Source organism: Vagococcus sp. WN89Y (assembly GCF_052220145.1).
GTDB lineage: Bacteria > Pseudomonadota > Gammaproteobacteria > Enterobacterales > Enterobacteriaceae > Kosakonia.
This window is the reverse complement of sequence record NZ_JBQPOM010000028.1, coordinates 230,687-288,357: the sequence shown is the minus strand read 5'-3', so window position 1 is coordinate 288,357 and position 57,671 is coordinate 230,687. Positions and strand designations below refer to the sequence as shown.

The window sequence follows — 57,671 nt, the reverse complement described above, 5'->3', positions numbered from 1 at the left end:
AGAATTTCCGCCTGGTTGCGTATGCCATACCGCGCGGAAACCTTGCCGCCTACTATCCGGAAACTAATCCGCTGGTTCCCCTCACCCGTTTTGGTGATGGCACCGGCACGCCGACGTCGAAATCCATTCCCGTCGTTGTTACGGCTGCAAAGCTAAATGACGCCTCGCGCATCGCTTGACGCCCTGATTGAGATGTGTCGAACGTACAATGCGAAACGGCCTGTACCGTTTCAACTGATACAGGCGCAAAATATGATTGTGCTTCGAATGTGGGCTGATGCTGGCAGTAAAAGAGGCCTTGCGGCCTCTTTATTTATCAGAACGTTTCCCAGTTATCACCGTTAGCTAGCGCCGGGCGCTGCGGTTTAAACGGTTTTTCTGCAGGCGTCGCGCCATTACTCTGGCGCTGTGGCGCAGCACCCGCTAAGCGAAATGCGCCAACCGCTTCGGTGAGGCGAGCCGCCTGCTCTTCAAGCGATGTCGCCGCAGCAGAGGCTTCTTCAACCAGCGAGGCGTTTTGCTGAGTGACGTTATCCATTTCAGTGATAGCCTGGCTGACCTGCGTTATGCCTTTGCTCTGCTCATCGGATGCGGCGGCGATTTCCAGCATGATATCGGTGACGCGTTTTACGGCGGTGACTATCTCATCCATGGTTTCACCGGCGGCAACCACTTCTCCGGAACCTTGTTCAATCAGACTGACCGATTCGCTAATCAACGCTTCTATCTCTTTGGCCGCCTGCGCGCTACGGCTTGCCAGCGTACGCACTTCGCTTGCCACCACGGCGAAGCCACGCCCTTGCTCCCCGGCGCGAGCAGCTTCCACTGCGGCATTCAGCGCCAGAATGTTCGTCTGGAAAGCAATACTATTGATAACCGCCGTGATTTCAGAGATTTTGCGCGAGCTGGTCGTGATATTGCCCATGGTTTGCACCACCCCAGAGACGATTTGCCCGCCTTTGGTCGCTTTCCCGGACGCATCGCGTGCCAGGCCAGTGGCGTGGTGTGCGTTGTCCGCGTTCTGTTTCACGGTCGCAGTCAACTCTTCCATACTGGCCGCCGTTTCTTCAATGGCTGCGGCCTGTTGCTCAGTGCGTGAAGAGAGATCGGTGTTTCCGGCAGAAATTTCGCTGGTACCCCGGTAGATTTCCTCTGCGCCCATGCGCACAGTGGACACGGTTGTGACCAGCGAGTGCTGCATCGCCTGAAGATCGTGGCTCAGGCGGCCAATCTCACTACGGCCTGCTGCTTCATCTTCGGCGGTGAGATCCCCGGAAGCAATGCGCGAAATACGTTGCGCCGCACGTTGCAATGGATTGATGACAACGCGACGCAGCACGGTAAAGGTGAGCAATGTTAGTACCAGCGCAATGGCAAATGCCGCAGCCATAAACACCAGGCCCATCTGCGTGCGGCTGTGCGCCAGCTCCGTCAAGTGTTCTGCCCGCTCCGTACGGATTTGAATCGCTTTCAGTAAGATTTCGTTAAAAGCGGTATCCAGCTGGCGCGCCTGCTCACTTTCGTGGTTAATAATCGCTTCAAACATGCCGTTTTTCGCATATTTCAGCATCGGCTGCAGGCCCTGAACATAGGCGTTAAAACGCGCAGTCAGTTCCTCATCCAGCGCTGCATCAGCGGGTGTTTTAACCGCACGTTCCTGATATAGCTTGAAAGCTTGCTGGGATTGCTGGATGCGGCTTTCTGCTTCATTGACGTTGAACTTCATGTCATCCATTTCGGCGATGCGGCTTGCTGCCCCGGCATGGATCATGTTGATTCGCGCACTGCGCAGGTTGTTTGAGCTGTTGGATAAGCCCATGCGTACCTGAATTTCCTGCGTCACATCCTGCTGGTCACGATCCGCCTGCAATAAAAAATAACCGGCGAGACCGGAGCTCAGGGCAAACAACAGCAGAATGCCGCCAAGAATGGAGGAGAACAGAGGAACCAGTCGAATATTGTGTAAAAAATTAACGCCGTGTGTTCTTTGCATTGCTGCTTTGTTATCCATGGCTACCGACTCTCAAAGTGATCAAATAAGTAACATGTGCATGTTATCCACACATCGGCAGCAATGGGATTTTTCTTATGTCAAATTACGATAAGGCGGTCACAGATTTGGACATTGGCTGCGCCAGCGGTTACACCACTGGCGCGACGGAGGAATCAACTATCAGCGAAGCTAATAACGGTACGAATGGATTTTCCTTCGTGCATCAGGTCAAAGGCTTCGTTAATTTTTTCCAGCGGCAGACGATGGGTGATAAACGGATCGAGGCGAATTTTGCCTGCCATCGCGTCTTCCACCATGCCCGGTAACTGGGTGCGCCCTTTTACGCCACCAAATGCCGAACCGCGCCAGACGCGACCTGTCACCAGCTGGAAAGGACGTGTGCTTATCTCCTGACCTGCGCCCGCGACGCCGATAATAACGCTTTCACCCCAGCCTTTATGGCAGCATTCCAGCGCGGCGCGCATCACGTTGACATTGCCGATGCACTCAAAGCTAAAGTCCACGCCGCCGTCGGTCATTTCAACAATGACTTCCTGAATCGGACGATCGTAGTCTTTCGGGTTAATAAAATCAGTGGCACCCATCTCTTTTGCCAGCGCGAATTTATCAGGGTTGGTGTCGATGGCCAGAATGCGCCCGGCTTTGGCTTGTACCGCCCCCTGAATCGCCGCAAGGCCAATACCGCCAAGACCAAAAATGGCGACGGTATCGCCCTCTTTCACTTTCGCGGTGTTATGCACCGCACCGATGCCGGTGGTGACGCCGCAACCGAGCAGGCAAACCTTATCCAGCGGTGCTTGTGGGTTCACTTTTGCCAGGGAAATTTCAGCGCAGACTGTGTATTCACTGAAGGTACTGGTGCCCATGTAATGGTAAATTGGCTCGCCGTTATAGGAAAAACGCGTGGTGCCATCAGGCATCAGCCCTTTGCCCTGAGTGGCGCGAACGGCCTGGCATAAGTTAGTTTTACCGGATTTACAGAACTTACACTCGCCACATTCAGCGGTATACAGAGGGATAACGTGGTCGCCAGGTTTTACGCTGGTTACGCCTTCGCCGACTTCGACAACAATGCCGCCGCCTTCATGTCCTAATACCGCCGGGAATACGCCTTCCGGATCGTCACCCGACAGCGTAAAGGCATCGGTATGGCACACACCGGTATGCGTGATACGCACCAGCACTTCGCCTTTTTTCGGCGGCGCGACATCTATTTCGACGATTTTTAGGGGTTGCCCAGGACCGAATGCGACAGCTGCACGTGATTTCATAAGTCTTTTCCTTATTGTGAGTGTAAAAGCTTATTTTAGATAAGAGCGTAGAAGATGGCCGATTTCCGACATCCGTGCGGCGCGTTGATCGCTGGTAGTCTCCCCTGCGACCAGCTCATCTTTCAGATGGATTTCCACCATTTCGCCCATCAACCCGTTCGCCGCGCCGCGCACGGCAGCGATTTGTTGCAAGATGGCAATGCACGGATCGCCATTTTCCAGCGCGCGTTCCAGCGCATCGACCTGGCCGCGAATGCGCCTGACCCGGGTCAGAATACGTTTTTTGTCTTCAGGTGAATGTGGCATTTGCCCTCCAGTATACTATAGGGGGGTATACTACATGAAGTTGCAGGTGATTGTAATAGTAATTTTTTTATTAATACCAGGCGAAAGGACACTGGCGGTGTAATTCCACTCTTCTGGCAGATAAAATTGAATATAATTCCCTGGCCGTTATAATCACAGTTTATTTATTTACGGTGGGAGTAACCATGAAAATTACGGAAGATTCAATATTCAGGATGTTTGAAGGTACGAAGCAGTTAGTATTAGGGGCTTTTATAGCCGCGATGACGGGCACGTTAATTTTGATGCAATCAGGCTATTACTCAATAAGCAAAGCGCCACTGATAGCAGCTACGATGGTGCTAATGGTCATCATTGCCGGTTTTATTGCAATGCTTTTTTCGCCAATAACGTATAAGACCGCCAAAATATTTGACATTGCTTCAAATAAAACGTTATGCAGAATAATTTCCGGCGTATTTTTCCTGCTCTATTTAATCATCACTACGTTACTCGTCAATTTTATTGCGGTCTCAATTTTTGGCAAACACGATGCAGAAGATATGAGCTTATTATTTTTCGTTGGATGCTTTATCGTAAGCGTGGTGCAAAGCCGTCGGTATTTTAAACTCATTACAGCGTAGGCAGAGAAATAAAAGCCGCGACCGGTACAGGTCGCGACTGGATTGGAACATTAAGATACGGTAAATATCCTGATTCTACCGGACACTGTCGTTTGATAATAGTTGTCCCTGCATGTTAGATGATACATGAAGGAGCTGTCTTTGGTGATATCATTGAAATCAAATCTGACACGATCGGTACTGCCACCTGGCCAGTAGATAATGAAACGCCTGATTGTTCCCCACTCAATGTGTAGGTATAGGTGAATCCACCGGGTTTTTGGTCAAATATTGAACTGTCGACATGATAAACTCCGAATGGGCTACCGGTATCATATGTAACTGTAAGAATAATACCAAAATCTGAGGCAGGCCATTGATCAATAATTTGATAACTCACTGATGCACTCATAATTGTCTACTCCTCAAATGAATCATAAAATTTAATTTTCTTGCAAGCGTGCATCTGGCATGAAATATTCCGGGTGAGATATGTACTGCTGCAGCGTTATTTTATGTATAAGCAGTGCGTCATCTTAAACAAATTATAAAGTCTGTGATTCTTCTTAATTAAAAATAAGCAATGGAATTATTTACTTGAATTGTTCAGAAAAACAAAAGCAAAGCATTGCAAACGATTGTAGACTGTAGCATGAGGACTTATTTAAGTCGTTCATCTCGTTCTGTTGTTTTTTGCAGGTGATGATTTTTGGTATTTATTAATATGTTGCAGTTTTGGCGCAAGGTGAAACAAGGAAAGCAAATTTAGTTATTTCCTGAGCAAACAGCGAGTATGCGAATAATCAAAGACAGGATGCTGGCAGTGCTGTTTACCCCTGAACTTACAACCTCCGGTCAGTATATTCAGGGCGTATTATTATGCATCAACAATGATATCACTTGCAGGCACACACTGGCATGCGAGGAATGTATCGCTTTGCGCTGAATCAGCATCACTTAAAGATTCCACTTCGCCAGTTTTAACTTTTACGGCGCAGCAGCCACATACACCAACACGGCATCCGCCGGCCATCGGGATGTGATTTTTCTCCGCGAACTGTAAAAGCGTACCGGAATCCGCACTCCACAGCAGCGTTTTTCCTGTTTTTGCAAAGGTAACATTATAGCTCGCTTTCGTCGTGGCAATACGTCTGCCAGGAGGTGTGAACAGCTCTTTGAAAATATCGAAAGAAAAGACCCCCCGGCGAATCAAACCTGTTTCCAGGCTACTTACCATGGCATCCGGCCCGCATAAATAAAAGCGTGCACGTGCATTGATTAAATTTTCTGCAAAGATACCAGCACTGATAAACCCGCGATATTGGTAATCGCGCCCGATAAGATCACTTGCCTTTGGTTCCTGATAAACATTCACAATATTTAAATGGGGGATCTGCTGCGCCAGCATGTGTAATTGCTGGCGAAACGCATGGTGATCGCTATTACGGTTTGCGTAATAAAGCCATATATCAGCGCCGTGCTCCTGTGGGTTTAACGATGACAGATAACTGATGAAAGGAGTAATACCGATCCCCCCTGCCACCATAACAACCGGTGCTGGCCGGTGTCGGGGGATAATAAAAGCACCATCAGGCGCGGTGAGCGTCACCTCATCACCGACCCGCAACTGCTCATGGACCCAGGACGATACCTGCCCTTTCCAGGCATTGCCTTTATTATCTGTGCCTTTGCTTAATTTTACCGAAATGGTATAGCGGTTTTGACCTGCGGCACTACTTAGCGTATACGCCCGGCAAATACCTTCCGGTTCACCGGCGCAAAAAACACGCAAAATAACGTCCTGGCCTGGTTGCCAGTCTGGTAATGAATAACCATCGGTTGGGATAAAACTGATGCTTTTTACATCAGCTGTTTCATTAACAATGCGGGAAACGGTGAATATACGCTCCCCTTTCCAGGCAAGAGAACTGCCGATGCGTCGGACGGCACAATTTTCCATGCGCAATGGTACAGAACCGCTGATTGCATCTACCGTCTCATAATTAACTAAGGCGTTATAATTGCTGTTGCACTCGCCTCTGACAGGTAGCTCCGGTTGATTCAGATCCACGCAGCCTTGCCACCAGCCATATTCCGCAATCACCACATCATCGTTAATCGCATCGTCAATTTTGGCTGTAAATCGCGCCTTTCCGCTTGCGGTCACGACCTCTATCCAGTCTTTATTTTCTATGCCCTGCAGATTTGCGACAGCCCGACTGATAATCGCCTGCGGGTCGGGCGCTCTGCGACGCAAACTGACCAGGCTTCGATGCTGGCTATGGCAGAACAAGGGATGTTTCATTGTGGTCAGACGCAGCGGAAAGTTCTCGTCCTGTTGCGCTAACGAATGGAATTCCGGCACCGGAGGATAACCATGGCGAAAAAGTTTTTCACTGTATAGCTCCACTTTGCCGGTTTCAGTGGCAAAACCCGCAGGTATCCCGGTTTGCGGGTGCGGCAGGCTGTATTTCTTCTCGTGATTCACCAGATTCAGCGTGATACCGCCCGGATGCTGGCGCAGAAGTGTCGTCGTCAGCCCGCTGGGTTGTAAAATATGATTAAAAGCAGCATCGACATCGCCATGAAAAAAAGCCTCTTCCAGACCCATCCGACAGGCCAGTTGGAAAACAATTGCATAATCCGGCTGCGACTGCCCTTGTGGCGGTACCAGCCGGGGGCGAAGCTGTACGTGTGCCTGCGCGCGTGCGGATATTTCAAAACCAATTTTCAGCGCCTCCCGCTCCCATAAGGTGCATGCCGGGAGCAAAATATCGGCAAACCGGGCCGTGGGCGTAACAAAGTGGTCGCAGTGGACATGAAACTCCAGTTGTTTCAGTGCCGCCACGGCAGTATCGACGTTACCATGTGAAGACAACATATTGGCGCCGAAACACACGAATGCACGCACGGGATAAGGTTGTCCATCGAGGATAGCGCGCTGTAAATCCGCTGTAGCGATATAACCGTTGGCGGGAGGCCCTAAAGGACGCTCTGATAAACCCAACGCTTTATTTCTTTGTTCTTGCGGACACAATGTATATTTGTTGACCTGATTCGTTGGCGGTGAGGCGTAAATACGGTTGCCGCCGCATATATCGAACGCGCCTGTGAGCGCATAAAATATCGCTATTGCCCGCTCTGACTGTGTAGCATTCAAACTCTGTGCGATACCTACCCAGGCATGGTAAGCAATACGGGAGGAATTGGCGATTAATAATATCGCCTCTTTTAATTTCTCAGCAGTAATTCCTGTCAGCTTTGCAACATAATCGAGATTATAAGGCGCGACGGCCTGTTGTAATTTAACCAGCGAAGGGGTGCATAACACTGTTCTGCCATTATGTAATAAGACGGAAAAACCACCTGATAATGCAGCGCGTTGATAAAAATCTTTATTACCCGCTACATTCGGGGTACAGGGTCGCAGTGTGTTTTTATTATTGTCCCAGATCAAGTAATGGTTACTTTCCCGATCCGGGTCTATATCATTTTCACGCAAAAATAACCCCGTTTCGTCATTCACCAGTAAGGGGGCATTTGTCCAGTTGCGAACAAACGAAACGTCAAATTGCTTTTCGGATAAAAGTTGATGAATTAACCCCATGGCTAACACTAAATCGGTGCCTGGGTTTATATTGAGCCAGACGTCAGCTGATGCGGCGAGCTCAGTATGGCGGGGATCGATGACCAGCATTTTAGCGCCGCGCTTGCGCCCTTCTCCGATTGCGCTGGCCTGAGCAAGCCAGGTCGCGGCCGGGTTATTTCCCCACAGGATAATCAACTCAGCATTTTTATAATCCGCTGCGGGCATTGCGCAACCAAACGTAAAAGTATGAGCCACGTCTTTATGCCAGTTACACACCTCTGCGTTGTAATACATATTTGGGCTGCCGTACAGCCGGACAAAACGCTCAATCCACTCCACGCTGTCAATAATAGGTGTGCCACTGGGTGTTGTGACTCCAAATGCAACGGATTCTGCGCCGCTTTCTTTTTTATACCTTAATAACTTTTCTGCTATTTCATCCAGCGCGTCTTTCCAGCTTATACGCTCCCAGCCTGGATCTTCGCTCTCTTTTGAACGGGTTCTGCGTAGCGGCCAAAGAACGCGATTTTCGCTGTAAATCAGCTCTGGCGCGGCTTTGCCTTTCAGGCATACCGCTCCGCTTGTCGGGTGGTTCTGATCCGCCTGGACATTTGTCAATCGCCCGCCGGTTATCTCATTTAAAGTTCCACAGCGGGATCGGCATAATGCGCAATATCCCTGGATAAGCTTACTTTTCATTTTTAGCGCTCTGGTTATGGGCTTATCTCAATAAACGTAGCGCTATAATAGTAAATAGAGCAACAATTTTATCTAATATAATATATTTTATGAGAATAAATGACAAAATTGATTTTGGAAAAGGTAAGGAGATTGTTATGTAATTGATAGTTTTTTGAGTGAGTTATTTATTTGTCGTGTCGGTAAGAAACAAAATACGAAAGTCCATTTATCAACACTTAAAGATCTTTAACCGACAAAATGTAAAGAAAATTAAATATCCCCAATTCTTATTTTCCATCGTGAAGGATAATGAATATTATTAGATGGTCTGATGTTCATTTTTTCCAATTTATAACTGTTAAGCTTTTTCTTGAAAGTGCTATACCGCAAGGAGGTTGTATGCGATGGAATATTACAGAGATGCTGGTGTCGCCAGGCACCAGAATGGCTTTTGCAAAAGCAGGACTCACCAATGAATTATCAGTGATTATTTGGTATGAAGGTCTTTACTTCTTGCGCCCCGGAAATATCCTGCATACAACGTCACTGGGGGTCTTTGTTGATGGCGAAGAGCGTGATTTTACTATTATTCATTCTATGCCCTGGTCTGCTGAAACCTGGGAGAAACTGAAAACGAAAACTAATTGCCCAGGAAACTATAATAAAAGTTTACGATCTTGCGATACGCAGGATATGTGTTTGTTCGAACTTTGTCCCTATGGCATAAAAATGGTGGAATAAATAAGAGAAGCCGGTGAGTTTCCCCACCGGATATATTTTATCGTTTTAATGGCTGCCCTGCCGTTTCACGGGCGCGTAATACGGTAAGGAATGTAATAAGCGCAGCGGCCATCACATAAAATGCTGGCGAAAATTTGTTACCCGTGCTGGTAATAAGCCAGGCGGAGAACCACGGGGTAATACCACCGAAAAAGGCAACGGCAAAATTATAGGCCATCGATAGACCGCCATAGCGAACGCTGGTTGGAAAAAGTTCCGCCATCGCGGCCGTACAGGCGCCATCAAAGGCAGCGATAAACGCCCCCAGCATCACCATTGCCAGCACGGCGGAAAGCACATCGCCGTTGGCCATCACCATCATTGCCGGGTAGCTGAGCAAAATAAACCCGGCGCAGCCTGCCAGCATCAGCGGTTTGCGGCCATATATATCTGACAAATACCCCATAAACGGCACCAGCACGGCGACCGAAAAAAGACCGATAGTGGTTATCGCATACGCATTGAGTTTAGAAAAATGCAGTTCGGTCGAAAGGTAACCCGGCATAAAGGTTTGCAGCGTCCAGTGCCCTACTGCTTTGATAACCACGAAGCCTACACAAAACAGCAGTGCTTTCCACGCGGTTGTGACAGCTTTACGTAGCGGTGCCGATTCGGTTTTCCCTTCTTTTAGTGCCGCAAGGAATTCCGGCGAGTCCTCCAGGTGCTGTCGCAAATACAGCCCCACCCACCCAAGCGGCCCGGCGATTAAAAAAGGAATGCGCCAGCCCCAGTCGTTCATCGCGCTTTCACCTAGCGTGGCAGTCAGTAAAAACACCAGCCCGGAACCGACAACAAATGCCATAAACCCAAAGTTATCTATCCAGCACGTCACATAACCACGACGTTTGTCCGGCGCGTATTCTGCCAGATAAGTAGTCACACCTGAGCTTTCTCCCCCGGCAGCAAACCCCTGGACCAGGCGGGTTATGACCAGTAAAACCGTGGCCGTAATACCGATCTGGTGATACGTGGGCAAAAGCCCCATCACAAAGGTTGCGCCGGAGGTCAGCAGAATCACTGTCGCCAGTACCTTCTGCCGCCCTTTTCTGTCGCCAAGCGAGCCAAAAAACAGCCCGCCCAGTGGGCGCATCACAAACCCCGCGCCAAACACGGCAAAAGAGGAGAGCAGCGCGACGCTTGGCTCTGCAGCCTGGAAAAATTGCAGGCCAATGATGGCGGCCAGCGTGCCGTAGAGACCAAAGTCGAACCACTCAACAAAGTGACCAATACCTGTGGCGAGTAAAACTTTACGTAATTTGCGTGATGCGTTGGCCCCATCCTGGGTAGCCAACCGATCCAGAGACTCCTGAACTGGCTGTGTCATATTCCCTCCATCTGCGATAGTGTTTCTATAATAGATATACTATCTATACTGCTTGCACGAATTTCACGCAGTACAGATGGCGCGAAATGTGATTTCTGCCGGGCTTTGACTGCTAAAAAGTCAGGCAGGATCACATTTTACCTGAGCCAGAATAAGAAAACCCCGCATTATGCGGGGCCGGAAAGCGGAGGTTAGCGGCCTCTTTTAGGCAGCATTCTCAGTAGCGTATTGTCTTTAAAGACATAATGATGGAGCAGCGCCGCCGCAGCGTGCAGGCCAAGGACCACATAGCCTAACTTTGCAAGCGTAATGTGATACTCCTTGAGCGTATCGACTAACTCAAAATTTGACTCAGCGGCATGGGGCATCACAAAACCAAACGCGACCCACGGGCCGCCACGGTTATACATCATGAGCAGTCCGAGAATGGGCAGGATAATAAATAGCAGATAAATCACCAGATGGCCCAAATGCGCCAGGCCCGTCATCATCGGCGCAGGCTTCGGCACGATAGGCGGCGACGGTTTTTTCAGGCGCACCAGCAAACGCGCCACCATCAACACCAGTACGCTGATGCCACAAGAGACGTGCGTAATATTAAAGTAAGGACGATAGCTGCGCGGCGCTAAACCGCGAAATTCCATGGCGCAATACGCGATAACAACCAACAAAAACACCAGCCAGTGGATGGCGATTTGAATCCCGGAGTAATGACTGCGCATACACTTTCCTAAAAGAAAACAAACAGAACGCCAACATAGCTGGCTTTAATTAAAAAATCATTAACTTTGCTCTAACCCCTTAAGGAGTCGAATCGCGTGAAAGATATCAGTCCTGAAGTGCTATTAACAATGATGGAGTCGGCGGTTGCACGCGCTATCACTTTCCCGGTCTGGCCGCAGGGAGACGCTCCCGGCGCAAAAACAAGCACGGCCCATTTTCACCTCGAAGAGCAACACACGGGTGAGTCAAAACTTGACCGCTCGGTGACCGGCGTGCGTGCACCACAAATAACCGTCTATGCGTCGCAAAACCCGAACGGCGCAGGCATTTTAGTCACACCCGGAGGCGCATATCGCCGCGTGGTGCTGGACAAAGAAGGCAGTGCATTGGCGGCCAGTTTCAATGCCAAAGGGTATACGTTATTTGTGATGACCTATCGTTTGCCGGGCGATGGGCATGCAGAAGGGGCTGATGCCCCGCTCGCCGATGTGCAACGGGCAATGCGCACCCTGCGCGCCCGCGCGGCAGACTTTCAGCTGGATCCCGAGCGGATTGGCATCCTTGGCTTCTCCGCGGGCGGTCATGCCGCAGCAAGCCTCGGGGTACGCTATAAAGAAACCGTGTACCCGGCGCAGGATGTTATCGATAACGAAAGCGCCCGTCCGGCTTTTATGGCGCTGATTTACCCGGTCATCACCATGCAGGCTGATATCGATCATACTGTTTCGCGCCAGCAATTGATTGGCGATACTCCTGATGCTGAGCAAATCCGCTGCTACTCAATGGAGCAAATGGCGGATGGCTCAACCCCGCCGACCTTTTTGCTCCATGCGGTCGATGACCCCTCGGTAAAAGTGGAAAACAGCGTGGTGATGTTCACAGCGTTACGCCGTCTTGGTGTACCGGTGGAAATGCACTTGTTTGAACAGGGAAAACATGGCTTCGGGATCCGCGACGCGCTGGGGCTGCCGGTTGCGGTCTGGCCGGAGCTATTGATGTCATGGATTGCCACAAAGGTGTGATGTGCGCCCCCGTCCTGCGTGACGGGGGCAACAGCTCAGGATTGCAGATAGACCATCTGGGTTTGCAGATATTCGTTCAGACCGTGGCGCCCATCGGCTCCCCCGATGCCGGATTTACGCCAGCCCGCATGGAAGCCCTGCATCGCTTCAAAGTTCTCCCGGTTAATATAGGTTTCACCGAATTTGAGACCGCGCACGGCTTTCATCGCCGAGTGCAAATCCGTGGTATACACCGAGGAGGTCAGACCATAGTCGCTGTCGTTCGCCATCGCCAGCGCCTCATCCAACGTATCGAAAGCCACCACCGGCAAAACCGGCCCAAAGGTCTCTTCATGCATAATCGCCATATCCTGGCGGACATCCAGCAAAAGCGTTGGCGGGTAAAAGTAGCCTTTCCCCTTTACCGCTTCGCCGCCGAGCGCAATACGCGCGCCTTCCGATACGGCGCGCGCCACCTTTTCTTCAACGCGTGCCAGCGCGGCGGCATTAATCAGCGGCCCCATAGCAATGTCGTCGCGTTGTGCCGGATCGCCAAACTGCACGGCCTGTAACGCTTCGCCCAGGCGATTAACAAAACTGTCATAGATGCCTTTTTGCACATAGACACGCTCGACGCAGTTACACACCTGCCCGCTATTGATAACACGAGAGTCGACAATGGCTTTTACGGCCAGTTCCAGCGAAGCATCATCCAGCACAATCGCAGGCGCTTTTCCACCCAGTTCCAGGCAGACTTTGGTGATATTTTTCGCGGCGGCCGCCATGATTTTCTCGCCCGCCGCAACGCTACCGGTCATGCTGACCATCGCCACGTTGGGGTTACCGGCCAGCTCCTGACCCACGGTCTCTCCGCGGCCAAGCACCAGATTGAAAACACCTGCTGGCAACCCTACGTCATGGACGATTTTAGCGAATGCAACGGCATTGTTCGGCGTGAATTCACTGGGCTTAACCACGATGGTGTTACCGGTAATCAGCGCAGGTGCCATTTTGCGTGCAATCAAAAAGAACGGGAAATTCCACGGCAGAATGCCGGTCGTCACGCCAAGCGCGCGTTTGAAGACAAAAATGTTTTCATTGGGACGATCGCTTTGTAAGATTTCACCTTCATAGCGGCGCGCCCATTCAGCCATATAGTCGATGTAATCAGCGGTAAATGAGACTTCAACGTCGGCCAGCTGGCGAGTTTTGCCGCCTTCGGCAACAATCAGCGCGCTAATTTCGCGCTGTTTTTCACGAATGCCAGCTGCAATTTTTCGCAGCCAACCCGCGCGTTCGATGGCCGGTAGCGCTTCCCATGACGGTTGCGCGCGCTTAGCCGCATCGATGGCTTTGCGCGCATCTTCTGCGCCACCGTCAGGAATACGCGACAAGATTTCTTCCGTTGCCGGGTTCACCACATCGAGCCAGTTATTGCCCTGCCAGCTAACAAACTGCCCATCAATATACATTGGATGTTGTACGGGGGTCGTCATGATCTTCTCCGGTAATAACATTGTTTTTAACAGGTGAAATGTTTGTTAAAAATATATCCCGCCAGAGGAATACCAAAGATAACCGGCCTGCTTTTGTGAGAGGACTCGCGATAAATCGTGCCGAGCGACCGTTCGCGGTAAGTTACGCAAACGGTCAATGATTCAGAGAGAGCGGCTGGAAAGCGCGTCGCGCAGCGTGACGTCAGTGGAGAGAATCTGCCATGCTTCTTCAATATGAGGCGGGAAATCGATATGGATCAGGTAATCACGCCCTTTTGGTCCGTAGCCATTCACATCATCGCGCAGCCGCGGCACTTCACCGAGTATCAGCGAAAGATAGCGTTCCACCGGCCACACTCCTTTTTGCGCTGGCTGGAAACGTAGCCCGTCCGGTGTGTTAATCAGAGAAGGTGTAAAACCTGGCCAGCTGAGCCAGTGCGGCGCGTCGGGGCAGTCCTGACTAACACGCGCAAATGTCGCCATCGTGCGGCGCTGCATGGTAGGGTCCTGCACGACCACTACTGTTTTCGGCTTGATTTGCCTGCTTTGCAACAAATCCAGGCTAAATCGCGCATTTTCACCACAATTGGTGGACTTGTCTTCCACCAGAAGTTTATCACCGTCGATGTTCCAGAACTGGCGGGCGATATCTGCAAGAATAGCCGCTTCGCTGCGCCCGGTAGTGCGTATGGCGTTATACCGGGGATGGCGTGCAATCGCTGCATAAAGAAATGTGGTGGAGTGCCCAACGCCGCCGCTTATCAATAGCGGGGACTGCTGCGTTGCGGCTAAAGCACAAGCAGCATCAATGGTAGGAATGACCGCGTTACCGGCCAGGATCACCATATCTGCACGGATTGGCGTGGGTTTTCCGGTAAAATCGTTTTGTGCCAGCCATTCACCTACGGTATTGGCTGCTGCTCGTGTCCTTTCTGGTAAGGCAGGGAAAGTCGTTATCATAAAACCTCCTTCTTATCGCTTGCTCCATACTGGCAGGTTGATGCTACCTGAACAGGGGATCACTCCGAAACCGTTTTTGTATGCCTTGTTTTGCTAAATAATTAAAGTGATGCCTTTAAAATCAAACATAACTCATTAAGTTACTCAGTACCTTATGTAGTGTTATTTTAATTTCAGACGTTTCATCGTGTAGAACATTGGCTGTTTATAAATTGAGCAGCTATCTTTTTAAATAACGAAGGGAGTCAAAGGAGCCGTGGCTAAATTATTTGGCATTTTTACTGCACGGAGCGCACAGTACCTTTTTGCTATTACTTTATAACAATAAAGTTATAATTATAAGAGTAAAGGAGTTTTATTGGTCCGGGCAGTCATTGTTGTCAACAGACAGTTATATAAATGCTATTAAATACATCGGATAGTAAATGCGCGTGTTTAATATAACGGGCATCATGTTCATTGTTGTAGCGACTTGCATGATTGCAAGAGTATTTTTCGATATTCTACTGCAATATGTGATGCTTGCATAAATAAATGATTATTTTTTGACAGCAAATGTTATATTTCGCCGGGGGATGGCAGTGCTTTTACCTAACTAACTGATTATTTTACCGGGATGCAGGAGTAGTATGATCCCATGCAGAGTGCCGCTTCCGCGCGGTATAATAACACGGGCACCGAAGGGCAGACTCCACCCTGCTCTTCGGTGTTATAATTTTATATAATAAAACTATCACACTGGCTGTTTTTTTCTCCACTGAACGTATCCTTTTCTAATTTAATAAGCTTTAAAAAATAAGAAACATCACTCGTTATTATTGGTTTGCGTATTTAGAAAATTGCTATACTTAAGACAAAGGCAGGATATAAGTCTCAGTCAAAACCACCTGTTGACAATGCCTTTGATGCGAATAATATTTTTAATATTCTTGTTATTTGCAAAACGAATTGTCTTATTTCTTTATCGTAAGACACTACCCGCTATTTAATACACATACGCATTCATTAATTATAGAGGTAATATATAGCTGATATTATTTTAGATCCCATCCCCGGGTATTATGCAACAGACGCTTTTGTTCAGGATGGTAGTGTTGTAATCCAGCAGCAGGGATATAGCGATATGGTTCCGCCGCAATCCAGAAAGATAATTGTTGTAGCTTACCTTAGTATTCCTAACCTTGGCAATGTCCCGGTTCCTGTTTATGAAAACAACAATCCTGAAATGGTGGATTTAGGCAATGGTTCTAAAGGAGCTAAATTCCCTGCGGAATGGACGGGATATCAACGTATATATATTTTTATAGAAGTCCAGCCTGATGGCTACGAAGTAGCTCATGAATATAAATCCAGAGAGGAATCTGGAGTGCTGACAGAAAAGGGAGCAGAAACCACCAGTTAATATCTCCCCGGAGAGCGGGTTTCCCCGTTCTCCGGGACATACATCCCCTCCTCTCGCGCTTTATCAACACACCCTCTCCACGTGTTCTCTTTTTTTCGTCTACCCTTGCATTACTTGTTCTAACCCTTTTAAATGATTAGCCTGTTAATTATCAACCCTGGTCGATAAGCTGTAACCTGAGGTACACAAGAAAGAATGCGTCAGCCGAAAAGCGATCCTTATGCACCGCGTGAGTGGGCTCCCCATGAAAAACCGATGCTGCTGGGTTCTCCCTCCACGCCCTTTCACAGCACACCAAGACGTATCGCTTACGGTATTGTTGGCCTGCTGGTTTGTATGACCGGCGCGCTGGGCAATGCGATGGTGACAGCGAACCTGCAAAATTTACAAGGTACGTTTGCCGCCTGGTCAACTGAAATTGCCTGGCTGCCGGCTGTCTATGTAATGACCAATGTTTCCATCAACCTGCTGCTGGTCAAATTCCGCCAGCAATACGGTCTGCGCGCCTTCACGGAAGGTTTTCTGGTGCTCTATGTGCTGGTCACCTTTTTTCACTTATTTATTAACGATCTCAACTCGGCGCTGTTAGTTCGGGCGGCACACGGCATGGTTGCGGCGGCGCTGAGTTCGCTTGGCATCTATTACCAGATACAGGCATGGCCCGCGAAACATCGCCTTAAAGCGCTAACTATTGGCATCACCGGCTCCTCACTCGCCATCCCTCTGGCACGCCTGTTCTCAACCGAACTGCTGCAACTGGATGAGTGGCGCGGCCTTTATCTGTTCGAGCTGGGGCTGGCGCTTATCTCGCTTGGCTGCGTCATCTTGCTGAAGCTGCCGCCGGGCGATCGTAAAAAAGTGTTCGAGAAGAAGGATTTTATCACCTTCTTTTTACTGGCCCCCGGTATGGCGCTGCTCTGCGCGGTGCTATCTATGGGGCGCCTCGACTGGTGGCTTGAAGCGCCGTGGATTGGCTGGTCGCTGGCCGCAGCCATAGTACTGATCGTGTCGGCAATTGTTTTCGAGCACAATCGTACTAACCCTCTGCTCAACACCCGCTGGCTCTCCAGCGGCAGTATCGTGCGCCTTGGGTTAATTATGGTGTTGATTCGCATCGTGCTGGCTGAACAAAACACCGGGATTTATGCCTGGCTGCAATATGTCGGTTTGCAGAACGAACAGATGTCCCGCCTTGCCTGGTCTATCCTTGCCGGGATCGTCTGCGGCATCGTTGCCAGTTGCCTGACCATAAAACCGCAGCGTCTGGCCTGGCCGATCGTCACTTCGCTGGCGTTGATGGTGGCAGCCTCGCTCATGGACAGCCACTCGACCAGTCTGACTCGTCCGGATCAGCTGATGCTCAGCCAGTTTTTGCTCGGGTTTGCCAGCGCGTTTTTTATCGCTCCCGCAATGCTCGCTGGCATCGGTGGCGTGGTCGCCGAACCGCGAAACCTGGTCAGCTTCTCGGTGCTCTTTGGCATGAGCCAGAACATTGGTGGCTTACTTGGCTCCGCTGTTCTCGGCACCTTTCAAACCTGGCGGGAAAAGTATCACTCCAGCCTATTGGCCGACCAGCTCACCACGCTAAACCCTTTAGTGAATGAGCGTTTGCAGCTCTATAGCCAAATGTATCAAAGCACGTTAAATGACAGCACATTGTTAAGTGCCCAGGCCACAACGCAGTTGCAAACGCTCAGCACGCGGGAGGCGAATATTCTGGCTTATAACGACACTTACCTTCTGACGGCCAGTATAGCGGCTGCCACTCTGGTATGGATTTTGTGGCGCTTATTGCGTCTACGTATTACTGCCCGACTGACATTGAAACGGGCAACTGGAAGCAAATAATGATTTTACGAGAGTATCTATGAGCCAGCAGGAAGCAGCCAAAGCGCGGGAAAATACCCGCAGTAACGTGCGGATCGTGTCTATCTTTACCGCAGCCGCCATCGTTGTGGTCGGCGTACTGGTTATCCTTTACGCCTGGCAACTTCCCCCTTTTACCCGCCAGACACAGTTTACGGATAATGCCTATGTGCACGGGCAGACAACATTTATCAGCCCGCAGGTTAACGGCTATATCACCGAGGTCGCCACGCAGGATTTCGCCTGGGTAAAAAAAGGCAGTCTGATTATGCAGATTGACGACCGTATTTACCGCCAGCGTGTCCACCAGGCGCAGGCAACCCTCGCGATGAAACAGGCGGCACTGGAAAATAATATACAGCAGCGCAAAAGCGCGCAGGCGATTATCAAACGTAATGAAGCCGCCCTTGCCAGCACCAAAGCGCAGAATCTGAAAGCGCAGGCCGATTTAAAACGCGTGAAAGAACTGGCTGCGGATGGCTCTCTTTCAGTGCGCGAGCGCGATGCGGCACTTGCCACCGCGGCGGAAAACACCGCCAACGTTGCGCAGGCGCAGGCCACGCTTGAAACTTCCCGCCAGGACTTGCAAACGACCATCGTCAATCATGCTTCATTGCAGGCCGATGTAGAAAGTGCCAAAGCGGCGCTGGAACTGGCGCAGATCGATTTACAAAACACCCGGATCGTTGCTCCGCGCGACGGACAACTGGGGCAGATAAGTGTGCGTCTTGGGGCATATGTTGCTGCCGGAACGCGACTGACGGCGCTGGTACCTTCCCAGCGTTGGGTGATAGCCAATCTCAAAGAGACGCAACTGGCCGATGTTCGCCTCGGCCAACCGGTGCGTTTCACCGTCGATGCGCTGGATGGCCGCGCTTTTGCTGGCCGTGTTGAAAGTATCTCACCGGCAACCGGTGTTGAATTCAGCGCAATCAGCCCGGATAACGCCACCGGTAACTTTGTTAAAATCGCGCAGCGTATACCGGTGCGCATTGCTGTTGATGGAAAAGCTGAAGAGCTGGCGCGCCTGCGCCCTGGGATGTCGGTGCAGGTTTACATCGATACAAAAGAGGTCGCGCAATGAGGAGCAGAGCGACTGCCGTCGCCCTGAGTCTGATACTGGCAGGCTGCCAGTCGGTTAATGTCCAGCAGGCAAACCCTTCGCTAAACATCCCGACAGCCTGGCGAAATGATACCGGTCCGCTGAGTAAAAACGACAGTCTGTGGTGGCGGAATTTTCATGACAGTCAGTTAAATCGCTATGTAGATCAAGGTTTACGCTATAACAGTGATGTCCTGATTGCCCGTGAGCGCGTCAATGAATATCAGGCGCGCGCGTATGCTGCCAACGGCGCGCTTTTCCCGGAACTGGATGCGCAGCTTTCAGCAACCCGTGCGCGCTCGCAATCTGCCGCGACCGGTTTGCCGGTTTATGGAACGGTTTATAAAGGCAACCTGACGGCCAGCTACGATGTGGATATCTGGGGAGTGAATCGCAATGCTGCACACGCAGCGGACGCGACGCTTGAGGCGCAAAAGGCAGCGGCGGCCGCTGCTGACTTAACGGTTGCGACCAATATCGCCAGTGGTTATCTCACGTTGTTGTCGCTTGATGAGCAGCTGCGCGTGACGCAAGCTACGTTAAAAGCGCGCGAAGAAGCCTGGCAACTCGCCCGCCGTCAGTATGAAACAGGCTATACTTCTCGTCTGGAGCTGATGCAGTCGGACACCGAATTGCGCTCAACCCGTGCCCAGCTGCCGGTATTACAGCGTCAAATCAGCCAGCAAGAGAATGCCCTGACCATTCTGCTTGGCAGCAACCCTGGCGCGGTTCAGCGCAGTCATTTTGCTACGCTGACCCCCCTAAAGCTGCCGTCACAGTTGCCATCGTCCTTGCTCAATCGTCGACCGGATGTTGTCCAGGCGCAGCGTCAACTGCTGGCTGCTGATGCGACGCTCAGGTCTTCACAGGCCAAACTGTTGCCGTCAATTAACCTGACGGCCAGCGGCAGCGTGCAGGATAATACTCTGCCTGGTTTGCTGGACAATCCGTTGCAGCTGTGGAGCCTGGGTGGCAGTATTCTCGCGCCGCTACTTAACCGCCAGGCGCTGAACGCCCAGGTGGATATCTCAATGTCCCAGCGTAACCAGGCGCTCTTTAGCTATGAAAAAACCGTACGCAATGCGTTTAAAGAAGTGAATGACAGTCTTGAGGCTATCACGCGTCTTGGCGAGCAACTGACCGAGCTGGAAGGCCAGCAGCAGGCTTCGCAGGAAACATTGCGCATTGCGCAAAACCGTTATCGTAACGGTTATTCCTCCTATCTGGACGTACTTGACGCCCAACGGACGCTCTTTTCCACACAACTGAATGTTGTACAGGTTAAAAATAATCTGTTACTGGCACAGGTTGATCTCTACCGCGCGCTGGGAGGTGGCTGGTCGGGGCTGAATTAAAACAACGCAGGAGTAATGCTATGCAGCAGAAGTGGTCCGCGGTTGATGAATATCTTGAAAAAATGTTGATCCCGGCAGATGAAACTCTGCAACAGGTGCTGGCAAACAACCAGCGCGCGGGGTTACCGGCAATTGATGTCTCCCCCACCCAGGGGCAGTTACTGGCGCTATTTGTGCGCATGGTGCGCGCTAAACGTATCCTTGAAATTGGCACTCTTGGCGGTTACAGCACGCTATGGATGGCGCGGGAACTGCCGCCCGACGGTGAGTTGCTCACCCTTGAAGCCTCGCCACTACATGCCGCCATTGCCAGAGAAAATTTAACCTTTGCGGGCGTGGCAGATCGCGTAACGGTCGCGGAAGGCCCGGCGCTGGAAACGCTGGAAAACCTCGGTAACCACCCGCCGTTTGATCTTATTTTTATTGATGCTGATAAACCCAATAACCCAACCTATCTGAAATGGGCTTTGCACTACGCGCATCCCGGCACGCTGATTGTCGGCGATAACGTCGTGCGCGAGGGGGAAGTCATAAACCCTGCCACTACCGATGCCAGCGTACAGGGCGTACGTAAATTTATTGAAATGATGGGGACAAACCCACGTCTGACGGTGACGGCCATGCAAACCGTGGGCAGTAAAGGTTGGGACGGTTTTACCCTCGCATGGGTTAACTGAGCGAATCGCCGGACTAGCTTAGCACACGGCGTAAGCCAGCGGCCTTATAGCTTTTGGCTTATCTGGTCGAAATAACGTAAAGCCAGCCCGGTCACCATCGGTGAGTCCCCTGTTGGCATACCCATCACAAACCGGGTATTGTTGCTGTTTTTCACCCGCAATATCTGCCCCCCGCACACGGATTCCAGCACGGAATCTTTAGCTTTTGATTTTTGCAATTTTAACGCCTGCTCAATAGCAACAATTCGCGGCGAAGGTTGAAGACGTGTTGAAATTCCAGGCATGGTTTTTCTCTCTTTTTATTTTTGGCAACATTGCCGTTATACATATCAGATATGTAATCGCTCGGGAGGTAACTTAGCGCTATTGAAAAAAGATGCTATATAAAAAAGATAAACTCTTTTTGAATTGTTTTTTTATAGAATATAGGCAAGTGTTGAATTAATTTTTTTCAACGATTAAAAAATGAGATGGCGGGAAATTAATTATGTACATAACAAATTATCTACGCGCTATGGTTTGCCGCAGCACTAAGGCTGCCTACGCGCTGGCAGTAAATGATATCAAATACATCCCCTTTGCGCAGAAGATGGTGGCGGTTAAAAATACCGCAGCGTATTATGATGTTCAGTGCGGGAAAATGAACACGCAAAGAGTGATGGCGCGGCGACTGAAATTAAATAAATATGATTTTCTGTTAAGAAATTTAGCGTTTGTTCAACCCAATGATAATAATAATTCAGAAAATAATTTACTCTGTTATCCAAATCATATTCCCCGACTGGGGGTAAAAAGCATAAATTCTAATTCACATCCCTACTTTTTACCCGCCGCGCCGTTTCCCCAGGAAATATCTATTAGCGGGATAAAACCCAGGACGCCTACGTTATAAGCAGGCGTCACTGAATTATGCGGCGATTTGCTCCATCGCCTGCAAAATGCGCTTGTCGGAAATAGGGTACGGCGTACCCAGCTGCTGCGCGAAGTAACTCACGCGCAGCTCCTCAATCATCCAGCGGATCTCTTTCACATCATCGTCTTCGCGCCGTGCGGGCGGCAGTTTATTTAACCACTGCTGCCATGCCTGCTGAACCTGTTCCACTTTCAGCATTTGCGCGCGATCGCGATGCGGATCGACCGCCAGTTTTTCCAGACGTTTCTCGATAGCATGCAAATAGCGCAGGGTATCGCCGAGGCGTTTGAAACCATTACCCGTCACAAAACCGCGATAGACCAGTCCGCCCATTTGCGCTTTGATATCCGATAGCCCCAGCGCCATCGTCATATCTACCCGCCCTTTCAGGCGCTTGTTGATAGTAAACACAGCGGTAAGGATCTGCTCGACCTGCTTAGCAATATCAACCACCGTTTCATTAAGCTCAGCGCGAACCTTTTCATGCAGCGCAGCAAAAGCCTCCTGTGTCCATACCGGCCCGCCCGCCTCGTCAATCAGCTTATCGACGCCACAGGAAATACAGTCATCAATCAAATCAAGCACTTTCCCGTAAGGATTGAAATAGAGCCCCAGCTTGGCTTTGTTGGGCAGCTTTTCATGCAGGTACTTAATGGGCGAAGGAATGTTCAGTAACAACAAGCGCCGCACACCGCGCCACATGGCCTGTTGCTGCTCCTGCGGGTTATCAAACAGCTTGATAGCCACGCTGTCGCGCTCATCGACCAGCGCGGGCCAGGCCTTCACCTTATAGTTACCGCGCTTCTGCTCATAACTTTCAGCCAGCGTGCCGAAACTCCAGATATGCAAACCGCTTTGCTCGATACCGTCGTCGGCCACGGCAGAGAGCGTCTCCTGCACTTTGCCTTTTAGCTGCTCTTTTAACGCTGCCAGCGAGCGCCCTTCAAGCAGCTTTTTGTTTTTATCATCTACCACGCGGAAAGTGATTTTCAGGTGATCGGGCACCTGATCCCAGTGCCACGCCTCCCTGTCAACGGTCACCCCGGTCATTCTGCGCAGCTCACGCTCCAGTGCATCCAGCAAAGGCAGCTCCAGCGGCGTTACCCGGCCAAGAAACGCCTCCGCGTAGTTCGGCGCGGGCACAAAATTACGACGCGTGGGTTTGGGCAGCGATTTAATCAGCGCGATGATAAGCTCCCGGCGCAGACCGGGGATCTGCCACTCAAAACCACTCTCTTCAACCTGGTTGAGAAGCGGCAGCGGGATATGCACCGTGACGCCATCGGCATCTGCGCCCGGCTCAAACTGATAGCTAAGACGCAGCTTAAGGTTGCCCTGATGCCAGAAGTTAGGGTAATCCAGCTTACTGACCTGCTCTGCTCCCTCTTTGATAAGCATGCTTTTTTCAAAATTCAGCAAATCGGGCGTTTCGCGGCTGGCCTTTTTCCACCAACTGTCGAAATGGCGAGCGGAAACTACTTCATGGCTGATACGCTGATCGTAAAACTCAAACAGCGTTTCATCATCCACCAGAATGTCACGGCGGCGCGACTTATGTTCCAGTTCCTCGATTTCCGCGCGCAGCTTGAGGTTTTCGCGGAAAAAAGCATGCCGGGTTTGCCAGTCACCCTCGACCAGCGCATGGCGAATAAATAACTCGCGGCTCAGCGTCGGGTCTATCTGGCTATAATTCACCTTGCGCGCTGCAACAATCGGTAGCCCGTACAGGGTGACTTTTTCCGTTGCCATCACCGCACCCTGCGTGCGTTCCCAGTGCGGCTCGCTGTATGAGCGCTTAATTAAGTGCTGTGCGAGCGGCTCCACCCACTCAGGATCGATACGCGCCGCGATGCGCCCCCACAGGCGGCTGGTTTCGACCAGTTCTGCCACCATCACCCATTTCGGCGGTTTTTTGAATAACCCGGAGCCAGGAAAAATAGAAAACCGTGCATTACGCGCGCCGGTAAATTCTTGTTTGTCCGCATCTTTCATCCCGATATGCGAAAGCAGACCGGTCAGTAGCGCAATATGAATCTCACGGTACGCCGCCGGTTCGCTATTCACAGGGATGCCCAGCTCTTTCACCACCTGGCGAAGCTGCGTATAGATATCCTGCCATTCGCGCACGCGCAGGTAATTGAGGAAATCCACCTTGCACTGGCGGCGGAACTGATTAGACGAAAGCGCTTTTTGCTGCTCACCGAGATAGTTCCACAGGTTTACAAACGCGAGAAAATCGGACTCTTTATCCTGAAAACGCTGGTGTTTTTCATCCGATGCCTGCTTTTTATCCAGCGGGCGTTCACGCGGGTCCTGAATGGAGAGCGCGGAGGTGATGATCATCGCTTCGCGCACGCAGCCATATTTCTGTGCTTCCAGCACCATACGGGCCAGGCGCGGGTCGACCGGCAGTTGCGAGAGCTGGCGACCCAGCGGCGTGAGCTTATACGCCGTCTGTTGTTCATCGGTGGTGATAGCGCCCAGCTCTTCCAGCAGACGCACCCCGTCCTGAATATTACGTTTGTCCGGCGCTTCGACAAACGGGAACGCGGCGATATCGCCAAGACCTAACGCCGTCATTTGCAAAATAACCGACGCCAGGTTGGTACGCAGGATCTCCGGGTCGGTAAATTCTGGCCGCGAATTAAAATCATCTTCCGAATAGAGACGAATACAGATCCCTTCGGATACGCGCCCGCAGCGCCCTTTGCGCTGGTTAGCCGAGGCCTGGGAGACCGGCTCAATCGGCAGGCGCTGCACTTTGGTGCGGTAACTGTAACGACTGATACGCGCAGTGCCAGGGTCGATAACATATTTGATGCCCGGCACGGTCAGTGAGGTTTCCGCCACGTTGGTCGCCAGCACAATGCGCCGCCCACTGTGGGACTGGAACACCCGGTTCTGCTCGCTGTTTGATAACCGGGCATAGAGCGGCAGGATTTCTGTATGCCGCAGGTTGAGTTTACTCAGCGCATCCGCCGTGTCGCGAATTTCACGCTCGCCGCTCATAAAGATCAGTATATCGCCCGCGCTTTCGTGCCCCAGCTCCTCGACGGCATCAAAAATCGCCTGCAACTGATCGCGCTCGGTGTCGTCCGCCTCTTCCACTATCGGCCGGTAACGCACTTCCACCGGATAAGTGCGACCGGAAACTTCGATAATCGGCGCATTATTAAAGTGGCGCGAGAAACGCTCCGGATCGATGGTTGCGGAGGTAATGATAACTTTCAGATCCGGGCGCTTTGGCAGCAGCTCACGCAGGTAGCCAAGCAGAAAGTCGATGTTCAGGCTGCGCTCATGCGCTTCATCAATAATGATGGTGTCGTACTGCATCAGCAGCCTGTCTTGCTGGATTTCCGCCAGCAAAATACCGTCGGTCATCAGTTTGACCATGGTATTGTCGCTGACGTGATCGCTAAAACGCACCTTGTAGCCGATGCAGCCGCCCGGCTCCGTTTGCAGCTCTTCGGCGATACGGTTCGCAACGGTACGCGCCGCCAGACGCCGCGGCTGCGTGTGACCAATCAGGCCCTTAATGCCGCGCCCCAGCTCCATACATATTTTTGGCAGCTGCGTGGTTTTACCGGAACCGGTTTCACCTGCAACAATCACTACCTGATGGTCGCGCACCGCCTCCAGAATAGCTTGTTTTTTCTGGCTGACAGGCAAGTTGTCCGGGTAGGTAATCGCCGGGCGTGACGCCGTGCGCGCCAGGACTTTTTCCGCCGCTTGCGCTATCTCCTGCTGCAACTGTGCAAACAGCGCCTGCTGAGATTCAGGATTTTTAACTTTCTTACTGCCCTGCAAGCGGCGCGCAAAGCGCTGGCGGTCGCGTAGCATCACGTTATCAAGCTGCTGCCAGAGAGAGCTGATGGTGAGATTTTGTTGTTCAGTCATAGATTTAATGGGCAGAGCACTGCCTGAAAACGTCTTCTGAAGATAATGACCCTAGAATAACACATCGGGAGAATCCTTTTCTTGTTCAAGAAATTCGAATATAGGATTCGATATATTGCGCTATTCATTCCAGGAGTTTGTGAATAGAGTGTGACGCTAAAGACGGGGCAACCCACCGTAAAAACAACAAAGGAAACATCCTATGCGTAAGGTTTTAGTCCTTAAATCCAGTATTCTGGCAGGGTATTCACAGTCTGGTCAGCTGGCAGATTATTTTATTGAGCAGTGGCGCGAAAAGCACGCTGCCGATCAGATTACCGTACGCGACCTGGCCGCAAACCCGGTGCCGGTGCTGGATGGCGAGCTGGTTGGCGCGCTGCGCCCGAGCGATGCGCCGTTGACGCCGCGCCAGCAGGAAGCGCTGACCCTGTCTGATGAGCTTATCGAAGAACTGAAAGCGCATGATGTTATCGTGATTAATGCCCCGATGTACAACTTCAACATCCCGACGCAGCTGAAAAACTATTTCGACCTGGTTGCGCGCGCGGGCGTCACTTTCCGTTACACCGAAGCGGGCCCGGAAGGCCTGGTCACCGGCAAACGTGCGGTTATCCTCTCCAGCCGTGGCGGTATCCATAAAGATACCCCGTCTGACCTGGTCGCACCTTACCTGAAACTGTTCCTCGGTTTCATCGGTATTACCGATGTGAACTTTGTCTTTGCCGAAGGCATCGCCTACGGCCCGGAAGTGGCGTCCAAAGCGCAAAACGATGCGAAAGCCGCTATCGACAGCCTGGTCGCTGCCTGATGTTCGCCCTCGCTTTTCGAAGCGAGGGACTATTTTTTGGGTCGTAAATTCTCATCAAACACCAGTCTTTTGCGCCCCGCTTCAGCCTCTTGCAAGGGTTCCACTTCCCGCAGCGTCTGCTGACAGCGCTCAACCAGCACCTGATACTCCCGCGTGCCCTGCTTTTTCCAGTCCATTTCCTCATCGCGTAAGCGACGGATAGCTTTTGCCGGGCTGCCGACAATCAAATAGTTGGCGGGCATCTCTGCGTTGGCCTTAATAAAAGCAGCGGCGCCAACGATACTGTTTTCACCGATGATTGCGCCATCGAGGATCACGGCGTTCATGCCAATCAGCGCATTACGTTTGATAACGCAGCCATGCAAAATCGCGCTGTGACCAATATGCCCCTCTTCTTCAACCACCGTGTCCTGGCCTGGAAAACCGTGCATCACGCAGTTATCCTGAATATTCGCCCCGTCACAGACGACGATACGACCAAAATCACCGCGCAGACTGGCGTTTGGCCCGACATAAACCCTTTTACCTAAAATAACATCGCCAATCAGTACTGCCGTTGGGTGAACATAGCTCTCCGGCGGGACGACAGGCGTCATTCCATCAATCTGATAAATGGGCATTGCGGCTCCTGTTAGCGTTTGAAACGTTGAAAATAGAGGCTGCCAGGTTCAGGCAGCGGCCCGACAGAGGTTTCACCTTTCTCGCTGACAAACGCCAGCGAACCGGCAGCCAACCGTTGCCAGATATTAATACAGAGCTGGCGGGCGCTCTGCCCGGCCCAGTGCGGCGGCAGTAGCGCTTCCGGCAACATGGGATCTTTGAGCACCACGCGACGATAAAAATGAATCAGCAGCAGTTGCAGGTGAAAGCAGCGCTCCGGCGTCAGTGTTTCGCTCTCCAGCAGTGTGAGCAGCGGGCGGAACATGCGGATAAACGCTTCATACATTGCGTTCTGCCCGGTCAGTTGCCAGCAACTTTCCACGCGCGAGCGCAATGCGCCATGCGACAGCCCCGGCGGGCAGCTGGCCTCGAAACAGATAACCTGCCCGGCCACGCCCGCTTCATGTAAGAAGGCCTGCACATCCGGCAGCTTTTGCGATGGCGATGCCATCAGGCTCGGCGCCAGCGCGCCAAACCCCTGCCACATCAGCTGTTTTTTCACATCCGCCAGCGTTGCTTTGTCCAGTCCTTCTGAGAGCAACAGCAGCCAGGTGCCGTCCCACGCAGGTTGTTCGGCACGGTAGATTTTGCTCTCCGCCCGCCGCGCCTGGCGCTGGCCGCGATCGCTTAAGCGATAAAAGCTGCGCCGCCCGATGCGCTCCACATCCAGCCACCCTTCTTTATTCAGGCGAAATAGCGCTGTGCGAACAAAGCGTTCACCAAACCCCAGCCCTTCAAGGAGCGCCACCAGGCTTCCTAGCCAGACTTCACCGCCACGATGCAACAGTGCATCGCCATAAAGTGAGGCAATTAACGAGGTGCCGCTGACCGGCCCGTCGCTGGCGGCGCGCTGCAAAAACTCATCCAGTTTGTTCATGTGATTCAGTGAAGTAGTGTTATAGGCCCACAGCGAATCATAGCATAACCCCCTGGCTACCCCTGCAGGGAGGATGATTAACTGTTGGCCGCCTTGCGTAAGTCAAACACCCGACAGGCTTTACCTTCCGAGCGCGGCAGGCTGCCACAGTTAACAATGGTGATATCGGTCGAGATGCCCACCATTGATTTGATGCGATGGCGCAACTGGTGACACACCTGGCAGCGCTGCTCGTGGCTTAGCCACAAACTGCTCTCTTTAAGCTCCACGCGCACGGCAAGTGAATCAAGATGGCCGTTGCGTTGCACTTCTAACTGATAATGTGGCGAGAGATGCTCAAATTTGACGATCTCTTCTTCCAGCTGCGACGGGAACACATTAACACCACGAATAATCAGCATATCGTCAGAGCGCCCGCTGATGCGATCCATACGCCGCATGGTACGCGCGGTGCCCGGCAACAGGCGGGTTAAATCCCTCGTGCGATAGCGGATAACCGGCAGCGCTTCTTTGGTCAGCGTGGTAAACAGCAGTTCGCCCTGCTCTCCGTCTGCCAGCGGCGTGCCATCGTTAGGGTTTACAATCTCCGGGTAAAAGTGATCTTCCCAGATAGTTGGCCCGTCGGCGGTTTCGATGCACTCCATCGCCACACCCGGCCCCATCACTTCGGACAGACCGTAAATATCCAGCGCCGTGATACCGAGGCGCCGTTCTATTTCGTCACGCATTGCCCGCGTCCAGGGTTCTGCGCCAAAAACGCCGACACGCAGCGAACAGCCGCTGGCATCGCCGCCCATTTGCCGCTCCAGCTCCTCGATAAGATTCAGGCAGTACGACGGCGTGACCATGATCATGTCCGGCTGAAAATCCCGGATCAGCTGCGCCTGTTTTTCCGTCTGCCCGCCGGACATCGGAATCACCGTCGCGCCCAGACGCTCCGCGCCGTAATGCGCGCCCAGCCCGCCGGTGAACAATCCATAACCATAAGCAACGTGAATTTTATCCTTCGCCGTACCGCCCGCCGCCCGTAATGAGCGCGCAACAAGACTGGCCCAGTTATCAATATCTCGCTGCGTGTAGCCCACGACCGTGGGTTTACCGGTGGTGCCGGATGAAGCATGCACGCGCACGACCTGCTCCATTGGCACGGCAAAGGTGTCGAACGGGTAGTTGTCACGCAAATCCTGCTTGGTGGTACAGGGAAACTTGCGGATATCACTCAGCTCTTTGAAATCGTCAGGATGTACGCCCGCCGCGTCGAATTTTCGGCGATACATCGGTACATTTTGGTACGCATGTTGCAGCGTCCATTTCATGCGCGTGGTCTGCAAGGCTTCCAGTTCATCGCGCGATGCACATTCGATAGGGTCAAGCTTGTCGGTTCTTATCATTTTGTCGGGTACTCGCAGGTGGCTCACACTTTTTCCAGGATCATGGCAATGCCCTGACCCACGCCGATACACATCGTACAGAGCGCATATCGCCCGTTTCGTCGTTGTAATTCGAGACTGGCGGTTAAGGCCAGCCGCGCGCCGCTCATGCCCAGCGGATGGCCTAACGCAATGGCTCCCCCGTTAGGATTGACATGCGCAGCGTCGTCAGCGATACCCAGCTGCCTGAGTACGCCCAGCGCCTGCGCTGCAAACGCTTCGTTTAATTCAATAACATCCATCTGATGAATGCTTAGCCCGGCACGCTCCAGCACTTTTCGCGTGGCGGGCACTGGCCCCAGCCCCATCAGGCGTGGCTCTACGCCTGCGGTGGCCATCGCCAGGATGCGTGCTCGCGGTGTTAACCCCTGGGCAAGCGCCATCTGTTCGCTGGCAATAATCAGCGCGGCTGCGCCATCGTTAACGCCGGAAGCATTGCCCGCCGTGATGACACCATTGGCGCGAAACGGGGCTTTCAACGCGCTAAGCTGGTCTGGCGTCGTCTCCGGTCGCGGATGCTCATCCTGGCTTATCTCGCTGACCGCGCCCTTTTTGCCCGCGACCAGTACCGGTACGATCTCCTGGGCCAGAATGCCCTCACGCTGAGCGCGGGCGGCGCGTTGCTGGCTACGCCAGGCGAAAGCATCCTGATCGCTTCGGCTGATATTTAACAACTGCGCTACATTCTCTGCGGTTTCCGGCATGCTGTCAGTGCCAAAGTGCTGGGCCATGAGCGGGTTCACAAAACGCCAGCCGATGGTGGTATCAAACAGCTCCGCCTGGCGCTGAAACGCCGCGCTGGCTTTACCCATCACAAACGGCGCGCGCGACATGGACTCCACGCCGCCCGCCAGCAGCAGTTCGGCATCGCCCGCTTTAATTGCGCGCGCGGCAAAACCGATGGCATCAAGTCCGGAGCCACATAAGCGGTTGATGGTGGTCCCGGAAACGCTCTGGGGTAGCCCGGCGAGTAAGGTCGCCATGCGCGCCACGTTGCGGTTGTCCTCCCCGGCCTGGTTGGCGCAGCCCAGAATCACATCATCAATACGTTCGGCATCAAGCCGTGGATAACGCGCCAACAGCGCTTTAAGGGGAATGGCGGCTAAATCATCGGCGCGCACCGTCGCGAGTGCGCCGCCATAGCGCCCTACCGGTGTGCGAACACCGTCGCAAATAAAGGCATCACGCATCCTGTTCTCCTGTTACGTTGCCGCCTGTGCGGTGAGATTTCCCGCGAAACAGCGCCACGGTTTTCTGCTGCTGGTTAACGATTTCGATGTCATAGACACCGGTCAGTTTGCCCTGGTGGCGCACGCTCGCCGTGGCCGTCAGTTTGTCGCCCGCAAACGCAGGACGCAGAAAATCGATCTGGCAGGCAGAGGCGACAGCCGCCAGGCCCTGGCTGTTACAGGCGTAAGCGAACGCCGTGTCCGCCAGTGAAAAAAGCTGCCCGCCGTGACAGGATTGATGGCCGTTAAGCATCTGCTGCGTCACGGTCATCGTGACCGTTGCTGCCCCGTCATCCATCTCAATGATGTCGATACCCAGCGCCCTCGCGCAGTTATCGTTTTCATACATGGCGCGCGCGTTGCGCCAGGCGTTATGACTCATAACATCCCTCCGTCAGCGCGCGTTGGCGCAGTAATGAACAGGGGCGATAACGCTCCTCGCCGTAGTAACGTTGCAGGTTTTCCAGCACGCGCAGCACGCGTTGCCAGCCAAGCATTTCGCCCCAGCGCAGCGGCCCGCGCGGGTAATTCACGCCCAGGCGCATGGCGGTATCGATATCCGCGGCGCTGGCGACACCTTTTTGCAATGCGTCCAGCGCTTCATTGACAAGCATGGCGACCGTGCGCCACACCAAAAGCCCCGGATAGTCGGCAATCTGCAACACCCGCTTGCCCTGCTGCTGGAAATAGCGCACGGCCTTGTCCGTGTCGGCCTGCTGATTACTCGCTGCCGCCGCCAGCACGACCGTGTCGCCTTCGCTCAAATCAAAAACCACCACCGGGCGCTGTCGGCGGGCAGACAGCGACTGTGCCGTCTCGCCATCGGTCTCTATCAGCAGCAGCTCGTCCAGCTCGGTCAGAGGATTTTTAGTGACACTGTCACGAGCAGTGATAACCTGCCGGGCCTGTGCGCCGGTTCCTTTTTCTGCCAGCCAGTCGGGCTGATGCTCACCCGGCCAGCGGTAGACGCCGTGACCGCTCTTCTTGCCGAGCCGCCCGGCCAGCACCAGCTCCTGCTGAAACAGCGATGGCAGAAAGCGCCGCTCCTGCCAGAACGCGTTAAATACCGAGCAGGTGACGGCAAAGTTGACGTCCTGACCAATCAGATCGGTAAGTTCCAGCGGCCCCATCGGAAACCTGCCAGCATCACGCAGCGCAGCGTCAATCGTTTCGGCGGGTGCGATCTGCTCTTCCAGCGCGCGCCAGGCTTCGGCATAGAAAGGTCGCGCCACACGGTTAACGATAAAACCTGGCGTGGACTGGCAGCGCACCGGCTGCTTACCCCAACGGGAGGCGATGGCGCAAAGCGTGTCCACCACTTGCGCGGAGGTCGCCAGCCCGCTGACCACTTCAACCAGCGTCATTACCGGCGCGGGGTTAAAAAAGTGCAGTCCGGCCACGCGCTCCGGGTGCGGGATATCCGCCGCAATGGCGGTGATGGAAATCGATGAGGTGTTGCTGGTCAGCAGCGTTTCTGCCGGGCAGATTTCTGCCAGCTGTTTAAAGAGCGCCGTTTTGATCTCCAGGCGCTCAGATGCGGCTTCGATAACCAGACCTGCACGGGCTAAATCATGCAGTTCTGTGACCGGGCGCAGGCAGGCAAGAATGGTTTCGCTGCGCTGTGCGTCAATTTTTCCGCGAGCAACGCGGGAGGCCAGCCGCTGGCGAATACCCTCGATAGCGCGGGCAGGCGCATCGCCCGCAATGTCGTACAGCAATACCTGGTGGCCGTTGCTGGCGGCGACTTCCGCAATCCCCGCGCCCATCGTGCCGCTGCCAATCACCGCGACGGTAAATAGCTCGCTCATTTTATTTCCCCGTAAAATGCGCTGGGCGTTTTGCCAGAAAAGCGCTCACCCCTTCGCGGTAATCATCGCTGCGCCCGGCCAGCCGCTGGTAGTCGCGCTCCAGCGTCAGTTGTTCATCAAGCGTGTTGGTTTCAGAGGCGAGCAGCGCCTGTTTGATGAGTCCCAGACCGTAAGTCGGCTGTTGGGCCAGGTGGCGCGCCAGTTGCAGGCTGGTGTCGGGCAGTTCGTTCTCTTCGACCATCTGCCAAATCATGCCCCACTGCCAGGCCTGCTCCGCGCTGAGTTTGTCGCCAAGCAGCGCCAGTCCCATCGCTCTGGCGCGCCCGGCAAGGCGCGGCAGATACCAGCTTCCGCCGCAGTCAGGCACCAGACCGAGCTTACTGAAGGCCATAACAAAGGTTGCTGAGCGGGAGGCAATGACGATATCACAGCCCAACGCAAGCGTTGCCCCTGCGCCGGCGGCGACACCGTTTACGGCGGCAATCACCGGTTTTGGCAGCCTGGCGAGCCGACGCACCAGCGGGTTGTAAAAGCGCTCGACGGAGTCGCCGAGATCCGGTGGCGGGCCGCTGGGATCAACGTTTCGGTCGTTGAGATCCTGGCCTGCGCAAAAACCGCGCCCGGCGCCGGTAATAAGCAGGCAGCGCACCGTCTCGTCCCGCTCTGCCTGAGTCAGACAATCAGCGAGCTGATGATGCATCTCGTCATTAAAGCTGTTCAGCCGCGCCGGGCGATTCAGGGTCAGGGTCATCACCCCGTGCTCGATGGTGCTTAAAATAAGTGCGTCCATGATTAGCGTCCTTTGAATTCGGGGGAGCGTTTTTCGATAAAAGCAGTGATGCCTTCGCGACGATCGTCCGTTGCCGCCAGCAGCGTAAAGAGCTGGCGCTCGGTGCTCAGCCCGGCATGCAGGCTGACCTCCTGCGCCTGGCGCAACGCCTGTTTCGCCGCCTGCAACGCCAGCGGCGCGCGGCTGGCGATGGTGGTTGCCAGTTGCAGGGCGTATTCATCGGTTAGCGCAACCGGCGTGACATCGCTGATCAGCCCGGCCTGCTGCGCCTGGCGGGCGGTTATCGCCTCACCGCTGAGCACCATTTTGCTGGCAAGCGCTTTGCCGACGCTGCGGATAAGCCGCTGCGTACCACCCGCGCCTGGCATCAGCCCGAGCGTGATTTCCGGCAGGCCGAAACGGGCGTTGTCCCCTGCGATGACCACATCGCACAGCATTGCCAGCTCGCAGCCAGCGCCGAGCGCGTAACCGTTCACCGAGGCAATCAAAGGTTTGTTGAATGCATCGATGCGCGCCCATAAGCGGGGGCGGATATCATTGAGCGTGGCGGCGAGGTCGTTTTGCGCCATTTCGTGTAAATCCGCGCCTGCGGCAAAAAAACGTCTGTTACCCGTAATCAGGCAGGCCGCGATACCCGGATCGGTTGCGGCTGCGTCCAGCGCATCGGCGAGTTCGCCAAGCAGCGCGTTGTTGAGCGCATTACGCGCCTGTGGGCGGTTAAGTGTTAGCCGCAACACGCGATCGTGGCGGGTTTGCATCAGTCCGCTCATGCCATCCCCCGCGCGTCAAAATCAACCACCACGTCATCGCCTTTTGGCAGCGACTGGCAACTCAGCACGTACCCTGCCGCCAGCTCGTCCGGCTCCAGGCTGTAGTTCATCGCCATCGCAACTTCGCCGCGTAACACTTTGCATTTACAGGTTGCACAGACGCCGCCTTTACAGGCGTACGGCAGGTCGGCACCTTGTCGCAGCGCCGCATCAAGGATGCTTTCATCATCGGCGCTCAGGGTTATCAGGCGATCGCGCCCATCCTGGCGCACGGTGACGCTGCGCCCCTGAGCCTGCACGCCAACGCTTTGGCGCACCGCTTTACCCGGCGTGTTGAAACGTTCGAGGTGGATAGTTTCTGCCGCCATCCCCAGCGCCAGCAGCGCATTTTCAGCGTCGTCCATCATTGCCGACGGGCCACAAATAAAGGCCTGCTCAAAGCGTGAAAAATCAATCAGCCGCTCACCGAGCGCGCGTAATTTTTCGCTGTCGATTCGCCCGTGTAACAGGTCGCTCTCCAGCGTCTCCTGGCTGAATACCGACACCAGTTGCAGGCGCTGCGGATAGCGGTCTTTCAAATCGGCCAGCGCCTGGCGAAACATCATGCTCTGGCTGCTGCGATTGCCGTAAATCAGCGTGAAGTGGCTGTGTGGCTCGGTTTGCAGCGTGGCGGCAACAATGGCCAGCATCGGCGTGATGCCGGAACCGGCGGCGATGCCAAGGTAGCATCCTTCATGCCGGGCCTGCGGCTGATAGCCAAACTGCCCTTGCGGCACCATGACCTCCAGCGTCATGCCCTCGCGGATTTCGCGTTGCGCATAGCGTGAGAAACGCCCGCCTTCGATGGCTTTCACCGCCACGCTGATTTCACCCGGATGTCGGCTGCGACAGATAGAGTAACAGCGGCGCAGATCTTCACCCGCGAGGTGCGTTTTTAGCGTTAAATGCTGGCCAGGACGAAAACGGTACGCGTGCTGAAGCGCCTGCGGGATGGCAAAGGTGATGGTCACCGCGTCAACGGTTTCCGCCTCTACGCTTGCCACCGTAAGTGAATGAAAAGTTGTCATCACTGCCCTCAGATACATTTGAAATAGTCGAACGGCTCGCGACAATTGTCGCAGCGGTACAGCGCTTTACAGGCCGTGGAGCCAAACTCGCTGATTAGGGTGCTCTGCGTACTGGCGCAGCGCGGGCAGCTCACCTGCGTCGGTAAACCGGTGTGGCAGGCGTGCGCCTGCGGCGGGCTGATACCGTAGCGACGCAGGCGTTCGCGTGCTGGCGCGCTCATCCAGTCTGTCGTCCACGGCGGGTCAAGCTGGATAACGATATGTACCGGCAGATATCCCTGCGCGGTCATCGCTTCGCGGATAGCAGCCAGCAGATGCTCCGTCGCCGGGCAGCCTGAGTAGGTGGGCGTAAAGCCAATCACCCAGCCCTGCGCCTGGCGCGCCACGCTACGCACCATGCCCAGATCGGTGATGCTCAGTACCGGCACTTCCGGGTCGGGAATGGCGCTCAACAGCGCCCACACCGCGTGGACGTCTGCCGGTTCAATATTCAGGCGTTGCGTGTCCATCACCAGTGACTCCCCGGCCATGCACGCTGTAGATATTGCATCTCGGCGAGCATCGGCCCGAGGTGCTCGGTATGCAGCCCCTGTTTACCGCCCTGGCGAAACGCGCCCTCTTTCGGCACGCGCAGCCCGGCGTCGGCAAGTGCGCTGGCGATTTCCTGCTGCCACGGCTGTTGCAGCACGCGTGGGTCGACCGCAATACCTTGCTCACTGAGGGCGATGTCCAGCGCATCGGCGGCAAATAGCTCGCCAGTAAAACGCCAGAGGTTGTCGATGGCTTGCTGCATTTTCTGTGCGGAAAGCGGCGTGCCGTCTCCCAGGCGCACCAGCCAGCCACGGCTGAAACGCAGGTGGTAACGCACTTCTTTAAGCGCTTTGGCGGCAATGGCGGCAAGCTGCGCGTCGCGGCTGGCGGTCAGGCGCTCATACAGGGCGACATGCCAGGCATCGATAAAGAATTGCCGCGCCAGGGTATCGGCAAAATTACCGTTAGGTTGTTCGGCTAACAGCAGGTTGCAAAATGCCCGCTCATCACGCAGAAAAGCCAGCGTGTCTTCATCGCCCTCGCCCTGCAATTCGGCCGCATAGCTGAGGAAGTTTCGCGCCTGTCCCAGCAGATCGAGACCGATATTCGCCAGCGCCAGATCGATTTCCAGCTCCGGCGCATGGCCGCACCAGGCGCCCAGACGCTGGGAGAGCACCAGACCGTTATCGCCGAGGCGCAGCGCATAAGTTGCGATTGCTTGCGTTGTCATGGGCGGCCTCACATATGCTCGATGCCGTCAGGCAAGGTGTAAAAGGTGGGATGACGGTAGATTTTGCTCTCGGCGGGATCGAAAAATTCGCCTTTCTCTTCCGGTTGTGAGGCGACAATTTCGCTGGCTTTTACCACCCAGATGGAGCAGCCTTCGCTACGCCGTGTGTACGCATCGCGGGCGTTTTCCAGCGCCATGCGATCGTCAGCCGCGTGCAGGCTGCCCACATGACGGTGCGATAAGCCTTGCTTGTTACGCACGAACACTTCATATAACGGCCAGTAGACATTACTCATCATTTCCCCTTACGCCACATTGCGCGTCTGTTGTTTTTGCCCATGCGCCAGCGCTGCTTCACGCACCCATTCGCCCTCTTCCCAGGCTTTGCGTTTTGCCGCCAGACGCTCGTGGTTGCAGATGCCACGGCCGTTAATCACGTCATTAAATTCCTGCCAGTCGATCTCACCAAAGCGGTAATGCCCGCTGCTTTCATCAAAATGCAACGCAGGATCGGGCACCGTCATCCCCAGCAGCTCAACCTGCGGCACGGTGTTGTCGACAAACCGCTGGCGCAGTTCGTCATTACCAAAGCGCTTGATTTTCCATGCGAGACTGCGGGCACTGTTGGGCGAGTTGTCATCATTCGGGCCGAACATCATCAGCGCCGGCCACCAGAAGCGGTTGATGGCGTCCTGTAACATCTGGCGCTGCGCATCGTTGCCGTTAGCCAGCGCCATGCAGGCCTCAAACCCCTGGCGCTGGTGAAAGCTCTCCTCTTTACAGATTTTCACCATTGCGCGGGCGTACGGGCCGTAGGAGGTGCGGCAAAGCGCGACCTGATTAACAATCGCAGCGCCATCAACCAGCCAGCCGATCACGCCAATGTCGGCCCAGCTCAGCGTGGGGTAGTTAAAGATGGAGGAGTATTTCATCTGCCCGTCGAGCATCTTCTGGTAAAGGTCTTCGCGCGCGCAGCCCAGGGTTTCTGCGGCGCTGTAGAGGTATAAGCCATGCCCGGCTTCGTCCTGCACTTTCGCCAGCAGAATCGCTTTGCGATTTAAGGTTGGCGCGCGGGTTATCCAGTTTCCCTCCGGCAGCATGCCGACGATTTCTGAATGCGCATGTTGACCAATCTGACGGATTAGCGTTTTCCGGTAGGCATCAGGCATCCAGTCCTGGGCTTCGATCGCGCTCTCCTGTGCGATACGCGCCTCAAAGCGTTGTTCTTCTGTCACGGCGTCACCTTGCGATTCATAAAAAATATATTTAAAGCTGTCAGTGAATCATTTTGTTTAATAAAAGTTACGCCAGCGTTAAAGAGGTGGGCAATCCAGTGAGTTGTTTTTTGCGATCACACTCGCAGAATGATTGGTGTTTCTTTGTTGATACAGGGAGATAGCGAAACATGCAAATCTTCATCGCATCACATTGTTAATAAAATATTAAATTCAGGCTTGCATTTTTCGATACAGAATCGAATGCTTTAAAGCAAAATGATGAAACACGTGGAGAGAAGTGATGCAACAGTTAGCCAGTTATGTAGCAGGCCGTTGGCAAACCGGCCAGGGAGATGCCCGCACCATTCACCATGCGCTGAATGGCGAGGCGCTCTACGCCGTGAGCAGCGAAGGGCTGGATATGGCCGCTGCACGCCGTTTCGCCATCGAGCATGGCGGTGCTTCTCTGCGCGCCATGACATTTATTGAACGCGCGGCCATGCTAAAAGCGGTGGCGAAGCATCTGCTGGAAAATAAAGCGCACTTTTACGCCCTGTCGGCGCAGACTGGCGCGACCCGCACCGATAGCTGGGTAGATATCGAAGGCGGTATCGGCACCCTTTTCACCTATGCCGGTCTTGGCAACCGTGAACTGCCGGACGATACCCTGTGGCCGGAAGATGAACTGATCCCGCTTTCTAAAGAGGGCGGATTTGCCGCCCGCCACGTTCTCACCACCAAAGCGGGCGTGGCGGTGCATATCAACGCGTTTAACTTCCCCTGCTGGGGCATGCTGGAGAAGCTGGCCCCTACGTGGCTTGCAGGTGTGCCGGCAATTATCAAACCAGCAACCGCCACCGCGCAGGTCACGCAGGCGATGGTGCAATCCATTATCGACAGCAAACTGGTGCCGGACGGCGCCATCAGCCTGATTTGTGGTGGCGCAGGGGATTTGCTTGACCAGCTTGATAGCCAGGATGTGGTCACCTTTACCGGTTCTGCCGCGACCGGGCAAAAATTGCGCGTTCACCCGAACCTTGTCGCGCGTTCCATCCCTTTCACCATGGAAGCCGACTCGCTGAACTGCTGCGTGTTGGGCGAGGATGTGTCGCCGGAACAGCCTGAATTTGCGCTGTTTATCCGCGAAGTGGTACGCGAAATGACGGCGAAAGCCGGGCAAAAATGTACCGCGATTCGCCGTATTATTGTGCCGCAGGCGCAGGTGCAAGCGGTGAGCCAGGCGCTGATCGCACGACTTAGCGCGATAATACCCGGCGATCCGGCGCAGGAAGGCGTAAAAATGGGTTCGCTGGTCAATATTGAACAGCGCGAGGATGTGCAGGAGAAGGTCGATACATTAATCAGCGCAGGCTGCGAGCCACTACTCGGCGGGAAAGCAGACCGTAGCGCGCCCGGCGCGTTTTTCCCGCCAACGCTGTTGTTCTGCCCCTGCCCTGATGAATCCCACGCAGTGCATGAAGTGGAAGCCTTCGGCCCGGTCGCCACCCTGATGCCCGCCCGCTCCCGCGAGCACGCTATGGCGCTGGCCTGTGCGGGCCAGGGCAGCCTCGTCGGCACCGTGGTGACGGCTGATGCCGGGCTGGCGCGGGCGTTTATCCTGCACGCCGCGCGCGCGCATGGCCGTATCCAGATCCTGAACCAGACATCGGCGAAAGAGTCCACCGGGCACGGTTCCCCCTTACCACAGCTGGTGCATGGCGGTCCTGGCCGCGCGGGCGGCGGTGAAGAGCTGGGTGGCTTGCGCGCGGTTAAACATTATATGCAGCGCACCGCTGTGCAAGGCAGCCCGGACATGCTGGCCGCTATCAGCCAGCAGTGGGTACGCGGTGCCGCTGTACAGGAAGATAGAATCCATCCGTTTCGCAAATACTTTGAAGAGCTACAGCCAGGCGACAGTCTGTTGACGGCGCGCCGCACCATGACCGAAGCCGACATCGTTAACTTTGCCTGCCTCAGTGGCGATCATTTCTATGCGCATATGGATAAAATTGGCGCGGAACAATCCCTCTTTGGCGAACGTGTGGTGCATGGTTATTTCGTGATTTCAGCGGCAGCCGGGTTGTTTGTGGATGCGGGCGTCGGGCCGGTGATTGCCAACTACGGCATGGAGAATTTGCGCTTTATCGAGCCGGTGAAGCCAGGCGACACCTTGCAGGTGCGTCTCACCTGTAAACGTAAGACGGTGAAGCGGCAGAAAACAGCAGAAGACAAACCGTGTGGCGTTGTGGAGTGGGCCGTCGAGATTTTTAACCAGCATCAACACGCGGTTGCGCTCTACTCAATTCTGACGCTGGTTGCTCGCCAGCACGGCGATTTTTAGAGAAAAAGGCAAGGATGGAATAGCTTCAGGTCTGCCAGGCAAGCCTGCGGGGTTTTAGGCTGTATGCAGGTTCACGCATCAGTGTGAATCATATCTACAGACTAACTTCGGAGGCTTTCTGATGACCGACATGACTGCTCAGTACGACAAAGACACCCTGGCGGGCCGCGTGGCAATCGTTACCGGTGCCGCCAGTGGCATTGGGCTGGCGACGACGCTGTTACTCCACCGTCAGGGTGTGAAGGTGGTTGCGCTGAGCCTTGAAGAAGAGGTTTTGCAGCTTAACAGAGAAGGCATTACCGGGCTGGTTGCCGATGTCCGCTACGAGGAGAGTGCTGCTTTGGCGGTGAAAACCGCCCTCGATTGTTACGGGCGGCTTGATATCCTGGTAAATAACGCCGGAATTATTATCAACAAGCCGGTCGTGGAGATGAGCCTTGAAGAATGGAACCGGGTGCTGGCGGTAAACGCAACTGGCGCGTTTCTCTTTGCCCGTGAAGCGCTGCGCCCGATGATGGCGGCGGGCAGCGGTGCCATTGTGAATGTCGGCTCCTATGCCTGCTTTCAGACCTTCCCTGCTCTTGCCGCCTACGCGGCGTCAAAAGGCGCGCTGGCACAACTTACCCGCACGCTGGCGCTGGAAGCTATTCCGCATGGTATACGGGTGAATGCCGTGGGTTCCGGCGATGTGGTCACGAATATTGCGAATGCAATCAACCCTGACGGGCGTGCTTTTCTTGCTGAGCACGGTACCCATGCGCCTATCGGGCGCGCGGCCAGCCCGGAGGAGATTGCTGAAGTCATTGCATTTCTGGCTTCCGATCGCGCCAGTTACCTGGTTGGCTCCGTCGTCATGGCCGATGGGGGTATGAGCGTAGCTATTCAGTAAAACTATGATTGCCTTAAAGCCGCAGCGCGCCGCGTTGCGGCTTTTTTTTTGCCTGCGCTCAGGAGTGGCACGGTGGACAAATAACCTGGCAGGTGCAGGCAAGCCTGATGGCGCAAGGGGTTGTTATGGTGGAGAAAATAACAACACAACTCGCAGAGGTTATGATGAAGATCACGAAGCTGGCGTTGGCGATTGCGCTCTTCTCGTCCTAATTAATGATAAGCCAACAGCGAGATGGCATTACTTGAGATAAGTATATCTCTCCCCCGAACCGAGTGTTCCTAAGACATGTATGCATATTTTTAAAATGTCCCAAAGAAAAATATATAATTAATTTTAGAAAGATATAGGGTTAAAAATTCGCCCGCCAATAGCAGGTAACCGGATATATATTTAATATCTGACGCAAACGGCTTTGGTTTCGCACCAGCCATCCAGCCAGTCCGGGCCGAAATCGCGCCCGGTGCCGGACTGTTTCATGCCGCCAAACGGCAGGTTAGCGTCAATCAGGGTGTGGCTATTGACCCATACCGTGCCCGCCGCCAGACGATCGCCAAACTCCAGCGCCTGGCTTATATCTTTTGTCCAGACGCTGGCGGTCAGGCCGTACTCGGTATCATTCGCCAACCTCAGCGCCTCCTCCCCGTCCGCCACCCGCACCAGGTTAACCACCGGACCGAACACTTCTTCGTGGGTTAAACGCAGCGACGCCTGCGGATTAATCACCAGCGTCGGCGGCACATAGTAACCGTCGTGATTCGGGCCGCTATTGCCGCTGATAAGCTCGGCCAGCTGCGCTCTGGCATCTTCAAGGAAATGACCAATCTTGTCGCAATGCGCGCGAGACACCACCGGGTTGATCTGCGCCTGCGTAGACATCCCTGGCCCCACGCTTAACGATTTCACCGCCTGCTCAAAATCACCGACCAGGTTGTCGAACAGCGGCGCTTCAATATAGATACGCGAGCTGGCCGCGCACACCTGCCCCTGATTGAGAAAACTGCCTGCCATCAACCCTTCGATGACCCAGGCGGGATCGGCATCTTTCAGCACAATCGCCGGGTTTTTGCCCCCCAGTTCCAGCGTAACGCGCGTCAGGCGATCGGCGGCGCTGCGCGCTATCTGCTTGCCGGTCTGTGTCGAGCCGGTAAAACTCACTTTTGCCACCTGCGGATGGCTGCTCAGCGCCGCACCACACACCGCGCCGCTGCCGGTCACGACATTAAACACACCGTCCGGCACCCCGGCTTCGCTGGCAAGCTCCGCAACACGCAGCATGGTCAGCGGCGTTGTTTCCGACGGCTTAATCACGATGGTACAGCCCGCTGCCAGCGCTGGCATCACTTTCCACATGCCTATCATTAACGGGAAGTTCCACGGCACAATACCCGCCACCACGCCAACCGGCTCTTTGCGCGTCCAGGCCTGATAACGCGCGCCCGGCGGTAAAGGGATCGACACATCCAGCGTTCTGCCGCTGATTTTGGTGGTCAGCCCGGCGGTGTAGCGCATCCAGTTCAGCGTACATCCCACCTCAAATGCGCGGGAAATACCGATAGATTTTCCCTGCTCCAGGGTCTCCAGTTGCGCCAGCTCCTCAGTGTGCTGCTCCACCAGATCGGCGAAACGCAACAGGATGCGTTCGCGTTCGGCGGGCAACTTCCCTGCCCAACGACGGTCGACAAACGCGCGCCACGCTGACATCACGGCTTTATCGACATCTTCTGTGCTGGCATCGGCGCAAGAAGAGATAGCCTGCCCGCTCGCCGGATCGTACACCGTCAGCCGCTGCTCGCTCTCAGAGGCAACCTGACAACCATCGATATACAGCCCGTGCTTGCGGGTAAGAAATTGCTGTACCTGATTAAGTACCGGGACTTCGGCTTCAGACATATCTTTTCCTTATAGTTTGGCTAGAGATCGTCTAAGGGTAGGCTCGTGGCGCAGCGGCTGTTTTTCTGTGCGTGACATCCTTTTTGCCGCGTGTGACAGATACCGCAAAACGTGACAAAAACCGCATCAGACGTTGTTTATTGCAACATCAGTGCAACAATGTGAAAACATCATCACCCGGAGATAAGCAATGACCCGAATGGATAAAGAGGAACATTGCCAGCGCTGGCTGACAAAGGTGAACCAGACATGCGGGCATTTTAATGCGCAACCCCTGGGCGACGATGTTATGGGCGAACTGGAACCCTGCCATAACACTCACATCAAGCTCAGCACCGTCACCACGCGTGGTATCAATCTTTTTCGCACATACAAAGAGATAGCCCTCGGTCACGATGGCTGGTTTTATCTGGTGTTTCAGCAGGCAGGTGAAGCGGTTATGGCTCAGCAGGATCGCCAGACGGTGTTGCAGGCCGGGGATATGACGCTTATCGATGCTGCGCTGCCCTGCTCTTTCTGGTGGCAGGATAAATCAACGCAGATTTCGCTGATGCTACCACGCCAGCTGCTGGATAGCCCGCTGCGGCCGCCGGGTGCGCAACGCCTCGCTGGCACGCAACCGATGGTACAGATGTGCCAGCGTTTATTGCAGGAGAGTATGCAGAGCAGCTCGCTCACCGGCGCGGAAAGCGACGCGGCGCTGGCGGCGATGGTTTGCCTGCTGCGCCCGCTTGTGCAGCAGCAGACGGCGCTGCCGACTCGCCGGGAGCGGTTGTTTGAGAAAGTGCTCGGATTTATTGATGAGAACATCCAGGCCGAGGAGCTGCGCCCGGCGTGGATTGCTCGTGAGAATGGCATGTCGCTGCGCAGCCTTTACCGGATGTTCGCCGATCAGGGGCTGGTCGTGGCGCAGTTTATTAAGCACCGCCGCCTTGATCTCTGTGCGCAGCAGTTACGCCTGACCGCAACGGATGAAAAATTGGCCACGATTGGTCACGACTGGGGTTTTACCGATCAAAGCCACTTTTCAACGGCTTTTAAGCAGCGTTTCGGTCTGTCGCCTGGCGAATATCGTAAACGCTGCCGTTAACTATTTTTTTAGCCACTGGCCGTTGATCCCCTGGACATACTCCCCCGGCTTCGCCCGGTTGACCAGTTTCTGCCCGGCCATTTTGGCTACATCATCCACGGGAATATTATTGCTGTCGGCCAGTTGCTGATAGCTTTCGCTGCGCGCTTTATTAATCCGCTCAACCAGTGCCAGCGTCTCCCTGTCCTGGCTGAGCGGCGCAATATAGCCGTGAAGTGTTTCACCGACGCGCCCCTGCGTGCGCGCTTCGTCAAGGGTGAGCGCCTGTGCGGCGGTGCTGTACAGACCAAGCGCCAGCAGTGCGGCCAGAATACGTTTTTTCATCATCGCCTCAGAACAGATCGCTGCGGGATTTCAGCAAGGTTTCGACGTCTTTATCCACTTTGATATGGATTTCGTGCTCAATCTTCACATTCATATTGATGGTAATTGGCTCTTTGGGCGCCGCCACTTCGATACGCGGCGTACAGGCGCTCAGGGTACTCGCCAGCAGAAGACCTGCCACGGCTTTCAGGGTTTTCATTGATTATCCTCGCACTTCGTGCCGTTTAAACAGCGGGCATCGGGCAGCGCCGCGTGTTGCTCAAGCCATGACTGCAAATTGTCGCCAAACCGTAAACTGCGCCACAAGGTGAATACGTTCTCTTCATGGGTATAGTTCAAATTCACCGTAGTGCTTTTCCCTTCAACAAAGCTGGTGCCGCTCAGCACGGCGTGCATTTTCAATACCCCAAGAGTATCTAAATTTATTGAGGTCCAGGAGCGGGAAATTTCCATATAACGCAACCAGTTAATCGCCGCGCCCGCGGCCATATTATCTTTCACAATCGCATCCGCAGTATCTTTATCAATGCGCAGCGTCATCGGGCCGGGATTGTGCAGCCAGCCATCTTTGATGATCCACTGCGGATTATCCAGCCACAGTGGCAGCGCGCCATCAAACGGACCGGACAGCGCAAACTGCTTAGGATTCACCGCGCTGATGAGTTCGCTGGAAGAGATATGCTTCAGGCGCAGCAGTGCCGGGTCATGCTGGGGCATACGCAACTGTTGTAGCGTCACTTTTCCTCCCAGCACATCAATGCTCACATCACTTAACACCAGCGGCTCGTCTTCACTCCAGGGCCAGCTGCCCTGTAAGTCGGCGGTAATATTCTTCGCGCTGACCTGATTGGTGATTTCACCGATACGCAGCGAAACCGGGCCGTGCGTGCCGAGCCGCCAGCGGGAATCGCTGTAACGAAAAGGCAGGACGAAATCGACACCGGCAATTTGGTTATCCGGCGTCCATGCGCTGGCGTTTTTCACCACTCCGTGCCCACCGGCCCTGAACCCCTGGTCGGCAGCGGCAGAAAAAGCGACCTGAGCATGAAGAGTGCCCGCCAGCAGTTTCATTTTCCAGTCAGCGGGGAGCAGGGGCTGGAACACGGTCAGCGATTGCTGCGGCCACCACGCCTGGCCGCGCAGGCGCTCGCCGTCCCAGCGCCCCATCACCCGCACCGGGCCGATCGCCTCTGCGCGCAGGTCGCCTTTGAACTGAAACAACGTCGGTTCGCGCCCTGCCACGCTGAATTTTAGCGTCGAAGGCGGCAGTACGCTGCCGCCGCTGAAAGTGGTCTCTCCCGCATTCAGCGTCAGCGCTCCGCTGAATTGCGGCGCGGCTTCATCGCGCTGCCAGCGCACCGGTTCATCGAGAATCAAGCGTGGCGACGACATATGCATACTGCCGTACTGCAACTGATCAAAACCGGTCGAAAGATCCGTCAGGATGATGGTGTTATCGCGCCATTCACCGCGCCCCGCCACATCCCAGCGCGCCTGCATCGGCGTAAAGCGCCCCTCTCCCCAGTAGCGCCAGCGCCACACCCCCTCATCGGGTAAAAAGTCCTGCGCCTGACCATCAAGATGCAGCAGAAAATCACCCATCGCATTCTCGTGAGCGCGTAAAATCGCCTGCAAACGACCATCGATACCCTTGCGCGTCAGCCGGACGCCTGCCAGCGGCCAGCGTACCTCATCAATATTCAGAGAATCTATTACCCGCCCGCGCGAGCGCAACAGAGCGCCCGGCTGAAACACTATCGTCGGGTCGCTCAGCGCACCGCTAAGCCCGGCGGGCAGCACCGCGTAGAACACCAGATCACCCTGCTTGGCCTCACCGGTTAACTGGAGCGGCATCGCGCTATTACTCATGCTCAGGCGGCCAGGGCCAATAGTCAGCACCGCGTTACCCTTACCTGCGTCCCCCTGAGTCAGCACATTAAGACGGCCACTGATGCGGGCGTTTTCCAGCCCCTGCTGCCAGTCCTCAACCTTTACCCCAACGCGCCCGCTCAACGGGAACCCCTGGTAAGGCCAGTTCCAGCGGCCATCGCTTATCGTTAACTGCTGTGGCGTGACCTGCCAGGGCAAATCAAGCAGCGGATCGCTGCCATCGCGCGCCGTCACGATCAGTTGCCCCTGGTTATTGCGCCACTCGGCATCCACATCCAGTACGCCAGGTTGTTGATTCAGGGTGATGGTGCTTTGCATTTGGCCATTGACCGGCACGCCATCGGCGAATTCCGGCAGCGTAAATGTGCCCCCGAGCGTTAATGGCGGCGTGCCGTCAAACAGTTGCAACGTCAGGCTGTTTACATCGAGCTGCTGGCCACGCAGTTCAGCGTTGAGCGCCACGCGCTCGCCCTGGTAACGTAAGGTCTGGCGCGCGGGCGTGAGCGCCAGGCTTAACTTGCCTTGCCAGGTCTGCCAGGGCGAAACGGTGAGTCGGTCAACGGTAAGCCAGGTGTAAGGCAGCATCTGTTGCCACTGCGCGAGCGTGCGCGGCGTGGCGGGGGAACTCTCCCCCGGCGAGAGCTTATTGAAGCAGGCCGCGTTGATATCCAGCGAACCGATACGTAACTGCCAGCGGCTGGGGTGCGTGAGTTCGGCGTTTTTCAGACGGGCGACTTCGCACTCGCCAATGAGATAGCGCAGGTCGGGAATTTGCACTGCGTGGCGGGTAAAACGTGGGCTTTTATCAAGGGCAATACGCGTCCCCGCAGGCAGCCAGATACCGGCAAGCGACGGCACCCACTGTGCCAGGGTGAGCAGCAGGGTAAGCGGTAATAAAATAAGCAATAAAGCCAGAGCGATGGCGGCTTTGTATTTACCCCTCATGGGCGCGTTAATTTCCTGATTTTGCATGTGAATAAGCCAGTTCTGGCCCGTATTGTGGCATGTTTAACCTGGCAGTTGAAGGGACACTCCGCTTTAATCATAGACAGGCAGTAGAGAGATGCGTTGCGCATCAGACCGGATATCAATAATTTTTCAATACTTACGTAATATTTTTAAATGTGATAGTTTGTGATTATTATCACAGGAGATAAGTCTTATGAAACTCGCGATATACAGCACAAAGCAATACGATAAAAAGTATATGCAGCAGGTAAACGAGAAATATGGCTACGATCTTGAATTTTTCGACTTCCTGTTAACGGAAAAAACAGCGAAAACCGCTAACGGCTGTGACGGCGTTTGCATTTTTGTGAATGATGACGGCAGCCGCCCGGTGCTCGAAGAGCTGAAAAAGCATGGCGTGACATTTATCGCGTTACGCTGCGCGGGCTTTAATAACGTCGATCTGGATGCGGCAAAAGAACTAGGGCTGCATGTGGTGCGCGTTCCGGCCTACTCTCCCGAAGCGGTCGCGGAACACGCCATCGGAATGATGATGACGCTGAACCGTCGCATTCATCGTGCTTATCAACGCACCCGCGATGCGAACTTCTCCCTTGAAGGACTGACCGGTTTTACCATGTACGGCAAAACCGCCGGGGTGATTGGCACCGGGAAAATCGGCGTCGCTGCGCTGCGCATCCTGAAAGGTTTTGGCATGCACCTGCTGGCTTTCGATCCTTATCCCAGCGAGGCGGCGCTGGAGCTTGGCGTGGAATATGTCGACCTTGATACCCTTTTCTCCCGCTCGGATGTTATCTCGCTGCATTGCCCCCTGACGGCGGAAAATTTTCATCTGCTCAACCGCGCGGCGTTCGACAAGATGAAAGATGGCGTGATGATCATTAATACCAGCCGCGGCGCATTAATTGACTCGCAGGCGGCTATTGATGCGCTGAAGACACAAAAAATCGGTTCGCTCGGTATGGATGTGTATGAAAACGAACGCGATCTGTTCTTTGAAGACAAATCGAACGACGTTATCCAGGATGATGTATTCCGTCGCCTGTCAGCGTGCCATAACGTGCTGTTTACCGGGCATCAGGCCTTTTTAACCGCCGAAGCTCTGACCAGCATTTCGCAAACAACGCTTGAGAATTTACGCCAGCTACGTGACGGAGAAACCTGCCCGAACGCGCTGGTCTGATATTGCGCTCCCTGCCAGCAGGCGGGAGCGGTTTAAGACAATGCCCGATGACACGCTGGCATTGCCTGTTAAAATCCGCGCTATTAACGGAATTTCCCTTAGAGGACGAGATGAAGAAGATTGTGACTTTAGTTGCGTTAAGTGTTTTGCTTTCCGGCTGCGTCAGTTCACGCAGCACGACCATCAAAGCGGATCAGCTGGCCGACCAGCGTTTTGTGCTGGAAACCGTCAACGGCAAAGCCGTGCAGACTGCTGAGCAGGCGCCTGAGATAAGCTTTGATAAAGACTTGCGGGTATCCGGCAAAATGTGCAACCGCTTTATGGGCCAGGGTAAGCTCTCTGATGGCGCCCTGACCGTGAAGCACATGGGTATGACCATGATGCTGTGCGCTGAGCCGCAGCTTAATGAGCTGGATCACACCATCAATGACATGCTGTCTCAGGGTGCCCAGGTTGACCTGACCGGCGAGCAGCTGACGCTGACGACGGCGAGCCAGACCCTGCTCTTCAAGCGCGCAGCGAAAACTCAGTAACTGCCGCAACTCCCGGTGGCAAGCGACTGTTCACTGCAGCGTTTGCCATTGGGTAACGCACACATCCCGACCATTGAACCATCAAGCTGCCGGGCAACCGACAACGCGCCGCCTATCATGGCGCAATTCGCCTGCCCACTGTTGGACATCGCGGCCTTTAAACCTGGCGCCACATGCGCGGCGGTCGCCTGTTGAACGGGTTCATTACTGCATGCCGACAGCAATAACGCGGCACATCCTACCCAAAAAGTTGCTCGCATTTCTTTCCCCTCAGTTTTTTTAAAGCCAAAGCATAATAGGCACAGCGAAGCAAGACGTCGAGTTCTGAAATGCGCATTTTTCGTACTCATTAACATTTTTTTGCATTTTCATGCAATTATTTGCCCGCCGACAATGCGCGCATTAGCTCACCAGTAAACTGAGCCTTACCTTCGGCAAAGAGTAAAGCACCCATAGCCGCCGGGTATAAAAGCACCGACATGCTCTTTTCTCCCCGTCACCTTTTTAATCACCTGCCCTGTGCTGTCGCTTGTCACCGCCATGCAATAACAGCACTTATCGTTTTAAACCTGGATCAATTTGTGCACTCAAAGCCGCGAGATCTTCAGGGAGATACAGGAAAGTCTTATACTGAAAAGATAATTACAGGGCGCAGCGTTGTGACAGGCGTCTCATTTTTTTAGCAATGTAAGGGTGTCTTATGCAAACTATTGACGGTAATGGTGCCGTTGCCTCCGTGGCATTTCGCACCAGTGAAGTTATCGCCATATACCCGATTACCCCCAGTTCAACGATGGCTGAGCAGGCGGATGCCTGGGCTGGTAACGGTGTAAAAAATGTGTGGGGCGATACGCCGCGTGTTGTCGAAATGCAATCGGAAGCGGGCGCAATTGCCGCCGTGCATGGCGCCTTACAAACCGGCGCGCTCTCCACCTCATTTACCTCATCGCAGGGTTTGCTGCTGATGATCCCGACTTTGTACAAACTGGCCGGTCAGTTGACGCCGTTTGTGCTGCATGTGGCTGCGCGCACCGTTGCTACCCACGCATTATCGATTTTTGGCGACCACTCGGATGTGATGGCGGTGCGCCAGACCGGCTGCGCCATGCTTGCGGCCAGCAGCGTGCAGGAAGCGCAGGACTTTGCGCTGATTTCACATATTGCCACGCTGAAAAGCCGCGTACCGTTTATTCATTTCTTTGATGGTTTTCGCACATCACACGAAATCAACAAAATCGTGCCGCTCTCCGATGACACCATCCGCAGCCTGATGCCGCAGGAGGAGATTGACGCGCATCGCGCCCGCGCGCTGAACCCGGAGCACCCTGTTATTCGCGGCACCTCCGCCAACCCGGATACCTATTTTCAGTCCCGCGAGGCCACTAACCCGTGGTACAACGCGGTCTACGCTCATGTAGAACAGGCGATGGATGATTTCGCCGCCGCAACAGGCCGCCGGTACAAACCGTTTGAGTATTACGGCCATCCGCAGGCTGAGCGGGTCATTGTCCTGATGGGGTCCGCCATCGGAACGTGCGAAGAAGTCGTTGATGCCTTGCTGACCCGTGGTGAAAAAGTCGGGGTGCTGAAAGTGCGCCTCTATCGCCCGTTTAGCGCAGCACATTTGCTGGCAGCGTTACCGCAAAGCGCGCGCACCGTGGCGGTGCTGGATCGCACCAAAGAGCCAGGCGCCCAGGCGGAACCGCTCTATCTGGATGTGATGACTGCGCTGGCAGAGGCCTTTAACAGTGGCGAGCGGGAAATTCTGCCACGGGTTATTGGTGGCCGTTATGGTTTGTCATCAAAAGAGTTCGGCCCGGAGTGTGTACTGGCGGTCTTTAACGAGCTGCAAGCGGATAAACCAAAAGCACGTTTTACCGTCGGGATTTACGATGATGTAACGCATCTTTCGCTGCCGCTCCCGGAAAATACCCTGCCCTCGCACGCGAAGCTTGAAGCGCTGTTTTACGGTCTGGGCAGTGACGGCAGCGTTTCGGCCACCAAAAACAATATCAAGATAATCGGTAATTCCACGCCGTGGTACGCCCAGGGTTACTTTGTCTATGACTCCAAAAAAGCCGGTGGTTTAACAGTATCGCACCTGCGCGTAAGCGAACAGCCCATCCGCTCAGCCTACCTTGTTTCCCAGGCCGACTTCGTGGGTTGCCATCAGTTGCAGTTTATCGATAAATACCCGATGGCGGAACGCCTGAAACCTGGCGGAATTTTCCTGCTTAATACGCCCTATAGCGCTGACGAAGTCTGGTCGCGGCTGCCGCAGGAAGTTCAGGCGGTGCTGAATCAAAAACACGCCCGCTTGTATGTTATCAATGCCGCCAAAATTGCCCGTGAATGCGGGCTCGCCGCGCGTATTAATACCGTCATGCAGATGGCTTTTTTCCATTTAACCCATATTTTACCGGGCGACAGCGCGCTGGTTGAGCTGCAAGGCGCGATAGCTAAAAGCTACAGCAGCAAAGGCCAGGAGCTGGTTGAGCGCAACTGGCAAGCGCTGGCGCTGGCGCGGGAATCGTTGTTTGAAGTGCCGCTGCAAGCCGTCAACCCGGACAGCGCCCACCGACCGCCGGTGGTGGCCGATGCTGCTCCGGATTTTGTCAAAACTGTCACCGCAGCTATGCTGGCCGGGCTGGGCGATGCGCTGCCGGTTTCTGCTCTGCCGCCAGACGGCACCTGGCCTGTCGGCACGACGCGCTGGGAAAAACGCAACATCGCCGAAGCGATACCTATCTGGAAAGAAGAGCTGTGTACTCAGTGTAACCACTGCGTGGCGGCCTGCCCGCACTCGGCAATCCGCGCGAAAGTCGTGCCTGTGCAAGCAATGGAAAACGCCCCTGCCAGCCTGCACTCGCTGGATGTGAAATCCCGTGATATGCGCGGGCAGAAGTATGTTTTGCAGGTTGCGCCGGAAGACTGCACCGGATGCAACTTGTGTGTCGAAGTATGCCCGGCGAAAGATCGGCAGAACCCGGATATCAAGGCCATCAATATGATGTCGCGCCTTGAACATGTGGAAGAAGAGAAAGTGAACTATGACTTCTTCCTTGATCTGCCGGAAATCGATCGCAGCAGCCTTGAGCGCATCGATATTCGTACCTCGCAGCTGATTACCCCGCTGTTTGAATACTCCGGGGCCTGTTCCGGCTGCGGCGAAACGCCTTATATAAAATTACTCACCCAGCTGTACGGCGATCGCATGATGATTGCCAACGCGACCGGCTGCTCGTCTATTTATGGCGGCAACCTGCCCTCTACGCCTTATACAACGGATGCTAACGGGCGCGGCCCGGCCTGGGCAAACTCGCTGTTTGAAGATAACGCAGAGTTCGGCCTGGGCTTTCGTTTAAGCGTCGATCAACATCGCCAGCGGGTGATGCGTCTGGTCGAACAGTTTGCCGACCATATGCCTTCCGCACTGTATGACGCGCTACATGCGCAGGCCACGCCGGAGGTTCGCCGCGAACAGGTCGCTCAGTTGCGCGACGCGCTGAAGGATGTTGCGGATGCGAAACCGCTGGTGACTGAGGCCGATGCGCTGGTTGAGAAATCCATCTGGCTGATTGGCGGGGATGGCTGGGCCTATGATATCGGCTTTGGCGGCCTTGACCATGTGATGAGCCTGACCGAGAACGTGAATATCCTGGTGCTTGATACTCAGTGCTATTCCAACACCGGTGGCCAGGCATCCAAAGCGACGCCGCTGGGTGCGGTGACCAAGTTTGGCGAGCACGGCAAGCGCAAAGCGCGCAAAGACCTGGGCGTCAGTATGATGATGTACGGTCATGTTTATGTGGCGCAGATTTCGCTCGGTGCGCAGCTGAACCAGACGGTGAAAGCTATCCAGGAAGCAGAAGCCTACCCGGGGCCGTCACTGATTATTGCTTACAGCCCGTGCGAGGAACATGGTTACGACCTGGCGCTGAGCCATGACCAGATGCGCCAGCTCACGGCAACCGGCTTCTGGCCGCTGTACCGCTACGATCCGCGCCGGGAAGCCGAGGGGAAAATCCCGCTGGCGCTCGACTCGCGCCCGCCTTCGGATGCACTGGCAGAAACGTTGCTTAATGAGCAACGCTTCCGCCGCCTTAACGCGCAGCAGCCGGAAGTTGCGGAGCAGTTGTGGAAAGATGCGGCCGCCGATTTGCAAAAACGGTACGACTTCCTGGCGCGGCTTGCCGGAAAAAGCGAAACCAATACGGCCAGTTAAACCAAAAACGAATACTACCGGCATTCGCGAGTGGTATTCGTTATGCTTTTTTCCTGTGAGACGCTCTGCGTAGTGTCTGATACTCTGCTGTCAGGCCAGAATACAAGGAGCGTCATCATGCAATATCATCCTGTAAAATCCTCCCGTATCGCTTCGCTGGGGTATGACAAACGCAGCAGTACGCTGGAGGTGCGTTTTCATAACAGGTGTATTTATCAATATCAGGGCGTGCCGGAACGGATCTTTAACGTATTTCTTACCGTTGTGTCGAAAGGCCGTTTTTATGATGGTGTCATCAAAGGAAAATACCCGGAAAGAAAAATAGCGTCCTGAGTAGGTGAGGGTTAAGAATTTATTTGCCGTAAGTTGCAGATCCCAAATAGTGAATATTTTCGGCGTCGACTGGCCCTTTTACCTGCACCACTTTTACCTTCGGGTAATATTCTTCGACAGCGAAATGTGCATATAACATAGCTTCGCTATCCGCCATGACAAATTCCTCTTTAGTCAACGTTGCTAACGCGTTTATCAGGATTGCTTTATCCATTATACTATCAAAATTAAAGGACTCCCCTTTTTTGATATATAATTTATAAAAATGATATTCACCGGGAATATTCTCGTGGTCAATCATCGCGATAAACTTCCTGCAATCTTCAAACGTACTTGATGCAAAGACCGTTCTGTTGCCGAATAAACGAATTTCCCCTGGTATGGCGTTGGCGCTTCCGGCGAAACCGCTACGCGCTATCACCTCCGGCGGGCGGGTATCTGCACGGTAAAATGTGGTATTTTCAACGGAATGAATATTGCTCAGCAAGAAGTTTTGCGCACTCGCTTTCGAGCGATAAAGAGACAGCGGCATATATGATGGGGCATGACTAGTGGTAATTTTTGGCATTTAATTTCCTTATCGGTGTATAGGAATGATTATTCTTAATTTTGGCAAGACAATTTCCGCATTGGTGATTGGGAATGATTATTCTTAATTTATTGCGAAAAATACTTTACTACTCGCGAAACAAAAACATATAAAAATTCATTTCAGAATTATCTTTCGCGCAACGAGATTTATTATTTGCGTAACCCTCTGGCAAGTTTAAAAAAATAAAAATAGCGTTTTCATTGCGTCATCATTCCGTTTTCCCACTGCTATACTTAAGTCGAGAATTAACTCGCCGTGAATTAACACAATGGAGGAATAAAAATGAACTTGCAAAAAGTTTTAATGTTTATCCTGTTAAGTGTTTCACTAAATGTATCCGCCGGTCTTGAGCAGTGCGAGTCTAACGGTGATTTAGACTGGGAATGCGCCTGCGCTATTTTATGCCAGGCCGGAGAAGGCGGCTTGCTGTGTAATTGCGACATCGTCCCTTAATTCATTAGCAAATTAAATCAGTCCGGTACCGCGCCGGACTGATTTCTACTGACCTGCTCGTCCTGCCTAATCGGCTCTCTTCTCGCGTGATAAATTTATTCCTGACGGGCAGATAAACAAAAATAGCTGTCAGTTTCGTCCCTGCCATACCCGATATAGAGACCAAAATCTGTACTACCCTTTGCAGGGTGTCGGTACAATATCGTGCTGCGTTGTAAAACGTACTGGCATTCGTCGCTGTAATCCGTACCATACGCGGCATACGTTTGTCTGCTGGCCGAGGCTGGCAGAGTTAACCCGTCACAGATAACGAGCGGGAATGAATGCGCGCGGCGCGCTTGCATGCCAGCCTGGTGTCCGGAACAGTAAATAATGTCTGATAATCAACAAGTTTCAAAAAAAGAGCAGTACAACCTCAACAAATTACAGAAGCGCCTGCGTCGTAACGTGGGTGAAGCGATTGCTGACTTCAATATGATTGAAGAAGGCGATCGCATTATGGTGTGCCTGTCCGGGGGGAAAGACAGCTATACGATGCTGGAGATCCTGCGTAATCTGCAACAGAGCGCGCCGGTTAACTTTTCTCTGATCGCGGTCAACCTCGACCAGAAGCAGCCGGGGTTTCCGGAACATATTTTACCGCAGTACCTTGAGTCGCTCGGCGTGGAGTACAAAATCGTCGAAGAGAACACTTACGGTATTGTGAAAGAGAAGATCCCGGAAGGGAAAACGACCTGCTCGCTCTGCTCACGCCTGCGTCGGGGTATTCTCTATCGCACCGCAACGGAGCTGGGCGCGACGAAAATTGCGCTCGGTCATCACCGCGACGACATTCTGCAAACCCTGTTTTTGAATATGTTTTACGGCGGGAAAATGAAAGGGATGCCGCCAAAACTGATGAGCGATGACGGCAAGCACATCGTGATCCGCCCGCTCGCCTATTGCCGCGAGAAAGATATCGAACGTTTTTCCGAGGCGAAAGGCTTTCCGATTATTCCTTGTAATCTTTGCGGCTCGCAGCCAAACCTGCAACGCCAGGTGATTGCCGATATGTTGCGCGACTGGGACAAGCGTTACCCGGGGCGGATTGAAACGATGTTTAGCGCGATGCAAAACGTTGTGCCGTCACACCTGAGCGATATCAATCTGTTTGACTTCAAAGGGATCAAGCACGGTTCGGAAGTGGTCAACGGCGGAGATCTGGCCTTCGATCGCGAAGAGATCCCTCTGCAACCCGCGGGCTGGCAGCCGGAAGAAGACGATGCGCAACTGGATGAATTGCGCCTTAACGTTATCGAAGTGAAATAAGCGTTCGCCTCTCTGCCCGTCTGCAGAGAGGCTTTCCTGCTATTTTAGCAAGCGCACTCGGCAGCTCTTGCCTTTAATCTTTCCGTTCTGCAACTGCTTCCAGGCCTGGCGCGCCACGCTCTGGCGCACGGCAACGTAAACATGCGCCGGGTGCACGGTGATTTTACCAATATCGCTCCCTGCCAGCCCCATATCACCGGTCAGCGCTCCCAGCACATCACCGGCACGCATTTTGGCTTTCTTACCGCCATCAATGCAAAGCGTTGCCATCTCTGCTTCCAGCGGCAAAACTTTCACATTCACCGGCGGGTTCAGCCAGTTCAGCTTCAGTTGCAGCATATCTGCCAGAATATTCGCGCGCTGCGCTTCTTCCGGTGCGCAAAAGCTTATGGCCAGGCCGCTGTTTCCGGCGCGCGCTGTGCGGCCAATACGGTGCACGTGAACTTCCGGGTCCCACGCCAGCTCGTAGTTAACCACCATCTCCAGCGCTTTAATATCCAGGCCACGTGCCGCGACGTCGGTTGCTACGAGTACGCGGGCGCTACCATTGGCAAAACGCACCAGCATTTGATCGCGCTCGCGCTGTTCCAGGTCGCCATGCAGGGCAAGTGCCTCCTGCCCTGCGGCATTCAGCGCATCGCACACCGCCTGACAATCCTTTTTGGTATTGCAAAACACAACGCAGGATGCAGGGCGATGTTGACTGAGCAGCTTTTGCAACAGCGTGATTTTGCCCGCGCGGGGCACGTCGAAAAACTGCTGTTCGATGGCCGGTAATTCATCAACGGTGTCGATTTCGATGGTATGCGGGTCGCGCTGCACACGACCGCTTATCGCGGCAATCGCCTCCGGCCAAGTGGCAGAGAACAGCAACGTCTGGCGGGAATCTGGGGCAAAGCTAATCACCGCATCAATCGCGTCGCTAAAACCCATATCCAGCATACGGTCGGCTTCGTCCATCACCAGCGTTTGCAGATCCTCTAAAGATACGGTGCTTTTTTGTAAATGCTCCAGCAGACGTCCAGGCGTGGCGACAATAATATGCGGCGCGTGCTGTAGCGAATCACGCTGAGCACCGAACGGCTGCCCACCGCAGAGCGTCAGCACTTTGATATTCGGCATAAAACGCGCCAGGCGGCGCAATTCATTAGCGACCTGATCCGCCAGCTCGCGGGTCGGGCACAGGATGAGCGACTGCGTGCAGAAACGGCTGCTATCAATATGCTGCAGCAGCCCTAAACCAAATGCCGCTGTTTTACCGCTACCGGTTTTTGCCTGCACGCGAACATCTTTTCCGGCAAGTATTGCAGGCAGTGCGGCGGCCTGCACCGGGGTCATGGTGAGATAGCCCAGATCCTTAAGGTTTTCAATCTGGGCTTCGGGCAGGGCTTGCAATGTTGAGAAAACGGTCACTGTTAATTCTTCCGATAATATGGCTGACGTTCAGCAGGCGCGTATCCTCTCAGATCTGCCCGCTCAACGCGACAATTTAATCGGTTCTTCGTCCGGCGGCGGGTCCGGCTGCGGTTGCGGACCAGGGATAGGGTCAGGAATGGGCACCGGGTCGATGGGGATCGGCTCAGCCGGAATGGAATCAACAGGGTCAAACAATGCGGAATCAAACATGTTTACCTCCTCAATGGCTGTTTTACTCTTTAAAGGTAGAAGCTTATGAGAAAGAGGCAAAAAAAAGCCGACTCATCAAGTCGGCGTCGTACGAATCAATTGTGCTATGCAGTAATTCAAAAAAGGAAGTAAGACAATATGGAGCG

General features: G+C 54.0%; 52 protein-coding genes (1 of these 52 cut by a window edge). 20 read left to right on the top strand and 32 right to left on the bottom strand.

The genetic code is table 11. The annotated features are described in order from the left end of the window. Positions 1-179, top strand: partial view of an FdhF/YdeP family oxidoreductase gene (locus ACTU3N_RS09985; RefSeq protein ID WP_443085971.1) — the end only. The gene continues 2,119 nt to the left of window position 1, outside the view; the window shows 179 of its 2,298 coding nt (coding positions 2,120-2,298); its start codon lies off the left edge, out of view; the stop codon is at positions 177-179. Between the two features lie 137 nt (positions 180-316). Here the strand turns inward: ACTU3N_RS09985 and ACTU3N_RS09980 are convergent, their stop codons facing one another. The 3 genes from ACTU3N_RS09980 to ACTU3N_RS09970 form a co-directional block, all read right to left on the bottom strand. After that, entirely contained in the window at positions 317-1,993 is a 1,677-nt protein-coding gene (locus ACTU3N_RS09980) for a methyl-accepting chemotaxis protein (RefSeq protein WP_443085970.1), read from the bottom strand. 173 nt (positions 1,994-2,166) lie between these two features. Then, the gene (locus tag ACTU3N_RS09975; RefSeq protein ID WP_443085969.1) at positions 2,167-3,285 is read right to left on the bottom strand and encodes an S-(hydroxymethyl)glutathione dehydrogenase/class III alcohol dehydrogenase; all 1,119 of its coding nucleotides are present in this window, start codon (positions 3,283-3,285) and stop codon (positions 2,167-2,169) included. Positions 3,286-3,315: 30 nt separating this feature from the next. After that, on the bottom strand, positions 3,316-3,591 hold the full coding sequence (locus tag ACTU3N_RS09970; RefSeq protein WP_443085968.1) for a metal/formaldehyde-sensitive transcriptional repressor: 276 nt from the start codon (positions 3,589-3,591) through the stop codon (positions 3,316-3,318). Between the two features lie 185 nt (positions 3,592-3,776). Between ACTU3N_RS09970 and ACTU3N_RS09965 the strand changes: the two genes are divergently transcribed. After that, positions 3,777-4,214: a hypothetical protein gene (locus ACTU3N_RS09965; RefSeq protein WP_443085967.1), complete on the top strand. Its 438-nt coding sequence runs from the start codon at positions 3,777-3,779 to the stop codon at positions 4,212-4,214. Positions 4,215-4,329: 115 nt separating this feature from the next. On the opposite strand, the gene ACTU3N_RS09960 is transcribed toward ACTU3N_RS09965, so the two are convergent. Both ACTU3N_RS09960 and ACTU3N_RS09955 read right to left on the bottom strand, forming a co-directional pair. Then, entirely contained in the window at positions 4,330-4,605 is a 276-nt protein-coding gene (locus ACTU3N_RS09960; protein WP_443085966.1) for a hypothetical protein, read from the bottom strand. A gap of 465 nt (positions 4,606-5,070) precedes the next feature. Then, on the bottom strand, positions 5,071-8,481 hold the full coding sequence (locus tag ACTU3N_RS09955) for a molybdopterin-dependent oxidoreductase (protein WP_443085965.1): 3,411 nt from the start codon (positions 8,479-8,481) through the stop codon (positions 5,071-5,073). A 381-nt stretch (positions 8,482-8,862) separates the two neighbouring features. Here ACTU3N_RS09955 and ACTU3N_RS09950 point away from each other — a divergent pair, with 381 nt between their 5' ends. Further along, a complete protein-coding gene (locus tag ACTU3N_RS09950) occupies positions 8,863-9,204 on the top strand; it encodes a hypothetical protein (RefSeq protein WP_443085964.1) in 342 nt (113 codons plus the stop codon). A gap of 37 nt (positions 9,205-9,241) precedes the next feature. Here the strand turns inward: ACTU3N_RS09950 and ACTU3N_RS09945 are convergent, their stop codons facing one another. Together ACTU3N_RS09945 and cybB are read right to left on the bottom strand one after the other, a co-directional pair. Further along, entirely contained in the window at positions 9,242-10,567 is a 1,326-nt protein-coding gene (locus ACTU3N_RS09945) for an MFS transporter (RefSeq protein WP_443085963.1), read from the bottom strand. Between the two features lie 191 nt (positions 10,568-10,758). Next, on the bottom strand, positions 10,759-11,289 hold the full coding sequence (gene cybB / locus ACTU3N_RS09940) for a cytochrome b561 (RefSeq protein ID WP_443085962.1): 531 nt from the start codon (positions 11,287-11,289) through the stop codon (positions 10,759-10,761). 96 nt (positions 11,290-11,385) lie between these two features. Here cybB and ACTU3N_RS09935 point away from each other — a divergent pair, with 96 nt between their 5' ends. Then, on the top strand, positions 11,386-12,312 hold the full coding sequence (locus ACTU3N_RS09935; RefSeq protein WP_443085961.1) for an alpha/beta hydrolase: 927 nt from the start codon (positions 11,386-11,388) through the stop codon (positions 12,310-12,312). Between the two features lie 35 nt (positions 12,313-12,347). Here the strand turns inward: ACTU3N_RS09935 and aldA are convergent, their stop codons facing one another. Further along, positions 12,348-13,787, bottom strand: coding sequence for an aldehyde dehydrogenase (aldA, locus tag ACTU3N_RS09930; RefSeq protein ID WP_443085960.1), 1,440 nt, complete (start codon positions 13,785-13,787; stop codon positions 12,348-12,350). Positions 13,788-13,949: 162 nt separating this feature from the next. Then, a complete protein-coding gene (locus tag ACTU3N_RS09925) occupies positions 13,950-14,747 on the bottom strand; it encodes a YdcF family protein (protein WP_443085959.1) in 798 nt (265 codons plus the stop codon). A gap of 1,123 nt (positions 14,748-15,870) precedes the next feature. On the opposite strand from ACTU3N_RS09925, the gene ACTU3N_RS09920 reads away from it, so the two are divergent. The 5 genes from ACTU3N_RS09920 to ACTU3N_RS09900 all read left to right on the top strand — a co-directional run bounded on the left by ACTU3N_RS09920 (position 15,871) and on the right by ACTU3N_RS09900 (position 21,149). Further along, positions 15,871-16,149, top strand: coding sequence for a hypothetical protein (locus tag ACTU3N_RS09920; protein WP_443085958.1), 279 nt, complete (start codon positions 15,871-15,873; stop codon positions 16,147-16,149). Positions 16,150-16,344: 195 nt separating this feature from the next. Further along, positions 16,345-17,997: an MFS transporter gene (locus tag ACTU3N_RS09915; protein ID WP_443085957.1), complete on the top strand. Its 1,653-nt coding sequence runs from the start codon at positions 16,345-16,347 to the stop codon at positions 17,995-17,997. 19 nt (positions 17,998-18,016) lie between these two features. Next, positions 18,017-19,099: an HlyD family secretion protein gene (locus tag ACTU3N_RS09910; RefSeq protein WP_443085956.1), complete on the top strand. Its 1,083-nt coding sequence runs from the start codon at positions 18,017-18,019 to the stop codon at positions 19,097-19,099. Beyond that, the gene (locus ACTU3N_RS09905) at positions 19,096-20,472 is read left to right on the top strand and encodes an efflux transporter outer membrane subunit (protein ID WP_443085955.1); all 1,377 of its coding nucleotides are present in this window, start codon (positions 19,096-19,098) and stop codon (positions 20,470-20,472) included. Before ACTU3N_RS09910 ends, ACTU3N_RS09905 begins: the two co-directional genes overlap by 4 nt. Positions 20,473-20,492: 20 nt before the next feature. Further along, positions 20,493-21,149: an O-methyltransferase gene (locus tag ACTU3N_RS09900; RefSeq protein ID WP_443085954.1), complete on the top strand. Its 657-nt coding sequence runs from the start codon at positions 20,493-20,495 to the stop codon at positions 21,147-21,149. A 44-nt stretch (positions 21,150-21,193) separates the two neighbouring features. Here the strand turns inward: ACTU3N_RS09900 and ACTU3N_RS09895 are convergent, their stop codons facing one another. After that, positions 21,194-21,433: a hypothetical protein gene (locus ACTU3N_RS09895; RefSeq protein ID WP_443085953.1), complete on the bottom strand. Its 240-nt coding sequence runs from the start codon at positions 21,431-21,433 to the stop codon at positions 21,194-21,196. Between the two features lie 203 nt (positions 21,434-21,636). Here ACTU3N_RS09895 and ACTU3N_RS09890 point away from each other — a divergent pair, with 203 nt between their 5' ends. Beyond that, the gene (locus ACTU3N_RS09890; RefSeq protein ID WP_443085952.1) at positions 21,637-22,041 is read left to right on the top strand and encodes a hypothetical protein; all 405 of its coding nucleotides are present in this window, start codon (positions 21,637-21,639) and stop codon (positions 22,039-22,041) included. Between the two features lie 15 nt (positions 22,042-22,056). Here ACTU3N_RS09890 and hrpA read toward each other — a convergent pair whose 3' ends face one another. After that, positions 22,057-25,959 (bottom strand): ATP-dependent RNA helicase HrpA, encoded by a 3,903-nt coding sequence (hrpA, locus tag ACTU3N_RS09885; protein ID WP_443085951.1) that lies wholly within the window; start codon positions 25,957-25,959, stop codon positions 22,057-22,059. 202 nt (positions 25,960-26,161) lie between these two features. On the opposite strand from hrpA, the gene azoR reads away from it, so the two are divergent. After that, positions 26,162-26,767: an FMN-dependent NADH-azoreductase gene (gene azoR, locus ACTU3N_RS09880; RefSeq protein WP_443085950.1), complete on the top strand. Its 606-nt coding sequence runs from the start codon at positions 26,162-26,164 to the stop codon at positions 26,765-26,767. Positions 26,768-26,796: 29 nt separating this feature from the next. On the opposite strand, the gene paaY is transcribed toward azoR, so the two are convergent. The 13 genes from paaY to paaA form a co-directional block, all read right to left on the bottom strand. After that, a complete protein-coding gene (gene paaY / locus ACTU3N_RS09875; protein WP_443085949.1) occupies positions 26,797-27,387 on the bottom strand; it encodes a phenylacetic acid degradation protein PaaY in 591 nt (196 codons plus the stop codon). A gap of 11 nt (positions 27,388-27,398) precedes the next feature. Further along, a complete protein-coding gene (gene paaX, locus ACTU3N_RS09870; protein ID WP_443085948.1) occupies positions 27,399-28,304 on the bottom strand; it encodes a phenylacetic acid degradation operon negative regulatory protein PaaX in 906 nt (301 codons plus the stop codon). A 77-nt stretch (positions 28,305-28,381) separates the two neighbouring features. Then, positions 28,382-29,722, bottom strand: coding sequence for a phenylacetate--CoA ligase PaaK (gene paaK / locus ACTU3N_RS09865; protein WP_443085947.1), 1,341 nt, complete (start codon positions 29,720-29,722; stop codon positions 28,382-28,384). Next, entirely contained in the window at positions 29,719-30,924 is a 1,206-nt protein-coding gene (pcaF, locus tag ACTU3N_RS09860; protein WP_443085946.1) for a 3-oxoadipyl-CoA thiolase, read from the bottom strand. The genes paaK and pcaF overlap by 4 nt, the downstream gene beginning before the upstream one ends. Beyond that, positions 30,917-31,345 (bottom strand): hydroxyphenylacetyl-CoA thioesterase PaaI, encoded by a 429-nt coding sequence (gene paaI / locus ACTU3N_RS09855; RefSeq protein ID WP_443085945.1) that lies wholly within the window; start codon positions 31,343-31,345, stop codon positions 30,917-30,919. Before paaI ends, pcaF begins: the two co-directional genes overlap by 8 nt. Beyond that, on the bottom strand, positions 31,335-32,771 hold the full coding sequence (gene paaH, locus ACTU3N_RS09850; protein ID WP_443085944.1) for a 3-hydroxyacyl-CoA dehydrogenase PaaH: 1,437 nt from the start codon (positions 32,769-32,771) through the stop codon (positions 31,335-31,337). The genes paaI and paaH overlap by 11 nt, the downstream gene beginning before the upstream one ends. Before the next feature lies 1 nt (position 32,772). Beyond that, positions 32,773-33,561, bottom strand: a complete 789-nt coding sequence (gene paaG, locus ACTU3N_RS09845) for a 2-(1,2-epoxy-1,2-dihydrophenyl)acetyl-CoA isomerase PaaG (RefSeq protein WP_443085943.1) — start codon at positions 33,559-33,561, stop codon at positions 32,773-32,775. Between the two features lie 2 nt (positions 33,562-33,563). Continuing rightward, the gene (paaF, locus tag ACTU3N_RS09840; protein WP_443085942.1) at positions 33,564-34,331 is read right to left on the bottom strand and encodes a 2,3-dehydroadipyl-CoA hydratase PaaF; all 768 of its coding nucleotides are present in this window, start codon (positions 34,329-34,331) and stop codon (positions 33,564-33,566) included. After that, the gene (gene paaE / locus ACTU3N_RS09835; protein ID WP_443085941.1) at positions 34,328-35,398 is read right to left on the bottom strand and encodes a 1,2-phenylacetyl-CoA epoxidase subunit PaaE; all 1,071 of its coding nucleotides are present in this window, start codon (positions 35,396-35,398) and stop codon (positions 34,328-34,330) included. The genes paaF and paaE overlap by 4 nt, the downstream gene beginning before the upstream one ends. An 8-nt stretch (positions 35,399-35,406) precedes the next feature. Next, complete coding sequence (gene paaD / locus ACTU3N_RS09830; RefSeq protein ID WP_443086179.1) at positions 35,407-35,907, bottom strand: 1,2-phenylacetyl-CoA epoxidase subunit PaaD; 501 nt, start codon at positions 35,905-35,907, stop codon at positions 35,407-35,409. After that, complete coding sequence (gene paaC, locus ACTU3N_RS09825; protein ID WP_443085940.1) at positions 35,907-36,659, bottom strand: 1,2-phenylacetyl-CoA epoxidase subunit PaaC; 753 nt, start codon at positions 36,657-36,659, stop codon at positions 35,907-35,909. The genes paaD and paaC overlap by 1 nt, the downstream gene beginning before the upstream one ends. A gap of 8 nt (positions 36,660-36,667) precedes the next feature. Continuing rightward, complete coding sequence (gene paaB / locus ACTU3N_RS09820) at positions 36,668-36,958, bottom strand: 1,2-phenylacetyl-CoA epoxidase subunit PaaB (RefSeq protein WP_443085939.1); 291 nt, start codon at positions 36,956-36,958, stop codon at positions 36,668-36,670. Between the two features lie 6 nt (positions 36,959-36,964). Continuing rightward, positions 36,965-37,894, bottom strand: coding sequence for a 1,2-phenylacetyl-CoA epoxidase subunit PaaA (paaA, locus tag ACTU3N_RS09815; protein ID WP_443085938.1), 930 nt, complete (start codon positions 37,892-37,894; stop codon positions 36,965-36,967). 283 nt (positions 37,895-38,177) lie between these two features. Between paaA and paaZ the strand changes: the two genes are divergently transcribed. Both paaZ and ACTU3N_RS09805 read left to right on the top strand, forming a co-directional pair. Continuing rightward, the gene (gene paaZ / locus ACTU3N_RS09810; RefSeq protein WP_443085937.1) at positions 38,178-40,217 is read left to right on the top strand and encodes a phenylacetic acid degradation bifunctional protein PaaZ; all 2,040 of its coding nucleotides are present in this window, start codon (positions 38,178-38,180) and stop codon (positions 40,215-40,217) included. 121 nt (positions 40,218-40,338) lie between these two features. Then, on the top strand, positions 40,339-41,106 hold the full coding sequence (locus ACTU3N_RS09805; protein ID WP_443085936.1) for an SDR family NAD(P)-dependent oxidoreductase: 768 nt from the start codon (positions 40,339-40,341) through the stop codon (positions 41,104-41,106). 393 nt (positions 41,107-41,499) lie between these two features. Here the strand turns inward: ACTU3N_RS09805 and ACTU3N_RS09800 are convergent, their stop codons facing one another. Then, on the bottom strand, positions 41,500-42,999 hold the full coding sequence (locus tag ACTU3N_RS09800; protein ID WP_443085935.1) for an aldehyde dehydrogenase family protein: 1,500 nt from the start codon (positions 42,997-42,999) through the stop codon (positions 41,500-41,502). 190 nt (positions 43,000-43,189) lie between these two features. Here ACTU3N_RS09800 and feaR point away from each other — a divergent pair, with 190 nt between their 5' ends. Then, positions 43,190-44,089, top strand: coding sequence for a transcriptional regulator FeaR (feaR, locus tag ACTU3N_RS09795; RefSeq protein ID WP_443085934.1), 900 nt, complete (start codon positions 43,190-43,192; stop codon positions 44,087-44,089). On the opposite strand, the gene ACTU3N_RS09790 is transcribed toward feaR, so the two are convergent. From ACTU3N_RS09790 to ACTU3N_RS09780, 3 genes are read right to left on the bottom strand one after another with little or no spacing between them, the layout of a single operon-like run. Next, positions 44,090-44,413, bottom strand: a complete 324-nt coding sequence (locus ACTU3N_RS09790) for a YdbL family protein (RefSeq protein ID WP_443085933.1) — start codon at positions 44,411-44,413, stop codon at positions 44,090-44,092. A 7-nt stretch (positions 44,414-44,420) separates the two neighbouring features. Then, entirely contained in the window at positions 44,421-44,612 is a 192-nt protein-coding gene (locus ACTU3N_RS09785; protein WP_443085932.1) for a YnbE family lipoprotein, read from the bottom strand. Further along, positions 44,609-47,248, bottom strand: a complete 2,640-nt coding sequence (locus ACTU3N_RS09780; protein ID WP_443085931.1) for a YdbH family protein — start codon at positions 47,246-47,248, stop codon at positions 44,609-44,611. Before ACTU3N_RS09780 ends, ACTU3N_RS09785 begins: the two co-directional genes overlap by 4 nt. A gap of 217 nt (positions 47,249-47,465) precedes the next feature. On the opposite strand from ACTU3N_RS09780, the gene ACTU3N_RS09775 reads away from it, so the two are divergent. Both ACTU3N_RS09775 and hslJ read left to right on the top strand, forming a co-directional pair. Next, positions 47,466-48,455 carry a 2-hydroxyacid dehydrogenase gene (locus ACTU3N_RS09775; protein ID WP_443085930.1) on the top strand — a complete coding sequence of 330 codons (990 nt, stop codon included), beginning with the start codon at positions 47,466-47,468 and terminating at the stop codon, positions 48,453-48,455. Positions 48,456-48,565: 110 nt separating this feature from the next. Beyond that, positions 48,566-48,988, top strand: a complete 423-nt coding sequence (hslJ, locus tag ACTU3N_RS09770; protein ID WP_443085929.1) for a heat shock protein HslJ — start codon at positions 48,566-48,568, stop codon at positions 48,986-48,988. Here hslJ and ACTU3N_RS09765 read toward each other — a convergent pair. Beyond that, a complete protein-coding gene (locus ACTU3N_RS09765) occupies positions 48,982-49,248 on the bottom strand; it encodes a putative hemolysin (RefSeq protein WP_443085928.1) in 267 nt (88 codons plus the stop codon). The two genes, hslJ and ACTU3N_RS09765, sit on opposite strands and share 7 nt — an antisense overlap. Before the next feature lie 440 nt (positions 49,249-49,688). On the opposite strand from ACTU3N_RS09765, the gene nifJ reads away from it, so the two are divergent. Next, the gene (gene nifJ / locus ACTU3N_RS09760) at positions 49,689-53,213 is read left to right on the top strand and encodes a pyruvate:ferredoxin (flavodoxin) oxidoreductase (protein ID WP_443085927.1); all 3,525 of its coding nucleotides are present in this window, start codon (positions 49,689-49,691) and stop codon (positions 53,211-53,213) included. 117 nt (positions 53,214-53,330) lie between these two features. Continuing rightward, positions 53,331-53,546, top strand: a complete 216-nt coding sequence (locus ACTU3N_RS09755) for a KTSC domain-containing protein (RefSeq protein WP_443085926.1) — start codon at positions 53,331-53,333, stop codon at positions 53,544-53,546. A gap of 19 nt (positions 53,547-53,565) precedes the next feature. Here the strand turns inward: ACTU3N_RS09755 and ACTU3N_RS09750 are convergent, their stop codons facing one another. Continuing rightward, the gene (locus tag ACTU3N_RS09750) at positions 53,566-54,114 is read right to left on the bottom strand and encodes a hypothetical protein (RefSeq protein WP_443085925.1); all 549 of its coding nucleotides are present in this window, start codon (positions 54,112-54,114) and stop codon (positions 53,566-53,568) included. Between the two features lie 306 nt (positions 54,115-54,420). On the opposite strand from ACTU3N_RS09750, the gene ACTU3N_RS09745 reads away from it, so the two are divergent. After that, positions 54,421-54,591: a hypothetical protein gene (locus ACTU3N_RS09745; protein WP_443085924.1), complete on the top strand. Its 171-nt coding sequence runs from the start codon at positions 54,421-54,423 to the stop codon at positions 54,589-54,591. Positions 54,592-54,963: 372 nt separating this feature from the next. Then, complete coding sequence (ttcA, locus tag ACTU3N_RS09740) at positions 54,964-55,899, top strand: tRNA 2-thiocytidine(32) synthetase TtcA (protein WP_443085923.1); 936 nt, start codon at positions 54,964-54,966, stop codon at positions 55,897-55,899. 39 nt (positions 55,900-55,938) lie between these two features. On the opposite strand, the gene dbpA is transcribed toward ttcA, so the two are convergent. Beyond that, positions 55,939-57,312 (bottom strand): ATP-dependent RNA helicase DbpA, encoded by a 1,374-nt coding sequence (gene dbpA / locus ACTU3N_RS09735; RefSeq protein WP_443085922.1) that lies wholly within the window; start codon positions 57,310-57,312, stop codon positions 55,939-55,941. 63 nt (positions 57,313-57,375) lie between these two features. Next, complete coding sequence (ynaL, locus tag ACTU3N_RS09730; RefSeq protein WP_443085921.1) at positions 57,376-57,525, bottom strand: proline-rich small protein YnaL; 150 nt, start codon at positions 57,523-57,525, stop codon at positions 57,376-57,378. Between the last annotated feature and the right edge of the window lie 146 nt (positions 57,526-57,671).

Bases quoted from the DNA above. Each gene is read 5' to 3' on its own strand.
- ACTU3N_RS09780 (WP_443085931.1), bottom strand. From the start codon at position 47,248: ATGAGGGGTAAATACAAAGCCGCCATCGCTCTGGCTTTATTGCTTATT.
- ACTU3N_RS09765 (WP_443085928.1), bottom strand. From the start codon at position 49,248: ATGCGAGCAACTTTTTGGGTAGGATGTGCCGCGTTATTGCTGTCGGCA.
- paaE (WP_443085941.1), bottom strand. From the start codon at position 35,398: ATGACAACTTTTCATTCACTTACGGTGGCAAGCGTAGAGGCGGAAACC.
- ACTU3N_RS09900 (WP_443085954.1), top strand. From the start codon at position 20,493: ATGCAGCAGAAGTGGTCCGCGGTTGATGAATATCTTGAAAAAATGTTG.
- aldA (WP_443085960.1), bottom strand. From the start codon at position 13,787: ATGACGACCCCCGTACAACATCCAATGTATATTGATGGGCAGTTTGTT.
- paaY (WP_443085949.1), bottom strand. From the start codon at position 27,387: ATGCCCATTTATCAGATTGATGGAATGACGCCTGTCGTCCCGCCGGAG.
- ACTU3N_RS09950 (WP_443085964.1), top strand. From the start codon at position 8,863: ATGCGATGGAATATTACAGAGATGCTGGTGTCGCCAGGCACCAGAATG.
- ACTU3N_RS09895 (WP_443085953.1), bottom strand. From the start codon at position 21,433: ATGCCTGGAATTTCAACACGTCTTCAACCTTCGCCGCGAATTGTTGCT.
- ACTU3N_RS09790 (WP_443085933.1), bottom strand. From the start codon at position 44,413: ATGAAAAAACGTATTCTGGCCGCACTGCTGGCGCTTGGTCTGTACAGC.
- ACTU3N_RS09905 (WP_443085955.1), top strand. From the start codon at position 19,096: ATGAGGAGCAGAGCGACTGCCGTCGCCCTGAGTCTGATACTGGCAGGC.
- ACTU3N_RS09775 (WP_443085930.1), top strand. From the start codon at position 47,466: ATGAAACTCGCGATATACAGCACAAAGCAATACGATAAAAAGTATATG.
- hslJ (WP_443085929.1), top strand. From the start codon at position 48,566: ATGAAGAAGATTGTGACTTTAGTTGCGTTAAGTGTTTTGCTTTCCGGC.
- feaR (WP_443085934.1), top strand. From the start codon at position 43,190: ATGACCCGAATGGATAAAGAGGAACATTGCCAGCGCTGGCTGACAAAG.
- ynaL (WP_443085921.1), bottom strand. From the start codon at position 57,525: ATGTTTGATTCCGCATTGTTTGACCCTGTTGATTCCATTCCGGCTGAG.
- paaZ (WP_443085937.1), top strand. From the start codon at position 38,178: ATGCAACAGTTAGCCAGTTATGTAGCAGGCCGTTGGCAAACCGGCCAG.
- azoR (WP_443085950.1), top strand. From the start codon at position 26,162: ATGCGTAAGGTTTTAGTCCTTAAATCCAGTATTCTGGCAGGGTATTCA.
- ACTU3N_RS09805 (WP_443085936.1), top strand. From the start codon at position 40,339: ATGACCGACATGACTGCTCAGTACGACAAAGACACCCTGGCGGGCCGC.
- ACTU3N_RS09915 (WP_443085957.1), top strand. From the start codon at position 16,345: ATGCGTCAGCCGAAAAGCGATCCTTATGCACCGCGTGAGTGGGCTCCC.
- paaB (WP_443085939.1), bottom strand. From the start codon at position 36,958: ATGATGAGTAATGTCTACTGGCCGTTATATGAAGTGTTCGTGCGTAAC.
- ACTU3N_RS09785 (WP_443085932.1), bottom strand. From the start codon at position 44,612: ATGAAAACCCTGAAAGCCGTGGCAGGTCTTCTGCTGGCGAGTACCCTG.
- ACTU3N_RS09945 (WP_443085963.1), bottom strand. From the start codon at position 10,567: ATGACACAGCCAGTTCAGGAGTCTCTGGATCGGTTGGCTACCCAGGAT.
- paaD (WP_443086179.1), bottom strand. From the start codon at position 35,907: ATGGACACGCAACGCCTGAATATTGAACCGGCAGACGTCCACGCGGTG.
- ACTU3N_RS09910 (WP_443085956.1), top strand. From the start codon at position 18,017: ATGAGCCAGCAGGAAGCAGCCAAAGCGCGGGAAAATACCCGCAGTAAC.
- ACTU3N_RS09955 (WP_443085965.1), bottom strand. From the start codon at position 8,481: ATGAAAAGTAAGCTTATCCAGGGATATTGCGCATTATGCCGATCCCGC.
- ACTU3N_RS09750 (WP_443085925.1), bottom strand. From the start codon at position 54,114: ATGCCAAAAATTACCACTAGTCATGCCCCATCATATATGCCGCTGTCT.
- paaX (WP_443085948.1), bottom strand. From the start codon at position 28,304: ATGAACAAACTGGATGAGTTTTTGCAGCGCGCCGCCAGCGACGGGCCG.
- ACTU3N_RS09970 (WP_443085968.1), bottom strand. From the start codon at position 3,591: ATGCCACATTCACCTGAAGACAAAAAACGTATTCTGACCCGGGTCAGG.
- ACTU3N_RS09980 (WP_443085970.1), bottom strand. From the start codon at position 1,993: ATGCAAAGAACACACGGCGTTAATTTTTTACACAATATTCGACTGGTT.
- ACTU3N_RS09925 (WP_443085959.1), bottom strand. From the start codon at position 14,747: ATGATAACGACTTTCCCTGCCTTACCAGAAAGGACACGAGCAGCAGCC.
- ACTU3N_RS09745 (WP_443085924.1), top strand. From the start codon at position 54,421: ATGAACTTGCAAAAAGTTTTAATGTTTATCCTGTTAAGTGTTTCACTA.
- paaC (WP_443085940.1), bottom strand. From the start codon at position 36,659: ATGACAACGCAAGCAATCGCAACTTATGCGCTGCGCCTCGGCGATAAC.
- paaH (WP_443085944.1), bottom strand. From the start codon at position 32,771: ATGAGCGAGCTATTTACCGTCGCGGTGATTGGCAGCGGCACGATGGGC.
- ACTU3N_RS09755 (WP_443085926.1), top strand. From the start codon at position 53,331: ATGCAATATCATCCTGTAAAATCCTCCCGTATCGCTTCGCTGGGGTAT.
- ACTU3N_RS09800 (WP_443085935.1), bottom strand. From the start codon at position 42,999: ATGTCTGAAGCCGAAGTCCCGGTACTTAATCAGGTACAGCAATTTCTT.
- paaI (WP_443085945.1), bottom strand. From the start codon at position 31,345: ATGAGTCATAACGCCTGGCGCAACGCGCGCGCCATGTATGAAAACGAT.
- hrpA (WP_443085951.1), bottom strand. From the start codon at position 25,959: ATGACTGAACAACAAAATCTCACCATCAGCTCTCTCTGGCAGCAGCTT.
- ACTU3N_RS09960 (WP_443085966.1), bottom strand. From the start codon at position 4,605: ATGAGTGCATCAGTGAGTTATCAAATTATTGATCAATGGCCTGCCTCA.
- ACTU3N_RS09975 (WP_443085969.1), bottom strand. From the start codon at position 3,285: ATGAAATCACGTGCAGCTGTCGCATTCGGTCCTGGGCAACCCCTAAAA.
- cybB (WP_443085962.1), bottom strand. From the start codon at position 11,289: ATGCGCAGTCATTACTCCGGGATTCAAATCGCCATCCACTGGCTGGTG.
- paaG (WP_443085943.1), bottom strand. From the start codon at position 33,561: ATGGACGCACTTATTTTAAGCACCATCGAGCACGGGGTGATGACCCTG.
- paaF (WP_443085942.1), bottom strand. From the start codon at position 34,331: ATGAGCGGACTGATGCAAACCCGCCACGATCGCGTGTTGCGGCTAACA.
- ACTU3N_RS09920 (WP_443085958.1), top strand. From the start codon at position 15,871: ATGGTTCCGCCGCAATCCAGAAAGATAATTGTTGTAGCTTACCTTAGT.
- nifJ (WP_443085927.1), top strand. From the start codon at position 49,689: ATGCAAACTATTGACGGTAATGGTGCCGTTGCCTCCGTGGCATTTCGC.
- ttcA (WP_443085923.1), top strand. From the start codon at position 54,964: ATGTCTGATAATCAACAAGTTTCAAAAAAAGAGCAGTACAACCTCAAC.
- pcaF (WP_443085946.1), bottom strand. From the start codon at position 30,924: ATGCGTGATGCCTTTATTTGCGACGGTGTTCGCACACCGGTAGGGCGC.
- ACTU3N_RS09965 (WP_443085967.1), top strand. From the start codon at position 3,777: ATGAAAATTACGGAAGATTCAATATTCAGGATGTTTGAAGGTACGAAG.
- ACTU3N_RS09890 (WP_443085952.1), top strand. From the start codon at position 21,637: ATGTACATAACAAATTATCTACGCGCTATGGTTTGCCGCAGCACTAAG.